49 protein-coding genes and 1 pseudogene (2 of these 50 only partly in view) are annotated in these 56997 nt (G+C 71.9%); 27 read left to right on the top strand and 23 right to left on the bottom strand.

Annotated elements, in window-relative coordinates; all coding sequences use genetic code 11:
* From MQN93_RS24410 to MQN93_RS24395, 4 genes are all read left to right on the top strand, one after another.
* Window positions 1–126, top strand: partial view of an MFS transporter gene (locus tag MQN93_RS24410; protein WP_242711266.1) — the final stretch only. It extends 1173 nt beyond the left edge of the window; the window shows 126 of its 1299 coding nt (coding positions 1174–1299); the start codon falls outside the window, past its left edge; it ends in the stop codon at window positions 124–126.
* Between the two features lie 30 nt (window positions 127–156).
* The gene (locus MQN93_RS24405) at window positions 157–1605 is read left to right on the top strand and encodes an L-fucose/L-arabinose isomerase family protein (RefSeq protein ID WP_242711265.1); all 1449 of its coding nucleotides are present in this window, start codon (window positions 157–159) and stop codon (window positions 1603–1605) included.
* A gap of 301 nt (window positions 1606–1906) precedes the next feature.
* Window positions 1907–4069, top strand: coding sequence for a GH92 family glycosyl hydrolase (locus MQN93_RS24400; protein ID WP_242711264.1), 2163 nt, complete (start codon window positions 1907–1909; stop codon window positions 4067–4069).
* 97 nt (window positions 4070–4166) lie between these two features.
* Window positions 4167–4778 carry a DJ-1/PfpI family protein gene (locus MQN93_RS24395; protein WP_242711263.1) on the top strand — a complete coding sequence of 204 codons (612 nt, stop codon included), beginning with the start codon at window positions 4167–4169 and terminating at the stop codon, window positions 4776–4778.
* A 64-nt stretch (window positions 4779–4842) separates the two neighbouring features.
* Here the strand turns inward: MQN93_RS24395 and MQN93_RS24390 are convergent, their stop codons facing one another.
* Both MQN93_RS24390 and MQN93_RS24385 read right to left on the bottom strand, forming a co-directional pair.
* A complete protein-coding gene (locus tag MQN93_RS24390) occupies window positions 4843–6258 on the bottom strand; it encodes a phytoene desaturase family protein (RefSeq protein ID WP_242711262.1) in 1416 nt (471 codons plus the stop codon).
* A gap of 41 nt (window positions 6259–6299) precedes the next feature.
* Entirely contained in the window at window positions 6300–6620 is a 321-nt protein-coding gene (locus MQN93_RS24385; protein ID WP_016433622.1) for a trypco2 family protein, read from the bottom strand.
* A gap of 91 nt (window positions 6621–6711) precedes the next feature.
* Between MQN93_RS24385 and MQN93_RS24380 the strand changes: the two genes are divergently transcribed.
* The 5 genes from MQN93_RS24380 (at window position 6712) to MQN93_RS24360 (ending at window position 14193) form a co-directional block, all read left to right on the top strand.
* Window positions 6712–8031: a S1 family peptidase gene (locus MQN93_RS24380; RefSeq protein ID WP_242711261.1), complete on the top strand. Its 1320-nt coding sequence runs from the start codon at window positions 6712–6714 to the stop codon at window positions 8029–8031.
* A gap of 43 nt (window positions 8032–8074) precedes the next feature.
* On the top strand, window positions 8075–10384 hold the full coding sequence (locus MQN93_RS24375) for a serine/threonine protein kinase (protein WP_242711260.1): 2310 nt from the start codon (window positions 8075–8077) through the stop codon (window positions 10382–10384).
* Window positions 10385–10451: 67 nt separating this feature from the next.
* Window positions 10452–11852, top strand: a complete 1401-nt coding sequence (locus tag MQN93_RS24370; protein ID WP_242711259.1) for a vWA domain-containing protein — start codon at window positions 10452–10454, stop codon at window positions 11850–11852.
* Window positions 11849–12922, top strand: coding sequence for a hypothetical protein (locus tag MQN93_RS24365; protein WP_242711258.1), 1074 nt, complete (start codon window positions 11849–11851; stop codon window positions 12920–12922). Before MQN93_RS24370 ends, MQN93_RS24365 begins: the two co-directional genes overlap by 4 nt.
* Window positions 12919–14193: an ABC transporter substrate-binding protein gene (locus MQN93_RS24360; protein ID WP_242711257.1), complete on the top strand. Its 1275-nt coding sequence runs from the start codon at window positions 12919–12921 to the stop codon at window positions 14191–14193. Before MQN93_RS24365 ends, MQN93_RS24360 begins: the two co-directional genes overlap by 4 nt.
* Before the next feature lie 5 nt (window positions 14194–14198).
* On the opposite strand, the pseudogene MQN93_RS43990 reads toward MQN93_RS24360, so the two are convergent.
* Window positions 14199–14282: pseudogene (locus MQN93_RS43990) on the bottom strand (dihydroxy-acid dehydratase domain-containing protein); the annotation flags it as partial.
* A 173-nt stretch (window positions 14283–14455) separates the two neighbouring features.
* Between MQN93_RS43990 and MQN93_RS24350 the strand changes: the two are divergent.
* On the top strand, window positions 14456–15478 hold the full coding sequence (locus tag MQN93_RS24350; protein ID WP_242711322.1) for a zinc-dependent alcohol dehydrogenase: 1023 nt from the start codon (window positions 14456–14458) through the stop codon (window positions 15476–15478).
* Between the two features lie 27 nt (window positions 15479–15505).
* Here MQN93_RS24350 and MQN93_RS24345 read toward each other — a convergent pair whose 3' ends face one another.
* Window positions 15506–17977, bottom strand: coding sequence for a SpoIIE family protein phosphatase (locus tag MQN93_RS24345; RefSeq protein ID WP_242711256.1), 2472 nt, complete (start codon window positions 17975–17977; stop codon window positions 15506–15508).
* A gap of 261 nt (window positions 17978–18238) precedes the next feature.
* Between MQN93_RS24345 and MQN93_RS24340 the strand changes: the two genes are divergently transcribed.
* The 3 genes from MQN93_RS24340 to MQN93_RS24330 are packed head-to-tail and all read left to right on the top strand — an operon-like array spanning window position 18239 to window position 21424.
* Window positions 18239–19327 (top strand): substrate-binding domain-containing protein, encoded by a 1089-nt coding sequence (locus MQN93_RS24340; protein WP_242711255.1) that lies wholly within the window; start codon window positions 18239–18241, stop codon window positions 19325–19327.
* A 37-nt stretch (window positions 19328–19364) separates the two neighbouring features.
* Window positions 19365–20147: an ATP-binding cassette domain-containing protein gene (locus tag MQN93_RS24335; protein ID WP_242711254.1), complete on the top strand. Its 783-nt coding sequence runs from the start codon at window positions 19365–19367 to the stop codon at window positions 20145–20147.
* A 5-nt stretch (window positions 20148–20152) separates the two neighbouring features.
* Window positions 20153–21424, top strand: a complete 1272-nt coding sequence (locus tag MQN93_RS24330; protein ID WP_242711253.1) for a sugar ABC transporter permease — start codon at window positions 20153–20155, stop codon at window positions 21422–21424.
* A 60-nt stretch (window positions 21425–21484) separates the two neighbouring features.
* Here the strand turns inward: MQN93_RS24330 and MQN93_RS24325 are convergent, their stop codons facing one another.
* From MQN93_RS24325 to MQN93_RS24315, 3 genes are all read right to left on the bottom strand, one after another.
* Window positions 21485–21730, bottom strand: coding sequence for a hypothetical protein (locus MQN93_RS24325; protein WP_016433633.1), 246 nt, complete (start codon window positions 21728–21730; stop codon window positions 21485–21487).
* 389 nt (window positions 21731–22119) lie between these two features.
* A complete protein-coding gene (locus MQN93_RS24320; protein ID WP_242711252.1) occupies window positions 22120–23448 on the bottom strand; it encodes an enolase C-terminal domain-like protein in 1329 nt (442 codons plus the stop codon).
* A gap of 101 nt (window positions 23449–23549) precedes the next feature.
* Entirely contained in the window at window positions 23550–24887 is a 1338-nt protein-coding gene (locus MQN93_RS24315; RefSeq protein WP_242711251.1) for a gluconate:H+ symporter, read from the bottom strand.
* Window positions 24888–25087: 200 nt separating this feature from the next.
* Between MQN93_RS24315 and MQN93_RS24310 the strand changes: the two genes are divergently transcribed.
* On the top strand, window positions 25088–26260 hold the full coding sequence (locus MQN93_RS24310) for an MFS transporter (protein ID WP_242711250.1): 1173 nt from the start codon (window positions 25088–25090) through the stop codon (window positions 26258–26260).
* A gap of 402 nt (window positions 26261–26662) precedes the next feature.
* On the opposite strand, the gene MQN93_RS24305 is transcribed toward MQN93_RS24310, so the two are convergent.
* From MQN93_RS24305 to MQN93_RS24280, 6 genes are all read right to left on the bottom strand, one after another.
* A complete protein-coding gene (locus tag MQN93_RS24305; RefSeq protein WP_016433638.1) occupies window positions 26663–27871 on the bottom strand; it encodes an MFS transporter in 1209 nt (402 codons plus the stop codon).
* On the bottom strand, window positions 27856–28404 hold the full coding sequence (locus tag MQN93_RS24300) for a GNAT family N-acetyltransferase (protein WP_016433639.1): 549 nt from the start codon (window positions 28402–28404) through the stop codon (window positions 27856–27858). Before MQN93_RS24300 ends, MQN93_RS24305 begins: the two co-directional genes overlap by 16 nt.
* Window positions 28401–29606 (bottom strand): type III PLP-dependent enzyme domain-containing protein, encoded by a 1206-nt coding sequence (locus MQN93_RS24295; protein ID WP_242711249.1) that lies wholly within the window; start codon window positions 29604–29606, stop codon window positions 28401–28403. The genes MQN93_RS24300 and MQN93_RS24295 overlap by 4 nt, the downstream gene beginning before the upstream one ends.
* Window positions 29603–30964, bottom strand: coding sequence for a DUF6271 family protein (locus MQN93_RS24290; RefSeq protein WP_242711248.1), 1362 nt, complete (start codon window positions 30962–30964; stop codon window positions 29603–29605). The genes MQN93_RS24295 and MQN93_RS24290 overlap by 4 nt, the downstream gene beginning before the upstream one ends.
* Window positions 30961–31992, bottom strand: a complete 1032-nt coding sequence (locus MQN93_RS24285; protein WP_242711247.1) for a phytanoyl-CoA dioxygenase family protein — start codon at window positions 31990–31992, stop codon at window positions 30961–30963. The genes MQN93_RS24290 and MQN93_RS24285 overlap by 4 nt, the downstream gene beginning before the upstream one ends.
* A gap of 202 nt (window positions 31993–32194) precedes the next feature.
* A complete protein-coding gene (locus MQN93_RS24280; RefSeq protein ID WP_242711246.1) occupies window positions 32195–33685 on the bottom strand; it encodes a glycoside hydrolase family 3 protein in 1491 nt (496 codons plus the stop codon).
* 411 nt (window positions 33686–34096) lie between these two features.
* Here MQN93_RS24280 and MQN93_RS24275 point away from each other — a divergent pair, with 411 nt between their 5' ends.
* Both MQN93_RS24275 and MQN93_RS24270 read left to right on the top strand, forming a co-directional pair.
* Window positions 34097–34861 (top strand): GntR family transcriptional regulator, encoded by a 765-nt coding sequence (locus MQN93_RS24275; protein WP_016433644.1) that lies wholly within the window; start codon window positions 34097–34099, stop codon window positions 34859–34861.
* A 242-nt stretch (window positions 34862–35103) separates the two neighbouring features.
* Entirely contained in the window at window positions 35104–36456 is a 1353-nt protein-coding gene (locus MQN93_RS24270) for a helix-turn-helix domain-containing protein (RefSeq protein ID WP_242711245.1), read from the top strand.
* 81 nt (window positions 36457–36537) lie between these two features.
* Here MQN93_RS24270 and MQN93_RS24265 read toward each other — a convergent pair whose 3' ends face one another.
* The gene (locus tag MQN93_RS24265; RefSeq protein WP_242711244.1) at window positions 36538–37986 is read right to left on the bottom strand and encodes a GntP family permease; all 1449 of its coding nucleotides are present in this window, start codon (window positions 37984–37986) and stop codon (window positions 36538–36540) included.
* Between the two features lie 96 nt (window positions 37987–38082).
* The gene (locus MQN93_RS24260; RefSeq protein ID WP_242711243.1) at window positions 38083–39072 is read right to left on the bottom strand and encodes a Bug family tripartite tricarboxylate transporter substrate binding protein; all 990 of its coding nucleotides are present in this window, start codon (window positions 39070–39072) and stop codon (window positions 38083–38085) included.
* Window positions 39073–39211: 139 nt separating this feature from the next.
* Here MQN93_RS24260 and MQN93_RS24255 point away from each other — a divergent pair, with 139 nt between their 5' ends.
* The 3 genes from MQN93_RS24255 to MQN93_RS24245 are packed head-to-tail and all read left to right on the top strand — an operon-like array spanning window position 39212 to window position 42306.
* Window positions 39212–40822: a sensor histidine kinase gene (locus tag MQN93_RS24255; protein WP_278191134.1), complete on the top strand. Its 1611-nt coding sequence runs from the start codon at window positions 39212–39214 to the stop codon at window positions 40820–40822.
* Entirely contained in the window at window positions 40819–41517 is a 699-nt protein-coding gene (locus tag MQN93_RS24250; RefSeq protein WP_016433647.1) for a response regulator, read from the top strand. The genes MQN93_RS24255 and MQN93_RS24250 overlap by 4 nt, the downstream gene beginning before the upstream one ends.
* A gap of 48 nt (window positions 41518–41565) precedes the next feature.
* The gene (locus MQN93_RS24245) at window positions 41566–42306 is read left to right on the top strand and encodes a maleylpyruvate isomerase family mycothiol-dependent enzyme (RefSeq protein WP_242711241.1); all 741 of its coding nucleotides are present in this window, start codon (window positions 41566–41568) and stop codon (window positions 42304–42306) included.
* A gap of 71 nt (window positions 42307–42377) precedes the next feature.
* On the opposite strand, the gene MQN93_RS24240 is transcribed toward MQN93_RS24245, so the two are convergent.
* Complete coding sequence (locus tag MQN93_RS24240; protein ID WP_016433649.1) at window positions 42378–42755, bottom strand: MarR family winged helix-turn-helix transcriptional regulator; 378 nt, start codon at window positions 42753–42755, stop codon at window positions 42378–42380.
* Between the two features lie 85 nt (window positions 42756–42840).
* Here MQN93_RS24240 and MQN93_RS24235 point away from each other — a divergent pair, with 85 nt between their 5' ends.
* Both MQN93_RS24235 and MQN93_RS24230 read left to right on the top strand, forming a co-directional pair.
* On the top strand, window positions 42841–44325 hold the full coding sequence (locus MQN93_RS24235) for an MFS transporter (protein ID WP_016433650.1): 1485 nt from the start codon (window positions 42841–42843) through the stop codon (window positions 44323–44325).
* Window positions 44326–44397: 72 nt separating this feature from the next.
* Window positions 44398–44682, top strand: a complete 285-nt coding sequence (locus MQN93_RS24230) for a DUF6332 family protein (protein ID WP_242711240.1) — start codon at window positions 44398–44400, stop codon at window positions 44680–44682.
* Here MQN93_RS24230 and MQN93_RS24225 read toward each other — a convergent pair.
* From MQN93_RS24225 to MQN93_RS24215, 3 genes are all read right to left on the bottom strand, one after another.
* On the bottom strand, window positions 44643–45308 hold the full coding sequence (locus MQN93_RS24225) for a response regulator (RefSeq protein WP_016433652.1): 666 nt from the start codon (window positions 45306–45308) through the stop codon (window positions 44643–44645). The two genes, MQN93_RS24230 and MQN93_RS24225, sit on opposite strands and share 40 nt — an antisense overlap.
* Window positions 45305–46540 carry a sensor histidine kinase gene (locus tag MQN93_RS24220; protein WP_242711239.1) on the bottom strand — a complete coding sequence of 412 codons (1236 nt, stop codon included), beginning with the start codon at window positions 46538–46540 and terminating at the stop codon, window positions 45305–45307. Before MQN93_RS24220 ends, MQN93_RS24225 begins: the two co-directional genes overlap by 4 nt.
* A 175-nt stretch (window positions 46541–46715) precedes the next feature.
* Window positions 46716–47402 carry a TetR/AcrR family transcriptional regulator gene (locus MQN93_RS24215; RefSeq protein WP_242711238.1) on the bottom strand — a complete coding sequence of 229 codons (687 nt, stop codon included), beginning with the start codon at window positions 47400–47402 and terminating at the stop codon, window positions 46716–46718.
* Window positions 47403–47569: 167 nt separating this feature from the next.
* On the opposite strand from MQN93_RS24215, the gene MQN93_RS24210 reads away from it, so the two are divergent.
* Window positions 47570–48019, top strand: coding sequence for a nitroreductase family deazaflavin-dependent oxidoreductase (locus tag MQN93_RS24210; protein WP_242711237.1), 450 nt, complete (start codon window positions 47570–47572; stop codon window positions 48017–48019).
* On the opposite strand, the gene MQN93_RS24205 is transcribed toward MQN93_RS24210, so the two are convergent.
* Window positions 48009–49289 carry a geranylgeranyl reductase family protein gene (locus MQN93_RS24205; RefSeq protein ID WP_242711236.1) on the bottom strand — a complete coding sequence of 427 codons (1281 nt, stop codon included), beginning with the start codon at window positions 49287–49289 and terminating at the stop codon, window positions 48009–48011. The two genes, MQN93_RS24210 and MQN93_RS24205, sit on opposite strands and share 11 nt — an antisense overlap.
* Before the next feature lie 132 nt (window positions 49290–49421).
* Between MQN93_RS24205 and MQN93_RS24200 the strand changes: the two genes are divergently transcribed.
* From MQN93_RS24200 to MQN93_RS24190, 3 genes are all read left to right on the top strand, one after another.
* Complete coding sequence (locus MQN93_RS24200) at window positions 49422–50777, top strand: dipeptidase (protein ID WP_242711235.1); 1356 nt, start codon at window positions 49422–49424, stop codon at window positions 50775–50777.
* A 62-nt stretch (window positions 50778–50839) separates the two neighbouring features.
* Window positions 50840–51544: an MBL fold metallo-hydrolase gene (locus tag MQN93_RS24195; RefSeq protein WP_016433658.1), complete on the top strand. Its 705-nt coding sequence runs from the start codon at window positions 50840–50842 to the stop codon at window positions 51542–51544.
* 11 nt (window positions 51545–51555) lie between these two features.
* Window positions 51556–52611 (top strand): protein kinase family protein, encoded by a 1056-nt coding sequence (locus MQN93_RS24190; RefSeq protein ID WP_242711234.1) that lies wholly within the window; start codon window positions 51556–51558, stop codon window positions 52609–52611.
* Window positions 52612–52632: 21 nt separating this feature from the next.
* Here MQN93_RS24190 and MQN93_RS24185 read toward each other — a convergent pair whose 3' ends face one another.
* Together MQN93_RS24185 and MQN93_RS24180 are read right to left on the bottom strand one after the other, a co-directional pair.
* Window positions 52633–53691, bottom strand: a complete 1059-nt coding sequence (locus MQN93_RS24185; RefSeq protein WP_242711233.1) for an NUDIX hydrolase — start codon at window positions 53689–53691, stop codon at window positions 52633–52635.
* Window positions 53692–53839: 148 nt separating this feature from the next.
* Complete coding sequence (locus MQN93_RS24180; RefSeq protein WP_037781469.1) at window positions 53840–54043, bottom strand: hypothetical protein; 204 nt, start codon at window positions 54041–54043, stop codon at window positions 53840–53842.
* A 95-nt stretch (window positions 54044–54138) separates the two neighbouring features.
* Here MQN93_RS24180 and MQN93_RS24175 point away from each other — a divergent pair, with 95 nt between their 5' ends.
* Window positions 54139–54441 carry a hypothetical protein gene (locus MQN93_RS24175; RefSeq protein WP_242711232.1) on the top strand — a complete coding sequence of 101 codons (303 nt, stop codon included), beginning with the start codon at window positions 54139–54141 and terminating at the stop codon, window positions 54439–54441.
* Between the two features lie 38 nt (window positions 54442–54479).
* The gene (locus MQN93_RS24170) at window positions 54480–56501 is read left to right on the top strand and encodes an NPCBM/NEW2 domain-containing protein (protein WP_242711231.1); all 2022 of its coding nucleotides are present in this window, start codon (window positions 54480–54482) and stop codon (window positions 56499–56501) included.
* Between the two features lie 10 nt (window positions 56502–56511).
* Here MQN93_RS24170 and MQN93_RS24165 read toward each other — a convergent pair whose 3' ends face one another.
* A protein-coding gene (locus MQN93_RS24165; protein ID WP_016433664.1) for an ROK family protein crosses the window boundary here: on the bottom strand, window positions 56512–56997 show its 3' portion. Its footprint extends 462 nt past the window's final position; only the last 486 of its 948 coding nucleotides appear in the window; its start codon lies beyond the right edge, outside the window; it ends in the stop codon at window positions 56512–56514.

The raw sequence follows: 56997 nt of genomic DNA, 5'->3' as shown, positions 1-56997 counted from the left end.
CTCTGGTCGATCACCGCTTGCATGGCGGCGTCGGCGGTCGCGGGCGTCTACATCGTCCGTGTCCTCGTCCGGCACTCCCCCGGTGTCTCACCCGCCCCCGCGGACCTGCATGCGACCCCCACCTGAAAACGAGCGGACTTCCGAGGAGCACCGATCATGACCACTGCCCAACACCGCACGCCGCTCACGGAGTTGCTGCCCCCGGTGCACCGCCGCCGCACCCGGATCGGCCTGGTCGCCGGCGGGCTCGGCACCTACTGGCCCCAGTTCCCGGGGCTCCTGCCACAGCTGCAGGAGTCGGCCCGCTACGTCGCCGAACGGCTCGGCGGCATGGACACGGAGGTGACGGACGTCGGGTTCATCTCCGACGCCGAGGAGGGCGCGGCCGCCGCCGAGGAACTGCGCAAGGCCGACTGCGATCTGATCGTGCTGTTCCTGACGACCTATCTGACCTCCTCGATGGTGCTGCCGATCGCCCGCCGCTCGCACACCCCCGTGCTGGTCATCGACCTCCAGCCGACCGAGCGGATGGACCACGCCACCTTCGACACCGGGGCCTGGCTGGCCTACTGCGGGCAGTGCCCGGTCCCCGAGGTCGGCAATGTCTTCCGCCGGGCCGGCATCCCCTTCCGGTCGGTCTCGGGCTGGCTGCGCCAGGAGACCGCCTGGCGGCGCATCGAGCAGTGGATCCGCGCCGCACACGTCCGGGCCGCGCTACGGCACGGCAGGCACGGCCTGATGGGACACCTCTACCCAGGGATGCTGGATGTCTCGACCGATCTGACCCTGCTGCCGACGACGTTCGGCTCGCATGTGGAAGTGCTGGAGTTCGACGACCTGCGGCACCGGGTGGAGCAGGTCACGGAGGCGGAGAGCCGCGACCGCATGGCGCTCGCCCGGCAGGTCTTCACCCTCGACGACAGCGTGGTCGACGAGGACTTCGCCTGGGGCGCGCGGGTGTCCGTGGCCCTGGACCGGCTGGTGGAGGACTTCGGCCTCGACACGCTCGCCTACTACCACCGCGGACTCGACGGCGAACTGCACGAGCGGCTCGGCGCCGGCATGATCCTGGGCGCCTCCCTGCTCACCGCGCGGGGCGTGCCCGCGGCGGGCGAGTACGAACTGCGCACCAGCGTCGCCCAGTTGGCCTCGCAGAGTGTGGGCGCCGGGGGTTCCTTCACGGAGATCCAGGCGCTGAACTTCGAGGACGGCGTCGTCGAGATGGGCCATGACGGTCCCGCCCACCTCGCCGTGAGCGCCCGTGACCCGCTGCTGCGCGGCCTGGGTGTGTATCACGGCAAGCGGGGCTGGGGCGTCAGCGTGGAGTTCGACGTCCAGCACGGCCCGGTCACCCTCCTCGGACTCGGCCAGGACGCCGACGGCAGCCTGTCGTTCGTCACCTCCGAGGGCACCGTCGTGCCCGGCCCACTGCTGGAGATCGGCAACACCACCAGCCGGGTCGACTTCGGCAGGGACCCCGGCGAATGGGTCGACGCATGGAGCGCCACGGGGGTCGGCCATCACTGGTCGCTCGCCGTGGGCAGGCACGCCGCCGACTTCCGGGCGGCGGCGAGTCTGCTGGGGATCGAGCACCGGGGGGTGTGAGCCGTCCGCCGCCGGGAGGTGTGAGCCGCCCGCCGCCGGGAGGTGTGAGGCCCCGTCACCGGGAGGTGCGCGCCTTCGCTTCGTCCCACGCGCCCTCCCGCACACGCCGGCGCCACTCTGCGGGCCCCGGCGCCCCTCCGTACTTGCCGGCAGGACTTCTGGGACGCCGAGCGTTCCGCCGTGAGCCTGATCCACGGCCCTCCCTCGGCAAGGCGCCGCGCGAGCACGCACTCCGGTCGGGAAGGTGGGCAGTCCGCCGCCGTAGGACACGGCGGTCTCCCACCGTCCCGAGGAGAGCTTCGTGCGCCTGCACCCCGTCGCGGCCGCCCTGGCCTCGTCCGTCCTGCTGGCCTCACCGGTCCGGGCGCAGTCCGCCGCCCCCGCACCGGCCGCCGTCACCGACCCCGCCCGTTACGTCAACGCCTTCGTCGGTACGGCCGCGGGCGGCACCGACTTCGGTCACGGCGGCGGGGCCGGGAACACCTTCCCCGGTGCCTCGGCGGCACTCGGCGGGGTCCAGTGGAGCCCCGACACCGTCACGCGTCAGCACGGCGGATACGCGTACAAGGACAACCGGATCCGGGGCTTCAGCCTCACGCACATCTCCGGGGCGGGCTGCGACGACTACGGCAATGTGCCGTTCATGCCGCTCACCGGCCGCCCCGACCCGGACCCGGCCGCCCGCCACGCCACCTTTTCGCACGCCAACGAGCAGGCCGCGCCCGGAAGTTACGGCGTCACCTTCGACAACGGCATCCGTACCGAAATCGCGGCGACCCAGCGGTCCGGCATCGCACGCTTCGGCTACCCCTCGGACGACTCCCGGCCCGCCGGGCTGACGGTGGACGCGGGACGCGCCTTCAACAAGGCCACGGGTGAGGTGACCATCGGGACGCGCACCCTGTCAGGCCACACCGACGGCGGCGGCTTCTGCGGCAAGTCCAACCGCTACCGGCTCTACTTCCACGTCGTCTTCGACCGCCCCTTCGCCCACAGCGAGCACCTGGACGGGAAGACCTCGGGGGCGTACGTCTCCTTCGCGCCCGGAACCCGTACGGTGACCGCCCGGGTGGGCGTGTCCTTCGTCGACCTCGCCGGCGCCCGCCGCAACGCCGCCGTGGAGCAGGGCGGCGGTTCGTACGACGCCGTACGACGGGCCGCCCGCGACCGCTGGAACGAGTGGCTCGGCAGGATCGCCGTCCGCGGCGGCACCGAGACCCAGCGCCGGATCTTCTACACCGCGCTCTACCACGCGCTGCTGCACCCCAGCGCCTTCAGCGACACCGACGGCCGCTACCGGGGCATGGACGGCCGAGTCCACCGCACCCGGCCCGGCCATGTGCAGTACGCGAACTTCTCCGGCTGGGACGTCTACCGTTCCCAGGTCCAGCTGCTCGCCCTGCTCGCACCGCGCGAAGCCTCCGACGTCGCGCAGTCGATCCTCGAACAGGGCACGCAGGCCGGGTACTTCGACCGCTGGACGGTGGCGAACGGCGGCACCGGCGTGATGGTCGGCGATCCGCTCCCGGCCGCCGCCGCCTCGATCCACGCCTTCGGCGGCACCGGCTTCGACGCCCGGGCGCTGCTGCGCGCGGCGGTGGCGGGTCGGAGCGACGACCGTCAGCGACCGGGGCACGGGCTGTACGACACGCTGGGCTATGTCCCGGCCGGGACCAAGGGGGTGTGGGGCAGCGCGTCCACCACGCTGGAGTACGCGGTCGCCGACGCCGCGCTCGCCCGGCTGGCCGGCCGCCTCGGCGACACGGCCACCGAGACGGCCCTGACCCGCGCGGCCGGAAACTGGCGCCATCTGTTCAACCCCGCGAGCGGCTACCTCCAGCCCCGCGCCGCCGACGGGTCCTGGCCCGCCTTCACCCCGGCCCAGCGCGGCGAGTACGTCGAGGGCAACGCGGCCCAGTACACCTGGATGGTGCCGCACGACCTGCCCGCCCTGTTCGCCGCGATGGGCGGTGACGCCGCCGTCACCTCCCGCCTGAACACCTTCTTCACCGAGCTCAACGCGGGCGCCGAGAAGCCGTACGCCTACCTCGGCAACGAGCCGTCCTTCGGGGTCCCTTGGGCGTACGACCACGTGGGCCGCCCCGACCTCGCCCAGGACACCGTACGGCGCGCCCTCACCTCTCTCTTCGCCGACCGCCCCGACGGACTCGTCGGCAACGACGACCTGGGGGCGATGTCGTCCTGGGCCGTGTGGGCCGCCCTCGGCATGTACCCCGAGGTCCCGGGCAGCCCCCAACTCGCCCTCGCCAGCCCGCTCTTCCCGTCCGCGACAGTGCGCCGCGGCAACGGCGTCACCCTCTCGGTCCTCGCCCCCGAGGCGTCGGCGACCAACAGCCGGGTACGGTCGCTGAGCCTCGACGGACGGCCCGTGGGCGCCCCGTTCGTGCCCGACGGCTTCCTGGCAAGGGGCGGTGTGCTGCGCTACGGACTGACCGCGCCCTGACCTCGCCGTGACCGGGCCACCGGCCGGCGATTGGCCCGCGACACGGTGATCGCCAGCCTGAGAGGCTGCGTTCCCCGTGCCGTGAGGAGTTGTTGTCATGCAGGTCGCCGTGGTCACCTTCGACGGTTTCAACGAACTCGACAGCTTCATCGCGTCCGCTCTGATCAACCGGTGCCGCAAGGACGGCCTGGAGGCCTTCGTCACGACGCCGACGCCGGTGGTGACGTCGATGAACGGCGTCGAGGTGACCGGGCAGCGTCCGCTGGAGTTCGTGACCGAGGCCGACTCGGTGCTGATCGGCAGCGGGGTGAGGACCCGGGACGTGGTCGCCGACGACACGCTGATCTCCCGGCTGCCGCTCGACCCTGCACGGCAGTTGATCGGTGCCCAGTGCTCCGGCGCGCTGGTGCTCGCCCGGCTCGGACTGCTGGGCACCATGCCCGCCTGCACGGACAACAAGAGCCGGCCCTACGTCGAGGCCTGCGGCGTCACCGTGCTGGACGCGCCGTTCCACGCCGAGGGGAACATCGCCACCGCGGGCGGCTGTCTGTCCTCGCAGTACCTCGCCACCTGGGTGATCACCAGAGCCCTGGGCGAGAACGCCGCACGCGCTGTTCTCGACTATGTGGCGCCGGTCGGCGAGAACGAGGCGACGATCGCGCGCGCTCTGCAGGCCGTTCGGGCGGGCGAGGCGGCGCTACGGGGCTGAGTCCGCGCCGGACCGGTGCGCGCGGGACACCCGGGACCGCCGCCCTCGCCGCCGATGCGCCCGCTCACCCACGCAGCCGGCGCAGCGCGCGTGCCGCCGCGTGCGCCCCGCACATGCCGTGCGCGCCCGCGCCCGGGGGCGTGGCCGCGGAGCACAGGTAGTGCCCTTCCACCCCGGTGTCGTAGGGCTGCAGGGTGGGGCGGGGGCCGAAGAGGAGCCGGGGCGCGTTCGTGGTGCCGGTCATGATGTCGCCGCCGACGTAGTTGGGGTTGTACTCGGCGAATTCCGCCGTGGTGCGCACGGTGGTGGCGACGACGCGGTCCCTGAAGCCCGGCGCGAAACGTTCGATCTGCGCGGTGATCGCGGCGGTGGCGTCGCCGGTGTAGCCGTTCGGGACGTGGGCGTACGACCACACGGGGTGGAGGTCGCCCGTCGAGCGTGACGGGTCGGCGAGGTACTGCTGCCCGACGAGGACGAACGGCCGCTGCGGCATACGTCCTGCGTAAATGTCCCGCTCCGTGGCGGCGACCTCGGCGTACGAGCCGCCGACGTGCACCGTGCCCGCCCGCCGTGCCGCCTCGGCCCGCCAGGGAATGCCGCCCTCGACCGCGAAGTCGACCTTGAACGCGGCCGGGCCGTAGCGGTAGCGCCGGTAGGCGCGGGCGATCCGGGGCGGCAGCAGGTCGCCGAGGATGGCGGCCAGGGCGGTGGGCGTGAGGTCCCAGAGGGTCACGTCCGTGCGCGGCAGGTCCGCCGGCGACCGCACCCGTACACCGGTCTCGATCTTTCCGCCGTGTTCACGCACCACCGCCGCGAGCGCGTCGGTGATGCGGCGCGAGCCGCCCACGGCGACGGGCCAGCCGTAGTGGTGCCCGGCGGTGACGATGCCCAGCCCGACGCTCGCGGTCAGCGGCCGCTCCAGGGGGTGGAAGGCGTGGGCGGCGACCCCGCCCCACAGCGCCCTCCCCTCCTCGGTCCGGAACGCCTTCGCGAGCAGCGACGCGGGAGCCAGCGCGGGAACGCCGAAGCGGGCGAGGCGGACGGGGTGCCGGGGCGGGCGCAGCAGCGGCCCCATGACGGCGTCGCCGACCGTGCCGAAGGCCGCCGAGGGGCCCTCGAAGAGCCGCCGCCAGAGCGTGCCGTCGGCACCGAGGTCTGCGGCGGTCCCGGTCACCGAGCGGTGCAGCACCCCGGCCCCGCCGCTGTCGAGGGGATGCGCGCAGTCGATCTCCGGCCATGCCCAGCGCAGTCCGTGGCGGTCGAGGCCGAGCCGGTTCAGGAAGGAGGAGCCGACCGCCATGGGGTGGACGGCGGAGCAGTGGTCGTGCAGCAGGCCGGGCACGGTGGCCTCGCCGGAGCGGGTGCCGCCGCCGATCTCGTCGGCCGCCTCCAGCACCGTGACCTCCAGGCCCGCGCGGGCCAGTGCGGCGGCGGCCGCCAGACCGTTGGGTCCGGCGCCGACGACGGTCGCCGTGGTCATCCCAACCGCCTTTCCGCAGGCCCACCGGTCTCCTGCTGTCCTCAGCGAGCCAGGTCGTGGCCGCCGTCCTCGCGGCTCACTTCGTGGTGACGCCCGTCGGGCCGTGGCAGGGGCTTGAGGTCGACCTGGATGCGATGCGTGGAGTCGTGGCTCACCGCACCGCCAAGCCGGGCCTCGACCACGCCCAGCCGCAGCCCCGCACCGCCCTCACCGGCCCGGTGGAACTGCACCGAGAACTCCAGACTGACCTGCTCCACGCTGAACCGCCAGTCGCTCTCGGCCCCCTCGGCCTGGGCCCGCGCCAGTTCCGCGCGCACCGTGCCGATGGCCTCCGCAAGTCCGATCGGTTCCGCATCCCCCATGTGAACACACCGCCGAATTCCGTTGATTGACCGATCCAACCTGGTCACAAGTCTAGGGACGCACGTTGCCGCACGCGTAGTGTGAGACGACATGGGGGAACTGCGTGCGGACTGGAGGCTCAGACTGCGCCGCGGGGGCGCCGACGGCCCCATCTGCGGTGCCGGCGTGCTCGTCGACCAGTACACTGCGCTGACCTGTGCCCATGTGGTGCGCGACCGGGACGCCGTGATGTGGCTGGAGTTCGCCGAGAACCGCGCGCTGCGGCCGGTGGCGGCGCGGGTGGCGTCCGGCGGCTGGCTGCGGCAGCAGGGGGAGGACCTGGCCGTGCTGCGCCTGGACAGCCCGCGCCCGCAGGCGCACCCAGCGCCGCTGGAACCCGGGCTGTGGGCCGGCATGGAGGTGTACACCACCGGTTACGCGGAGGGCTTCGACGAGGGCATGAGCCTGTGGGGCCGGATCAGCGGCGCCAGCGGCGAGTCGGTGCAGTTCGACGCCTTCACCAAGACGGAGGTGGTGCGCGCGGGCTTCAGCGGCGCCGCCGTGTGCACCCGGCCCCAGGAGGGCAGTCCGGCCCGGGTGGTCGGCATCGTCGTCAGCTGGCGCGGCGACACGGGGCAGCCCCTGCCCGAGGACAACCGGGTCGCCTTCTCGTATCTGCTCCCCGTCGACCGCATGGCCGAACTGTCACCGGTGGTCAAGGAGTTGAGCAGCCCTCATGCCTGGGACCACGGCTTCGAGGAGCGTCTGATCCGGTGGTTCGAGGACCCGGACGGGGACCACGTGAAGGTCACCGTGGTGCCCCCGGGCAGCGGCAAGGACCGCTCGCTGCGCCATCTGCTGCACCGCGCCCAGGTCGTGCATCGCGGCGGCGGCAGCAGGCCCGATCTGGCCGATCACGCCCTGGACCACATCGACCGTACGGCCGGTGAGTATCTGCCGTTCTGGGACTGGCTGCGCGGCGCCAAGCCCCAGCCGGAGCACGCGTCCGAACGCGCGCCGCTGCATCCGGTCACGGTCGTGGTCGACGGTCTCGACGAGGATCCGCAGCCGGGGCCGCTGGTCGAACTCCTCGTCCGCTTACGGGTGCTGGGCTTCAGGCTGCTGATCGTCTTCCGGCACGAGGGCGGTACCGGCTGGGCCGCGTGCCGGGACGAACTCCTGCGTCCCGCCCTGCTCGGCCACGCGGACACGCTGCTGGGCCGGCTGGAGCACGCGGAGTTCGCGAGCGCGATACGCCGCGACGTGGTCGACAGCGCCTCCCTGGGTTCCGTGACCGAGACGGCCGACCGGCGCCGCGTCGAGCGCCGCCGGATCGACGGGACCAGGGACCCGCACCGGCAGCTCAGCGAACTGCGCAGGCTGATCAGGACGTTGCGCGCCGACCTGGACCGCCACGGAGACCGCCGATGAGATGCTCCGCCCGGCCCGGGCGAGGGAGGGGGACCACCGGAGGATGACCATCTGCCCGCACCGGCGCTTCGACGGCGCCCCCTGCGGCGGCACCGTGCTCCCCACCGGCTACTGCGCCGTGTGCGGCCGCGCGGAGAGTGCTCCCGGGCTGCCGGACCTGCCGCAGGACCCGCGGCAGCGCGGCCCCGACGAGCTTCTCGTCCTTCCCGAGCGGGAGCCGCGCCCCGCCGAGGAACGTCTCATCAGTCCCGAGGGGCCGCTGCGCATCCGTATGGGCTGCTCGTCCGCCGCCTGCGGCATCACCTTCGCACCGCCCTACACCGAGGGCCCGGTACCGGTCCAGGGCCACTGCCCGGCCTGCGGCGCCCGCTACTCGTATCTGCCGGAGCTCGCCAAGGGCTGGATGCTGCGCGACCAGTACCGGATCATGGGGCCCATAGCGCACGGCGGTCAGGGCTGGGTCTACCTCGCCGAGGACACCCATCTCGGTGACGTCGTCGCTGTGAAGGGCCTGCTGAATCGCTACGAGCACGACGGCGCCCGGCTGGCGGACGTGGAGCGCCGCAACCTCGTCGCCATCCGCCACCCGCGCATCGTCCAGATCCGCGACTTCGTCGCCCGGCGCCATGACGACGGCCAGGTCACCGGGGGCTACATCGTCATGGACGACGTCGGCGACGGCACCCTCGCCAAGGTCGTCGAGGAGACCCGGCGGGGCGAGTTCGTCCTCGACATCGAGCATGTCGCGGCCTACGGCTGCCAGATCCTGGAGGCCCTCGCCCATCTGCACGACGGCGGTGAACGGGTCTTCGTGTACGGGGACATGAAGCCCTCGAACGTCGTGCACCACGTGGACGGCATCAAGGTCATCGACCTCGGCGGCATGCGCGAGGAGGGCCAGAGCCAGCCGCCCGCCCATGTCACGCCCGACTACATGGCGCCCGAGACCGCCTCCCTGGACATGCCCACCGTCGCCCACGACCTGCACACCGTCGGCGTCACACTGCGCGAGCTGGCCCGCTGGGCCGTCGACGAGGTGCCCGGCCTCGGCAGCACCTCCTTCTGGTGGGTGGTCGAGCGCGCGGTACGCACCGACCCGGGCCGGCGCTTCGCCGACGCCCGGGAGATGGCCGGCCAACTGCGCGGCGCCCTGCGGGAGATCCGTGCCCTGCGCGGCAAGAGCGACCCGCCCGAGCCCTCCGACTACTTCCGGCCCTCGCCGCAGCTGCTCGGCGCGCGGCTCGGCACCGTGCCGGGCATAGAGCACTGGCTGAACCGTCCCCGCCGGGACCGCTACGCGCCGCCCGTGGCGCCCGCGCTCGACCTGGGCGCCCCCACGCCCACCGAGATCGCGGGCTGTCTGCCGGTGCCGAGGCGCTATCCGGGCGATCCGCAGACCGCGCGGTTCGAGGTGAGCAGCGGCTACGACCCGGGCCAGCTCCTCGACCAGGAGGACGAGAAGCCCCGCTCGGTGGAGATCTGCCTGCACAACGTGCGCGTCCTGCTGAGCCGCGACACCCGCGCGGACCTGCGGCTGGCCCAGGAGGAACTCGACATCGCCGACTCCATCCCCGGCCCGTCCGCCGTGCGCCGCTGGCGCCTGGAGTGGCACCGGGCGCTGCTCGCGCTGCGCAGCGCGGGCCTGGACGAACAGCCGCAGCAGGTCGCCGAGGCCAGGAACCACTTCATGCAGGTCCACCTCGAACTCCCCGGCGAGTACGCGCCCAAGCTGGCCCTCGCCTACTGCGCGGAACGGCTCGGCGACGACCAGGCGGGGCCCACCGCCAAGGAGTTGTACGAGGCGGTCTTCGCCCGCAATCCCGCGCACGGCGGCGCCGCCCTCGGGCTGGCCAGGCTCGCGCTGCGGGCCGGGGACCGCCGGGCCGCCCTCGATGTGCTCGCCCGGGTCAGGCCCGGCACCCTGGACCACACCGTCGCCCGGATCGCCTCGGTACGCATCCGCGCCGCCCGGCTGCCCGGGGACGGCGATCCGCTGCCCGCGCCCGCCGAGGTCGACGAGGCCCTGGCCGAACTGCGCCGTTTCCAGGGCGGCAGCCCGGGCGCGGGCGAGCCGAGGCTGTCGGAGGACGAGGCGCTGCGGCTGAGCACCGAACTGCACGAGTGGAAGCTGGACGCGCTGCACAGCCTCAACGACCGTCCCGGTCCGCCCGGGAGGGGCGCCGGCCGTCTCACCGCGCGCGCTCTGCGGCGCCTCGGTGCCCAGGAGCGGGAGCTGCGCCGGCAGTTGGAGAACCACTACCGGCAACTGGCCGTCCGGCACCGGGAGTCGGCCGACGCGCACGAGGAGCTCGTGGATCTGCTGCATGCCGTACGGCCGCAGACCGTGATCTGACCGGACGGCGCCCAGGCAGGGCGGCACGCACGACACGGTGCGCGCGGCGACGAGGAGGAAAGGAGCGATGACGCAGGACATGAGCAGCCACACCCGGCCGTCGCAGCCGGGCATCCGACTGCACGTCGACCTCGACGGCGATCTGCCGCCGCGCCGCAACACCAAGATCGAGGCGCATCTGCGGGTCGACGTGGCCGCCGACGGCGCTCCCACCGATCTGCCCGCGGTCGAACTCGCCGTGATCATCGCGGTGGACGTCGCCGAGTCCAACCGGGCGATGGTCCGGCACGCCCTGCCGGCCGCCCTGCGCGCGCTGCCCGACCGTATCTCCTTCGCCGTGCTCGGCAGCGGCCCCGAGCCGGTGCGCTGCTATCCGCGGGGCGAGGACGAGTGGGCCGTCGCCGACCAGCAGGAGCGGCGCCGTGCGGCCTTCGTCGCGGGCTCGCTCCCGTTGCACCAGGGCGGTCCGCGTCCTGCCGGGTACGCCGCCTGGGCGGCCGGATCGCGTGCTCTGCTCACGGGCCGGCCGCTGTCGGTGCGCCATCTGATTCTGATCACCGACGGCAGCAGCGCCGCCGGCGAGACGCGGCTGGAGGAGGAACTGGACCTGTGCGCCGGGCAGTTCACCTGCGACGTGTTCGCCGTGGGCACCAACTGGTCGCCCGACCCGCTGCTGGCGCTGGCCGAACGGCTGCACGGCACGGCGGAGTTCGTGGAAGAGGGCCTCGGGCAGGCGATCACCGGCGCCATCCAGCGGCTGCGCCGGGTGCACACGCCGCAGCTGCCGATCGAGGTGACCGTGCGTCCGTCCGTGCGCCAGGTCTCGCTCAACGAGAAGGCGCCCCGGCCGCACCGCCTCGGCGGGCTGCCGCAGGCGGTGCGGCCGCACCGCTGGAGCTTTCCCACCTACCAGTGGGAGGAGGGCACCCGGGACTATCTGCTGACCCTGGTCACCGACGCCGACGACGACCCGCTGGAGACGGAGCTGCAGTTCGCCATGGTCTCCATCGGTGACGTGCACGCACCCGTCGTCGCCCGCTGGCACATTCCCCAGCAGGCGCCGCCGCACGTCTCGGCGGGCGGCGACAGCGTGCGCAGCCTGAACGCCACCGCACAGATGCGCAGCGCGCTGCGCCAGGGACTGGTCGCGCTGCAGGACCACCGGCGGGACATCGCCGAGGACTGCCTGGGGCAGGCGGCCCGGCTGGCGGTGCAGTTCGGCACGGACTGGGTGCTGGAGGAGATCCGCGGGGTCGCCGAGATCGAGGACGCGGCCGCGGGACGGGTCCGGCTGCGCCCGGTCGACACCCACACCCTCGGCCCGATGATCCTGCGTGCCGGGTCCCGGCCCGGCGGCCCGCTGATCACCGCCGTCGCCGCGCGCCCCGGCCCGCGCTGCGGCGAATGCGGTCACGCGGCCGGGAGCGAGGCCCGCTACTGCATCGTCTGCGGAAAGGAGCTGCTGTGACAACCGGACGCGCCGCCTTCCTGCACCGGCTCTCCCCTGCCGCCCACTGGCGCAGACGGCTGAGCCCGTGGCGCACCCGCCGGCTGCTGGAGGCGCATCTGCTGGTTCTCGTGCTGTGCGCGGCCGTTGCGGCGACCTCGCTGTTCCTCTCCTACCGTCAGACGCAGCGCGGCGCCGAGGCGCTCGCGTCCAGTCAGGCGCCCGCCGTGCAGGGGCTGGCCGGTACCCGGCTCGCGGCGCTGCGTTCCTACCAGGAGGCCGACATCCTGGTGAAGTTGCAGCTCGTGGACGTCGCGGGCTCGGGCGAGGCCTACCGCTCCCAGCTCTCGGCCGCCGACCAGGGCCTGTCCCGGATCGCCGACCGCACGGACCAGGACCTCGGCACCGTCAACGGCCTGCTCGCCAGCTACGGCAACTCGCTCAACCTCGGCCTCTCCACCTACCCGGGGCCGGGCCTGATGCGGGATCAGAAGCTCGGTGAGGCGCACTCGTTGCTCACCCGCAAGGGCGTGGGTCTCGCGTTCCGCATCAACACGCTGCAGGAGGTGCAGATGAGGCACGCCGAGGCCACGGCCCGGATGGGGCGGTGGCAGCGCGCGGGCTGGTGGCTCGCCGAACTCGCGCTGGCCGCACTGGCGTTGACCCTCGTCTCGGCGCTGTTCGTGCTGCGCGACCGCTGCGGCCGGGACTGGAACCCGTATCTGCTCGCGGCGTTCGTCCTCACCGTGCTGCTCGCGGTCGTCCCGCTGACGACGGCGTCCGCCACCGAGGGCATCCTCGACGGGGCGATCAGGGACCTGCGGCAGATCACCGAGGTGTCCCGGCACAACGACGCCGACATGGCCCGTACGCAGCAGGACGTCACGGAGTTGAAGCGGATCCGCATGGAGCTGACCGCCGCGCAGCAGAACGTCTCGGAGCGGTCGGAGGAGGTCCGGCGGGAACTGGCCGACGACGCCTGGACCGACCGGGTCTACCCGGGCACCGTAGTCGGCGGTCTGCTCGTCGTCGTCCTGCCCGCACTGGGGCTCGGACTCCGGCTCGATAGCGACTACTGGAGGCGGCGGTGACCCGGCGCTTCAAGGTACTGATCATCCTCGTGGTCATGCTGCTGGTGGCCGCGGGCGGCACGGTGGTGGTGTGGGCGCAGCACGACGACCGGCAGCCGGTGACCATCCTCGGCACCTGGACCGGGAACCAGGGAGAGCAGTTCGAGAAGCTGCTGCGCGGCCTCGGCGTCCCGTTCCGCTACCAGGGCACCGCGGCCCAGCGCGAGGTGCTGCTCTCCAAGGTCCAGTCGGGAGAGCCGCCGGACATCGTGATCATGCCGGGCCTCGGGGAACTCGCCGAATACGCCGACCAGCACCGCCTCAAACCGCTGGACGACCTGTACAAGCCAGAGCAGTACGGCGCGCCCTGGAACGCGGCCACGCCACAGTCCGGCCATGTGTACTGGGTCCCCGTCAAGGCGGACCTGAAGAGCATCGTCTGGTACCGCGAGGGCGGCAAGCCCGCCGGCTCTCCCGCGCCGCTGAAGGATTGGTGCATCGGCATGGGAGACGACGGCGCCTCCGGCTGGCCCGGCACCGACTGGATCGAGGACCTCGTCCTGCAACGGGCGGGCACGCAGGCCTACGAGAAATGGGCGCTGAACTCACCCCGGGGGAAGTGGTGGCTCAGTGAGCCGGTGCGCAGCGCCTGGCAGGCGTGGGCGGATCTGCTCGGGCAGGACCCGGCCGCGGCCCGGCACGCACTGCTCACCGACCATCGAGGCGACCCCGACAGCCACGGGCTGCTGTTCGACGGGTGGCACGGCTGCAGCCTAGAGCACCAGGGCTCCTTCGCACGCTCCTTCTACAAGGGCGAGGCGGACCGGGCGCGACTGGTGGACTCCGCCCCGCTGCTGCCCGGTGGCGGCGGCCGGGTCCGGGCCCACGAGGTGACCGGCGACTTCGCCGCGCTGTTCAGCGACAGCACCGACGCCGAGACGCTGATCAAGCGCCTGGCCTCGAAGAACGGCCAGCAGCAGTGGGCCGACCTCGCGGACGTGTTCTCCGCGAACCGGCAGGTGCGGACGGAGGGTCACGCCGTCGAGAGCGAGATCGCCCGGCGGCTGCGTGAGGGACCCCGCTGCCTGGACGCCTCGGACGTCATGGCCCCCGCCGTGCGCGACGCCTTCTACGAGGCCACCCTCCTGACCCTCGCACAGGTCGCCGACACCGGAAAGAAGGGTGCCGCAAAGCCCCCCGATGTCGAACCGATCCTCACCAACGTACAGAAGGTGCAGGACGCCCAGTCCCCCGGCGACACGGCCCCACGGACGGTGTGCAGCACACGCTGACTCGTGATGCCCAACCGGCCTGCGGTAGAGAGGAGATGGACCACGGCGTTGGTGGAGCCGCCGATGGCGGCGAGCACGACGATGGCGTTGCGGTCCTGGCCCTCGTGCCCCTGTGCGCTGCGCACCCGAGCCACGGAGTTTCTTCCGGCGGTCGGTGCGACGGTCTACAGTTCGGAGCGCCATGGAGCATACGCAGACGTCGGACGAGCGCGGTGGCTTGGCGGTGCCGGCGCCCGGTTGCGCCTCGGTGGGTCGGCGCCTCGTGCGGGCGTTCGTCCTGACCACCCCCGGCGAGTACGCCGTTCAGGAGGTTCCGGCGCCGGTGGCCGCTCCCGGCGAGGTCGTCGTCGATGTCGAGCGGGTCGGCGTGTGCGGTACGGATGTCGAGTTCTTCACCGGGGCGATGGCCTATCTGCACGAGGGGCACTCCGCGTATCCGATGCGGCCGGGTCACGAGTGGGCCGGGCGGGTGTCGGCGGTCGGTGACGGGGTCGACGAGGGCTGGCTGGGGCGCCGGGTCATGGGCGACACGATGCTCAGCTGCGGCAGGTGCCGCCGTTGTCTCCGGGGCCGTCAGCATGTGTGCGAGCAGCGGCAGGAGGTCGGTATCCGCGGGGCGCGGGCGGGCGCTCTGGCGGAACAACTCGCGGTTCCTGTCGGCTCGTTGCACGTGCTGCCGGACTCGGTCGACCCCGTTCTCGGGGCGCTCGTGGAGCCGGGCGGCAACGCCCTGCGGGCCGCGCGGGCCGCCGCGCCCCGTCCCGGGGACCGTGCCCTGGTGCTGGGGCCGGGCACGATCGGGCTGCTGGTCGCGCTGTTCCTGCGGTCCCTGGGCGCCGAGGTCCACCTGATGGGCCCCACCGACCACTCCCTCACCTTCGCGCGCACTCTGGGGTTCGAGCACGTCTGGTCGGAGGGCGGCCTTCCTGAACTCCCCTTCGACGCGGTCGTCGACGCCTCCAACGCCGCCCATCTGCCCGCCACGGCACTGGAGTTGATCGAGCCGGGCGGCCGCCTCGTGTACATCGGACTGGCCGGCGAGCCCAGCAGGATCGACACCCGCGCCCTGGTCCTGAAGGACGTGACCGCGGTCGGCATCCTCTCCGCCTCCCCCGCCCTCGACGCCACCATCGAGGCCTACGCGTCCGGGGCGGTCGACCCCCGACCGCTGGTCGCCGCCACCGTGGGCCTCGACGAGGTGGGCCCCGTACTCGCCGGCGAACGCCCACCCGGCGCCGGACCGGGCCCGAAAATCCATGTGGACCCGAACCTGCACCCGAACTGATGGGATCGCGGCCGACGGACCCGGCCGTCAGCCGGAAGCGTCCGGTTCCGGTTCCGGATCGCGATGCGGGACGACGATCTCGCTCCACACCTGTTTCCCGCCGGCCACCGGTGTGGTCCCGAAGTCCTCCGACAGCGCCTCGACCAGCAACAGGCCACGCCCGCCGGTCGACTCCCAGTCGACGATGACCGGCTTCGCGGGCGCGCGCGGCGAGGAGTCGCCGACGCAGATGCGCACCCGGTCCCCGCGGAGCGTGAGATCGAGGCGGACCGGTCCCTGGGTGTGCACCAGGGCGTTGGTGACCAGTTCCGACACCACCAGCAGCACCGCGTCGGACACGTCCTCGGCCTTCCACTGGCGCAGGGTCCGCGCGGTGAAGCGGCGGGCGTGCATGACGGCGTCCGGCAGCCGCCACACCACCCAGCCCGCCCGGATCGGCCGGGTCCGCATGCCGTCGTAGCGCAGCAGCAACAGCGCCACGTCGTCCTCGCGGCGTCCCGCGTCCCCCAGCAGCCGGTCGGCCATCAGTCCCAGGTCCGCCGGATCGGCGTCGGCGAGTGCCGCGCGGGTGAGGGCCATGCCCTCGTCGACGGGCAAACCCGCGGCCTCCACCAGCCCGTCGGTGACCAGGGCGAGCACGGTGCCGGGGGCGAGTTCGACCGCGGTCATGGGGAACTCCGCCTCCGCGAGGATGCCGAGGGGAAGCCCGCCCTCGACCTCGATCTCCTCCGTGCTGCCGTCGGGCCGGCGCACCAGCGGCGCGAGGTGCCCGGCCCTGACGAACAGGGTGTTGCCCTGCTCCAGGTCCAGTTCGGCGTAGCAGCAGGTGGCGAAGAGGTCGGTCTCCATGCCGACGAGGAGCCGGTTGGCGTGCGAGACGACCACGTCGGGCGGATGGCCCTCCACGGCGTAGGCCCGCACCGCCGTACGCATCTGGCCCATGATGGTCGCTGCTCCCGCGCTGTGCCCCTGTACGTCGCCGATGACCAGCGCCACACGGTCCTCGGACAGGGCTATGACGTCGTACCAGTCACCGCCCACCTGCAGTCCGCGCCGGGCGGGCAGATAGCGGGCCACGGCCGTGCCGCCGGGCAGTTGGGGCAGCCGCCGAGGCAGCAGGCTGCGCTGCAGCATCGTCGCGAGTTCCTGCTCGGCGTCGTGCTCGTGGGCGCGTTTGAGCGCGTGCCCGACCAGCGCCGCGGTGGCGGTCAGCAGGGACCGCTCGTCGGGCAGGAAGGCGTGCGGGGTGTCCCAGCCGATCAGACAGACGCCGGCGATCCGCCCCCGGGCGGGCAGCGGCAGGACGGCCAGACCGCCGCTGCCGATGCCCGCGAGCCCCGCTTCGACGGCGGTGCCCGCAGGCCACAGGTCCAACCGCCCGTCGCGCAGGGCCAGTTGCAGGGTCGGCAGGGCGCTGATCGGTGCGTCGGGCCACTCCGTGCGCCACTGTGCGCGCCATTCCTGCGGCCAGGCGGACGGCTGCGGCGGGTCGAGGACGGTCACCATCAGCCGGTCGCCCTGCAGCTCGGCGAGGGCCACGCGGTCGGCACCGAGCGGCTCGCGCAGAGCAGTCACGACGACGCGGCCGACGTCGTGGACCGTCGTGGCCTCGTCGAGTGCCGCGGTCAGCCACTGGATCCTGGACACGTCGTCGGAGCCGCGCCGCAGGACCCGGGCCGCCGTCACCACGCCCAGCACCCGGGCCGGGCGGTCGTCGCCGCCCGCCAGGACCCGGCAGCTGAGGCTGAGCCAGCGCATCTCCCCTGCGGAGCCGCGGACCCGGAACTCCAGCTCCCGCCTGGCGAAGGCCTGGGTGTCCGGTTCCACGACGGACACCAGGGCGTGCATGTCCTCCGGGAGCGCGTGCGCGAGCAGGGTGTCCGCCCGGCCGTCGAACTCGGCCGGTGCGATCCCGACATGGCCGAGCAGGGTCTCGTCCGCCTCGATCAGGCCGGTGTCCGGCACCAGGACGAAGGTGCCGACCCGCAGTCCTTCCAGGGCGGGCGCCAGCACGGGTCCCTCGGCACCGGAGGCGAGCAGCCGGGCGATCGCGTCGGCGTAGCGTTCCAGGAAGTGCCGCTGCTCGGCCTCGAAGCCGTCCCCGGCCGCCCCCACGACGACGAGGCAGCCGAGCCGCCGGCCCTCCGCCGTCAGGGGCAGGGCGCCGAGCGAGACGTCCGTGCGCAGGAGCCCGCCCTCGGGGTGGGCGGCGAGGTCCGCGGCGGTGGGCCACAGCGGCAGGTCGGTGCGCACGGCCTCGGCCGCGGGCGAGGAGCCTTCGGTCAGCGACAGCCGCTCGGGCGGCCGGTACTCGGAGGCGGCCCGTCGCAGCGTCTCCGTCAGCCGCAGCTCCTGCCGATCGGCACCGGACACATAGACGGCTGCCACGGCCACTCCGGCGAAGGCCAGCGCACGGTCGTCCGCCGACGTGTCCAACTCCTCCGGCGGGGCCACCCGCGGCGGGGAGACGCCGGCCCGGGCACTGCCGTCGTGAGGCATGGGGCAACCAACCTCCCGTCCGCGCCGCGGCTGCGGCTGAGATCGGGCATCTACCCACCAGAGTGGCACACGCCGACGAACCGCACCGGGCCGCCGGACAAGGCGGTTCCGCCCGGCCGGTCCTCGGCGGCACCGCCTGTTCCGGCGGCCGTCGCCGCGTTCGCAGATCGACGTGGCCGGTGCCACACTGACGAAAGGCCGTCCTGCCACCGCCACACGCGTGTCCCAGACGGATCTCCGTCCCGAAGGGAGGTCCCCGACATGAAGGCCTGCAACCGGGGTGTGGCCGTCGCCGTGACGGCGGTCTCGACGGCCGTGGCCCTGGCGGCCTGCGGGTCCGGCACCCGAAGCGGTGCCGCCGGGGGGAACGGGCCGAAGATCGCCGTACTGCTCCCGGACGCCACCACGGCCCGCTGGGAGACCCAGGACCTGCCCCTGCTGCGGAAGAAGATCATGCAGCTGTGCGCCGACTGCTCCATCCAGCACGCCAACGCCAGGGGCGACGTCGCCATCCAGCGGGAGCAGATGGACTCGGTGATCACCGAGAGCGTCGACGCCATCCTGCTGGTGCCCGTGGACGCCAGGGCGCTGCGCCCGGCGGTCGGACAGGCGGCCGAGGCCGGCATCCCGGTGATCTCCTACGACCGCCTCGCCCAGGGGCCGATCTCCGGATACGTCTCCTTCGACGGCGAGGAGGTCGGCCGACTGCAGGGCAGGGCGCTGCTGAGAGCCATGGGCAAGCGCGTGCCGGTCCCCGAGATCGTCATGATGAACGGCGATCCCAGCGACCCCAACGCGGTGTCGTTCAAGAAGGGCGCCCTGTCCGTGCTCACCGGGCGAGTGAAGATCGGCAAGGCGTACGACACCCTGCAGTGGCGCACCGACACCGCGAACCTGAACATGTCCGGCGCCATCGCCGCACTCGGCGTCGACCGCATCCAGGGGGTCTACGCCGCCAACGACGGCCTCGCCGCGGGCAGCATCTCCTCCCTCAAGTCGAACAAGGTCGACCCGCTGCCGCCCGTCACCGGGCAGGACGCGGAGCTGGGGGCGGTGCGGCGCATCGTGGCCGGCGAGCAGTACATGACCGTCTACAAGCCCTTCACTCCGGAGGCCTCGGCGGGCGCCGCGATGGCCGTGGCCGCGGCCCGGCGGACCGGTCTCGGCGAGGTCGGCAGGGACAGGGTGCGCACCAGCGACGGCAGGAGCGTCCCGGCCGTCCTGCTCACCCCTGTCTCCGTGACCGTCGCCGGTATCAAGAACACCTTGGTGAAGGACGGCTTCTACACCGTCGAGGAGATCTGCGTCCCCCGGCTCGCGGCGGCCTGCAGCAGGGCCGGACTGACCTGACGGGCCGGTGCCGACGGAGCCCGGGCCAGGGAAGGAGATGATGTCCGTGCCGGCTCCTCCCCTGCTGGCGCTGCGCGGCGTGTGCAAGCGCTTCGGCGCCGTCGAGGTCCTCAAGGACGTCGACCTGGAGATCCACGCCGGTCAGGTCGTCGCCCTGCTCGGCGACAACGGCGCCGGCAAGTCCACCCTCGTCAAGGTGATCTCCGGGGTCGCGCCCGCCGAGCGGGGCGTCATCGAGTGGGAGGGGCGCGCCGTGCACATCAGACGCCCGCACGACGCCCGGGACCTCGGCATCGCCACCGTCTACCAGGACCTCGCGCTGTGTCTGAACCTCGACGTGGTCGGCAACCTCTTCCTCGGCCGGGAGATCCGCAGATACGGCTTCCTCGACGAGATGGCGATGGAGAGCCGCACCATCGACCTGCTCGGGCGTCTGACCAGGGCCGTCCCCGAGCTGCGCGCCCCCGTCGTCTCGCTGTCCAGCGGCCAGCGGCAGACGGTGGCCATCGCGCGCTCGCTCCTCGGCGACCCCCGCGTCCTGCTGCTGGACGAACCGACCGCGGCGCTGGGCTTCGAGCAGACCACCGAGGTCCTGGACCTGGTCGACACGCTGCGCGACCGTGGCATGGGCGTCCTGCTCATCAGCCACAACCTGGGGGACGTGAAGGCCCTCGCGGACCGCGCCGCCGTGCTGCGGCTCGGACGCAACAACGGCTTCTTCAACGTCAACACCGCGTCCCAGGAACAGATCATCGCCTCCGTCACCGGCGCCACGGAGAACGTGCCGCGCCGCGGAACATCCTACGAGGCGAGGTGGTGAGCGGGATGCGTCGTACGACGGAGAACACACAGGCCGACGACGCCGCTGCCGCCGCCGGAGACCCTTCGGCGCGGCGTGGGCACACCCTGTCCCGGGCGCTGCAGGACTGGGGTGCCGCTCTGCGGCGCAGGTTCCGCGCCGGCGAGCTGGGCTCGCTGCCCGTCGTCCTGGTGCTGGCCACGGTGTGGATCGTCTTCCAGTCCCTCAACGGGAACTTCCTCTCGCCGCGGAACCTGTCCAACCTCAGCGTGGACATCGTCGGCACCGGCCTGATCGCGGTCGGCATCGTCTTCGTCCTGCTGCTGGGAGAGCTCGATCTGTCGGTGGGCTCGATCAGTGGCCTGGCCGCGGCCGTCTTCGCCGTACTGAACGTGCACCACGGCGCGCCCGAGTGGCTCGCGCTGATCCTCGCGGTGCTCGCAGGCACCGCGGCGGGCGCCGTCCAGGGCTACTCGTGCGCCAAGACGCGGGTGCCGGCCTTCGTCCTCACCCTCGCGGGGCTGCTCACCTGGAACGGCCTCATGCTCGCGGTCCTCGGCACCAGCGGCACCGTCAACCTCGACGAGAACGGGCTGGTCGCCGACCTGACCAACTACTACTTCACCCACGACGCGGTGGCGTACTGCCTGGCGGCGCTCTGTGCGGGCGCCGTCTTCACGATCTCCTACCTGGACCGGCGGCGCCGTACGGCCGCCGACATGCCGCACCGCTCGCTGCGGCACATCGCGCTGCGCGCGGGCGCGATCGCGGTGGTCGCGTTCGTGTCGGCCTATCTGCTCAACCGCTTCCAGGGCCTGCCGCTCGCCCTGTTGATCTTCCTCGTGGTGGTGGCCGGCCTCGACATCCTCCTGCGCCACACGCACTACGGCCGGCAGGTCTACGCGCTCGGCGGCGGCGTGGAGGCGGCCCGCCGCGCCAGCCTCAACGTGACCGGCATCCGCACCGCGGTGCTCGCGGCCTCGGGGACGATGGCCGCGATCGGCGGTCTGTTCCTGGCCTCGCGGATCACCTCGGTGAGCCAGACCTCCGGCTCGGGCGTCCTGCTGCTCAACGCCATCGCGGCGGCCGTCATCGGCGGCACCAGCCTGTTCGGCGGACGGGGCACCACCTGGTCGGCGGTGCTGGGCATGCTGGTCATCCAGTCGATCTCGTCCGGCATGGCGATCACGGACACGCCCACGGCGGTGCAGCTGGTCATCACCGGCGGCGTGCTCTTCGCCGCGGTGGTCATCGACGCACTCTCGCGCCGCTCGCAGGAGGCCCACGGACGGGCCTGAGGGAAACGGCCGTGGGCCCCGGATCGTCCGATCCGGGGCCCACGGGCGAGCAGGTGTCCGTCAGGCGGACAGCGGGGTCTGCAGGCTCGCACCCGCCGTCAGGCCCTGCGGCGACCCGGAAGCCACGAGACCTCCGGCGACCTCGCCGAGCGGCGTCTGGATGTTGAGACCGCCGGAGCCGCCGATGCCGAGGCCGCCGAGCGGCAGCGCACCGAGCGGAAGGCTGCTGAGGTCGAGGCCGCCGGAGACGCCCTCCAGCTCGGCGTCGGACATCTCGGTCGTCTCAACCTGGGGAGCACGGTTCATAACGCGCGATTCCTTTCGAATGACCATTACGGAATGGCAGAGTTCGCCCGATTCCCAAAAAGCAGAACCTCTCCCGCGAGCTGCACCACCCGCAGGATCAAAGCATGGCCGCAATCGCACGGCCAGCCATGAGCCGTGCCAGCGGAACCGGCCGCGACGTGGGACTTCACCGGCGTGACAGCGCGGTGACCGAGCACACCGAGTCCTTCACAGGGTTCACCGACCCGCTGCACCCCGGGCCATTGCCACCGGTTTTCCCATCGGCGGCTTTTCCGGCAAAGCCAGTGCGCCCGGCCATCGCTGCGACGCCCCTTGGAATTCCCTGCGACCCGTCTGTGAAAGGTGTGCAGGTTGACCGGATGTTCGGTGACCCGAGGAGTAATGCGGGCTCACCGCACCAGACATGGGCGTTTGGCGTCGAAGGCCCAGTCCTCGATCAGGTACCGCATCCCCACGGCGTCGTCACGGCCCGACAACGCCTTCTCCTTGTACAACTCGTGCGCTGCGAGCAGCCGGTCGCGGTCCAGCCGGACCCCGAGACCGGGTGTGTCCGCCACGGCGACCTCGCCGCCGGTGATCCGCGGGGGCTCCACGGTGAGCCGCTCCAGCCCCTCCTGCCAGATCCAGTGGGTGTCGAGGGCGTTGTACTCGCCCGGGGCGGCGGCCCCGCAGTGCGCCATCATCGCCAGTGAGATGTCGAAGTGGTTGTTGGAGTGGCAGCCCCACGTCAGACCGGTCGCATGGCACAGCTGGGCGACCCGTACCGACCCCTGCATCGTCCAGAAGTGCGGGTCAGCCAGCGGGATGGACACCGACTGCAGGGCAAGGGCGTGGGTCAGCTGACGCCAGTCCGTGGCGATCATGTTGGTGGCGGTGGGCAGCCCGGTGGCCCGGCGGAACTCGGCGAGGATCTCGCGGCCCGAGTAGCCGCCCTCGGCCCCGCACGGGTCCTCGGCATAGGCAAGGGTGCCGACGAGCGGGCGGCACAGCTCGACGGCCTCCCGCAGCGACCAGGCGCCGTTGGGGTCCAGGGTGATCCGGGCCTCGGGGAACCGCTCCTTGAGCGCGACGACGGCCTTGACCTCCTCGCTGCCCGGCAGGACACCGCCCTTGAGCTTGAAGTCGCGGAAGCCGTAGCGCTCGTAGGTGGCCTCGGCCTGACGGACGATCGCCTCCGGGGTCAGTGCCTCCTCGTGCCGGATGCGGTACCACTCCACGTCCGCGCCGGGTTCACGGACGTAGTCCAGGTCCGTGCGGTCCGGGTCGCCGACGTAGAAGAGATAGCCCAGCACCCGTACGGCATCGCGCTGTTGGCCGTCGCCCAGCAGGGCCGCGACCGGGACCTCCAGGTGCTGGCCGAGCAGGTCCAGGAGCGCCGACTCGACCGCGGTGACCGCGTGCACCGTGGTGCGCAGGTCGAAGGTCTGGGCGCCGCGTCCGCCCTGGTCGCGGTCCGCGAACGCGTCCTGGACGGCGCGCAGGACGCGCTTGTACTCGCCCAGGCGGGCGCCGACGACCAGGCGTTCTGCGTCGCGCAACGTCCGCGTGATCTTCTCCCCGCCCGGCACCTCGCCCAGGCCGGTGCGGCCCTCGGAGTCCTCCAGTACGAGGACGTTGCGGGTGAAGTACGGGGCATGTGCGCCGGAGAGGTTGAGGAGCATGGAGTCCCGGCCGGCGACCGGATATACGGAGAACTTGGTGACGACGGGCTGGCTCATGACGGGCGGTACCGCTCTCGTGAGATCGGACAGGAGGACTGAGGGCTGGGACTGGGGGTTGGGGACAGGGCGGTTGTGGGGTACGGGCGTCGGCTGCGTGATCACACCTTGAGGACGTCCAGCACCTGTTCCAGGGCCAGTACACCGCCCAGGCCCAGGATCGCGAGCACCGTCGTATAGGTGGTGCGCGCCTTGATGGCGTCGATGACGGAGAGGTTGAAATACTCCTTGAACATCCAGAATCCGGGGTCGTTGACGTGGGAGAAGGCGATCGAGCCGCAGGAGACGGCGAGCACCATGACCTCGGCGTGCACCCCGCTGCCCGCGAGCAGCGGCAGGGCGACGCCGGACGCGGTGACGACGGCGACGGTCGCGGAGCCGAGGGCGACACGCAGGATGACCGCGATCAGCCAGGCCAGGATGATCGGCGAGACGGACCAGTTGTCGGACGCGTCCTTGATGTAGTCGGAGATGCCGCCCTCGACGAGGACGTTCTTGAAGGCGCCGCCCGCGCCGATCACCAGCAGGATCATCGCCATCGCCTGCGCCGCCTCCCGGCACGAGGTGCTGACCTCGGCCAGGCTGCGTCCGATGCGCGGTCCGAATGCCCAGACGGCGACGACGAGGGTGAGCAGCAGGGCGATCGGGGCGGATCCGATGAAGGCGACGAAGTGCAGCAGGGGGTTGTCCCCGGAGTCCGCCAGATCGGTCACCGCGGCACCGGCGATCAGCACCACGGGCAGCAGCGCCACCGACAGCGACCAGCCGAGGCCCGGCATCTCCTCCTCGTCGAAGACCTGCTCACTCACCAGGCCCCTGGGGATGGACGGGTTCATCGCCCGCACGAAGGGGAGGCGCGGCCACACCAGAGCGACGAGCGCGCCCGCCGGGACGGCGATGAACAGGCCGTAGAACAGGGTGAGTCCGACGGAGGCGTGGAAGGTGGCGGCCACTGCCGTGGGCCCGGGGTGGGGTGGCAGGAAGCTGTGCATGGTGGACAGGGCGATCGACATCGGCAGGCCCACCCACAGCAGGTTCGAGCGGGTGACCCTGACCAGGGTGAAGGCGACCGGCACGATGATGACGAAGGCGACCTCGTAGAACATGGTCACGCCGATGAGCATCGCCGAGAGCACCATGGCGACCTGCACCCAGCGTGGGCCGCAGAGGTCGAGGAGCCGGCCGGCGATGCGCTGGGCGGCGCCGGAGTCGCCCATCACGCGGCCGACCATGGCGCCGAGCCCGATGGTGAGCATCGTGTCGCCGATCTGGTCGCCGATGCCCTCGGAGAGCACGTCGGGGACCTTCTCGAGGGGTATGCCCCGGACCAGGGCGACACCGACGGCCACCAGGAGAAGGGCGGCGAAGCCGTTCAGCCTCAGCTTCGTCATCAGCAGGAGCAGGATCAGCACGCTGATCCCGACCACGACGAGCGGCATGTATCAGTTCTCCTTTGAACCGTTCGCACCACTGAACAGCGTCCCCATGAAAGAACGCCATCTACATATGAGGACGGAATGTAGGTCCAGTGATCAGCGGGGTCAATGGCCGGAGGGTCACAATGGCCTTGCCCGATGACGACCCGCCCACCTAGCCTGATTTTGTGCCGCTAATAAACAAAGCCCGTACGCACAGTGTCGTGCCGGGCCACCCCCGCAGTGACCTCGCCCGGCTCCGGGTGGCGATCACCGTCTTCTTCGCTCTCGACGGCTTCATCTTCGCCGGGTGGGTCGTCCGCATCCCGGCCATCAAGCACCAGACGGGGGCGTCCGCGAGCGCGCTCGGACTCGCGCTGCTGGGGGTGTCCGCCGGGGCCGTTCTCACGATGACGCTCACCGGGCGGCTCTGCCGGCGCTTCGGCAACCACCAGGTCACCGTGACCTGCGCGGTGCTCCTCTCCCTCAGCGTCGCCCTGCCGCCGCTCACGCACTCGGCACTGGCCCTCGGAGCAGTACTGGTGGTCTTCGGCAGCGCGTACGGCAGCATCAACGTGGCGTTCAACAGCGCGGCTGTCGACCTGGTGAGAGCGCTGCGGCGGCCGATCATGCCCAGCTTCCACGCCGCGTTCAGCCTCGGCGGCATGGCGGGGGCCGGACTCGGCGGGCTGGTCGCCGGGGCGCTGTCCCCCACCCAGCATCTGCTCGGTCTGACCGTGATCGGTCTGATCGTCACCGCCGTGACCGGGCGTACGCTGCTGCGCCTCCAGCCGCCGGAGCCGCCCGAGAACACGCCCGGCGAGGCAGCCGCACCGCGCCGGCTCGACCGCCGCACCCGTGGGCTCGTGATCACCTTCGGTCTGATCGCCCTGTGCACGGCGTACGGCGAGGGGGCGCTGGCCGACTGGAGCGCGCTCCACCTCCAACAGGACCTGGACGCCGCGGCGGGCGCGGCGGCGGTCGGCTACTCCTGCTTCGCGCTGGCCATGACCATCGGCAGACTCACCGGCACGCGGCTGCTCGAACGGCTGGGCCGGACCCGCACGATGGTCTTCGGAGGGAGCACGGCGGCCGCCGGGATGCTCGTCGGCGCGCTCGCGCCCTCCCTGTGGGCGGCCTTCCTCGGCTTCGTGATCACGGGCCTCGGACTCGCCAACCTCTTCCCCGTCGCCGTCGAACGAGCCGGTGCCCTGACCGGCCCCGACGGAGTGGCGATCGCCTCCACCCTCGGCTACGGCGGCATGCTCCTCGGCCCACCCGCCATCGGCTTCATGGCCGACTGGTTCTCCCTCCCCGCAGCCCTGACCAGCGTCGCCGCCCTGGCCGCAACAGCCGCCCTGATCGCTTTCCTGACCCGCAGGGCAACGGCCCCCTGATCCCGCCGCCCATCACCACCCACGCCTCTCGAACTCCGGCCGGGGCGGAGACGGCGCGCCCGGTCAGGCGGGGCGGCGACACGAGGCGCGAATGTACCGCGCAGCGACAGCACGCCAACCCTCCAACCGCCACCACCGCCCGCCGCCCCATTCCGGCCGCCGCGTCATCGTCCAACCGCAGCCGTCGTACGCCGCACGCGGCCAGGCAGGGGCGGCGACGAGACGCGCGGCCATTTGCAGAGCGGCAACACGCTGCCCACAACCGCCACCGCCGCCCGCTCGCCCACGCCCGCAGCGACACCGCTCCACGGCCACCCGGTCATCCTCCAGCCTGGTCAGGCAGGGGACAGCTCCGCGCCAGCCGCAACGCCATCGTCCGACCGGGGCCGGCGGCGCGCCCGGTCAGGCCGGGTCGGCAGCGAGCGGTGACGGTTCCTTCGTCGGGGTCCAGCGAAGGCGGGTGGTGCACAGGGAGACGATCACGGCTGAGGCGGCGACGATGCCCATGCCCCAGGACAGGTCGCTGAGGCCGGCGACGAAGCCGATCAGGGCGGGGCCGGCCAGCAGGCCGGTGGTGCCCATGGAGGCGACCAGGGACAGGGCGTCCGGGCCTTCGGCGGCGGCAGCAACGTAGAGGCACGGGGCCACGGCGGCGACGCCGAGTCCCACGCAGGCGAACCCGATGAGCGCGGGCACCACTCCTCCGGCCAGCAGTGCGAGCGCCAGTCCCGTGCCCGCGACGGCGCTGCCGACCCGGACGACCCGGGCGTCGCCCCAGCGGCTGCGCCAGCTGTCGCCGAAGAGGCGCGCGACGACCATCGTGCCGGAGACGACGGCGATGCCCAGCGGAGCGACCTGGGACGACGCGTCGGCGATGTCCTTCAGATACAGCGCCGACCAGTCGTTCATGGCACCTTCGACCACCTCGCCGAACACCATGGCGACGCCGAGCCAGACCATCACCAGCGTGGGCTTCGTCAGCCAGCGCGGACGCCTGCCGCCCTTGCGCTCGCCCTGCTCCGCCGCGGGCTGCTGGTCCTTCGGGTCGTCGGGGAGCAGCCGGAGCCGGGCACCGCCGAGGAGCAGCACGAGCACCACCGAGGCGACGGCGAAGTGCGGCACGAGGTCCGAGGTCAGGGCGTTCATGCCCGAGGACACCAGCGCGGCGAGGAACGACCCGGCGCTGAAGGTGGCGTGCAGCTGGGTCATGGCGGTACGCCCGTGGGCCGCTTCGAGCGCGGCACCCTGCGCGTTCATGGCCACGTTCAGACAGCCGACCGCCACACCGTCGGCACACAGGACCAGCAGGGCCACCGGGTAGTTCGGTGCCGCCGACAGGGCGAAGAGGATCCCCACCAGGCACAGCCCGGAGACCAGGGCGAGCAGCCGCGCGCCCAGGCGTCTCATCAGGTACGCGATGAGGGGGAAGGAGGCCACCGCTCCCACCCCGGTGGCCATCAGCAGCAGTCCCACCTCCCCCGCGTTCAGGTCGAGCCGCGCCTTGAGGGCGGGGATCCGCGAGGCCCAGGTGGCGTACTGGAAACCGAGGAAGCAGAACAGGGCCGCGATCGCCAACTGCGTTCGCCTGAAGTCGTCTAGGACACGGGGCATGGGAAGCGGGCCACCTCTTTCGTAGCGCCGGTACCGCTTCCGGGCACCGCGATGGACATGTACACGGCGTCGTCGCCGTAGCTCTCGGAAAGGCGGATCTCCGGGTGGGCCCGGTAGCCGCGCGACGCCCAGAAGGGCGCCATTCCGCCGACCGCCACGAGCGAGATGTGCTCGTACGCCGGCCGTGCGGTGGCCGTCAGCCGGGCCAGCAGCCTGCTGCCCCATCCCCGGCCGCGCTGGTCCTCCGCGACGACGATGTCGTGGAGGTGGAGGTTGCTCACGTGGTGCACGGGCTCCTCGGTCCGGGCCAGATCCGGGTACTGGAACCGGGGGTAGGGCAGGGCGAGCAGATACCCCGCGACGCGTCCTTCGAGGTCCAGCACGAAGCAGGTGCCGGGCGAGATGCGGCCCTTGGACTCCAGCGCCGCCTGCCCCTCGGACAACGAAAGGCTTGCGTACGCCTCGGCCTCCAGGGCGGCCACGGCCGGCCAGTCGCCGTCGCGCACCGGACGGATGCTCGCGTGAGGGCTCACGTCTCCCGCCCTCCCGTGCCGGCCCCTGCCCGACCGCTCCCGTCGTGCACCACTGTGTGCGCGAGCGGCCCGAAGCCGTTGAAGCCCTGGGTCATATAGCTGGTGGCGTAGGCGCCGGCGGACAGGACCCACACCGGGTCCCCCGAGGCGAGCGACTTCGGCACCGGGCGGTGCGCCCCGTAGGCGTCGTCGCTGTCGCAGGTCGGGCCCGCGACGACGGCGGAGACGTACTCGCCCTCGGTGTGGCCGGGGAAGACGAGCCGGTGGCAGAGCTCGTCCATCTCGTAGAGGCCGTTGAACTTGCCGCAGCTCAGATACAGCCAGTGCGCCCGCTCGCCGTCCGGCTGACGGCGCTCCGTCAGCCGGTACACGTGCGCCCGGATGGCGCCGTGGTCGGCGACCAGGTGCCGTCCCGGCTCCATGACGACGTCGAGGGGCGCGTCGTTGAGTGCCCGCAGGTGCTCGATGCCCTCGCGGAGGACGGCGAACATCTTGTCCAACGGGGGTTCGAGCCGTCGGCCGTGCCGGTCGAGGTAGCCGAGCGCGGGCAGTCCGCCGCCGAGGTTGACGTGGTCGAGCACGATTTTGTGCTCGCGCAGCGCCACCATCGTCTCGGCCAGCTGCTCGACGGCCTGCTGCCAGGCCTCGTACGTCATCTGCTGCGAACCGACGTGCACGGACAGCCCCGCCGGGGTGAGGCCCGCGGCCCTCGCCGCCGTCAGCACGGCGACGGCGTCCTCCCGCGAGCAGCCGAACTTCCGGCTCAGGCCCCACAGCGCGCCCTCCCCGCTGGTGGCGAGGCGGCAGTACACACGCGCTCCGGGGGCGTGCGCGGCGATCGCCGCCACGTCCTGCACGCTGTCCGTGGCGAAGGTGCGCACGCCGAGCCGGTGGGCGTCGGCGATGTTCTCGTCGGACTTCACCGTGTTGCCGTAGTGGATCAGATCGGCGGGCACGCCCAGCCGCAGCGCCTGGGCAATCTCGGCGGGGCTCGCCGCGTCGAAGCCGGCGCCCCGGTCGGCGAGGCAGGTCAGCACCTCGTCGACGGGGCAAGCCTTCATCGCGAACCGGACGGCGACGTCCGGCAGTTCACGCATCAGGTGGTCGTACTGGCCCGCGATCCCCGTGAGGTCGAAGACGATGCAGTCCGACGACGCGGCGGCCAGTGCGGTGGCCAGCCGCGTGTCCAGCTCCGCGCTCACGCGTCCGCACTCCCGAGGCCGGTCTCCCGGGCGGCCCGCACCAGCGTGGGCCAGGCGTCGATCAGCACGGCGAAGTCCTCGGTGTCCGACTCGGCCTCGTCCAGCAGCTGCTCGCGCCGCGCGTCCATCAGCTCGGCGAACTCCGCGTAGCGGCCGCCCAGTTTGCGGTAGGAGGTGCTGACGCGGTCCAGCCGCCAGACGTTGTCGGCCCGGTCGAGCCCGGTGCTCTCCCTGAGGAAGCCGGAGATGGTGTCGCCGCGCAGCTGCTCGTGCTCGTCCAGCAGTGCGGCACCGGCCGAACCCATCCTGTCGTAGACGAAGTTGAGGTAGAGCATGGACAGCAGGAACTTCACGAACCGCATCTGGTACGCCCGGAAACCGGCGTCGGTGCGGCGGTACGGGGTGTAGTAGTTCTCGATGTTGCGGTTGTGGAGCACGCCGGGCAGGGCGGCGTCGTGGACGAGGTGGAAGAGGAAGTAGTCGGTGCCGATGGTGTCGGTGCCGGGCGGCAGCGGTACCCGCTCGTAGACCTCATGGTGGAAGCCGATGTTGCTCATGTCCACCCGCATGGGGTCGACCACCGTCAGCGTCGAGCGGTCGCCGGTGAAGGGCTCCGTTCCGGCGCCCTTGAAGGACTCCTCGACCAGCTGCCGCTTCTGCTCCTCCGACCAGTCGACGGGCCCCCACAGGCTGACGACGTCGTGGTAGACACCGGCGTCGAGCCGCTCGATCTCGGCGATGTCCACGGAGGGTTCACCGATGAAGGACGAGCCGACCATGGACACGGGGCGGTGGGCGTGTGCGGGCGCGAGGAGCGTCTCGGACACCGCGGCGGACGCCTCGGAGGCGGGCCTGCCGAGCGACGCCAGCTCGTGGTGGATCGGGAAGACCTTCTCGCCGTCGAAAACCTGGTAGGTGCAGTCGGAGTCCCTGCGGTGCACGGACCGGCAGCCGAGCGCCGCGGCGATCAGAAAGGCGCGGTTGGTGCAGGCGCCGTAGGAGAGGGCGTCCGGCAGCATGAGGTCGAGCATCCGCTCCGGCGCGGGAAGGCCGGAGTGCCGGATCGTCCTGTCCAGGAAGACACGTTGCTGCTGCTCGTCGAGGTGGTGCACGGTGACGTGCGCGGCGGCGGGCAACTCCGCGACGGCGCGGGCGTGTTCGGCGCGCGTGGCCTCCTCGCTGGAGTCGAGGATCAGCAGGTCCACCTCGACTTGGAAGGTGCGGGCCGCGTACGCCGCCTCCTCTCCGATCTCGGCGATGGCGGCGGAACAGGCCCTGTTCGTGGGGAGGGTGAGGCAGATCCGGTCGGTGCTGGTACGGCCGGCACTGGTCCGGTCGCTGCTGGTCTGTCGGTTCACTTCGCGCTCTCTTGTCCGGTCCAGGAGTCGAGCCCCAGCAGCTTCCTGCCGAGGTCGTTGAGCGTGGCGGGGCCGTACCGGAGCGATTCGGGCCGCTCGGCGTCCCCCAGCAGCGTTCCGTTCCAGTCCGGCGTGCTGAGCGTGCGCCACGACTCCACGCGGGAGGTGCGCAGTGCCTCGTGCTCCTCCAGCGCGGGCATCATCGACAGGTACTGCACCGCCCGGACACCCTGGTCGGAGAGGTTGGGCGCGACGCCATGGGCCAGCAGGCCGTTGAAGATCAGCAGATCACCGGCCTGCAGATCGGGGCGCACCACGGGGAACTCCGCGCGGTCGACCCCGGGCCTGATGGGGTCGCGGTCGGCGGGCTGCCCGATCCGCCACTCGTCGAACTGCCGGAACAATTCGGGGGAGCACTGGAATCCGCCGAGTTCGGGCTGGGTGTCGTTGAGGGCCACGATGCCCTGCACCCGCTGCGGCAGCACACCGAGGGTGGTGTCGACGTCCCAGTGCAGCTCGATGTCGAAGCCCTTGTCGGTGGGTTCGATCAGTGAGCGCGAACGGCTGCCCCGGTTGGGCGGGTTGAGGTTCAGCCGGTCGAGCGTGACCCACAGCTCGTCGCAGTCCCACACGTCGGCGAAGGCGTCGTAGACCCGCTGGGTCTGCCGGTTGTCCCAGATGAGCTGGTGGTGGTACGCCTCGACGAAGCCGTAGACATGCAGGTCGCGGTCCAGGTCGGAGCGGAACTCACGCTCCTGGTACCAGGTTTCGGGCCGGTCCGGGTCGAGTCCCTGGAACTCCCAGGCGAATTCGAGCAGGCTCTTCGCCGCGCCCGGCGAGATGGCGTTGCGCACCACCACATAGCCGTACGTCTTCCAGAAGGCGAAGTCGTCCTCCGACAGCACACGGAGCGGCTGTGACTTCTCGATGTCTCGCAGTTGCGTCTGTGCGAGGTAGGTCTCGCCGTCGGCACTGAAATACGGGCGTTGTGTCTGCGCCCTGTACAGGTAGCGGGGAGGCGTCGGCATGCATCACTCCAAGGTCCGAGTCCTCAGCGGCCGAGTGGAACCCCAGATCTCCTTCGGTCGAAAGATCTCCATCGGTCGAACTGAGGTTCCCTCAAAGTGGACTGGACCAATTCGCGATGTCAACCGAAACCTGCCGAAGTTGCCGCCAACTGCCTGTCAGTTGCCGGTTGTTGAGCAGGCAACCGAATGGCCGGCCGAGACGTCAGCCGGTGACGATCGCCTCCGCGGCCGCCACACCGCAGACCCGGGCCGCTCCGTGCGTGGCGATGTGCACGGCGCCACGCGGCGAGGACTGCGGCACGCCCATCTCGACCACGACGGTGTTCGGGCGGGCGGCCAGCAGCACATCCAGGGCCGACCGCATCCAGGCATGCCGGTGCTCGTCACGCACCACCGCGACGACGCGCCGGCCGGCCGAGGCCCGCAGCGCCGCCTCGCCCGCGCCTGCACCGGTGAAGATGCCGGTCTCGGTGCCCGGCAGCAGACGTTCGAGCTCGGCACCGACGCCCCAGGGGGTCTCCTCCCCGACGGCGATATTGGCGGTCGGGCTGAACGTCGCGACGTACACGGGCTGTTGGACCGCTGTGGCAGTCCCGGTCCGGGTGACGGCCAGGGCGCGGCGGGCCGCGATCAGCCCGATCTCCGGTTCCGGGGCCGTTCCGGCCTGTGCGTCCCCTCCGCTCTCGGCGGTCCACCGCGCCAGTTCCCGTACGCGTGCTGCGGCATCGGCGAGCCGCTCCTCCGGCAGCTCCCCGGAGCGTACGGCGGCCACGAGCGCGTCCCGCAGTCTGAGCACCGTGCCCTCGTCGCACAGCCCGCCGCCCACGCAGATGGCGTCGGCGCCGGCCGCGATCGCCAGCACGACGCCGTGCTCCAGGCCGTAGGCCTCCGCGACGGCGCGCATCTCCATGGCGTCGGTGACGATCAGCCCGTCGAAGCCGAGTTCACCGCGCAGCAGGTCGGTCAGGACACGGCGGGAGAGCGTCCCGGGGCGGTCGGGGTCCAGTGCGGGGACGAGGATGTGCGCGCTCATGATGGCGCGGGTACCAGCCTCGACGGCCGCGCGGAACGGGGGCAACTCGCGCGTGAGCAGCGTGTGTTCGTCCACGTCGATGCGCGGTACGGCGTGATGGGAGTCGACGTTGGTGTCGCCGTGGCCGGGGAAGTGCTTGGTGCACGCCGCGACGCCGCCTGACTGCAGTCCCTCGACGTAGGCGGCCGTGTGCCGGGCGACGAGTTCGGGGTCCGCGCCGAAGGACCGTACGCCGATCACCGGGTTGTCGGGGTTGGCGTTGACGTCGGCGGAGGGCGCCCAGTCGAAGTTGACGCCGCATTCGGCGAGCCGGCGGGCCAGTTGGCGCGCGACCCTGCGGGTGAGATCGGGGTCGTCGACGGCGCCCAGCGCGTGGTTGCCGGGGAACGAGGAGCCGGTGCGGACGTCGAGGCGGGTGACGTCACCGCTCTCCTCGTCGATGGCGATCAGCAGGTCGTCCCGTTCCGCCCGCAACTGCGCGGTCAGCTCCCGGACCTGTCCGTGCGAGACGACGTTGCGGCCGAACAGGGCGACGGAGGCGAGCCCTTCACCGACCCGGCGGCGCACCCAGTCGGGCACGGTCGTGCCGTCGAACCCCGGCTGCAGCACCGCGAAGGCATCTTTGGTGAGGGTGTCGTCGAGGGTGGCGGAAACTGTCATCGCAGGGGTCATCCCTTCACAGGGCCGTCGGCCGGGCCGCTCACGGGCTGTGCGGTGCCGCTCGCGGTGTTTGCTTTGTGGAAAGGCGAGTTGGGACAGGACGGGTGGTGCGGACGGCGGCGGCCGCGCCGTCGGGGCCTGCGATCGCCGCCGAGCGCGGTGCGCGACGGGACGCCGGCGCCGCCGCCCCGCGTGTCGCCTCCGCGGACTGCGCCGAATGGTGTAGACCTGCACGGAGCTTGGCCTAGACTTTTCGGAGCGTCAAGACGGCCCAGAAAGCCGCGTCGACGACTCCGCGAGGACCACCGGGCCATCTCCCAGCCGGAGCAGCAGCCCCCGTAGTTGGACTAGACCATAGGCGAGTCCGGGGGCTATAACGAGACACCTGCGAGAGCGCCCGGAAGGCAGGTCATGACCACCGACGTCAGCAGCGCCCAGTACGACACCGGGGCTCCCGGTCAGATCGCCCGCGTGCCGAAGTACTACCTCGTCAAGCAGCAGGTGCTCGACATCGCCCAGGCACTGCAGCCGGGAGCGCGCATGCCCGCCGAGCGATTACTGGCGGTGCGGCTCGACACGTCGCGCACCACCGTCCGGCAGGCGCTGCAGGAACTCGTGGGCGAGGGCCGACTGGACCGCATCCAGGGGAAGGGCACCTTCATTGCGCGGCCGAAGCTCTACCGCACGCTCCAACTCACCTCCCACACCGAGGACATGCAGGCACAGGGCCTCGAACCCGCCTCGCGTGTCCTGGCCGTCGACCACATCGAGGCGGACGAGAAACTGTCGTGCCTGCTCGACATCGATGTCGGCGACAGCGTGCTGCGCATCGAGCGGCTGCGGCTCGCGAGCGGCGAGCCCATGGCGATCGAGACGACGCACCTGTCCGCACGGCGCTTCCCCGGCCTGCGCGAGTCGCTGGGCAGACACAGATCCCTCTACTCGGTCCTCGCCGACGCCTACGACGTACATCTCTCGGAGGCCGTCGAGGGCATCGAGACGTCGCTCGCGACCCCGTACGAGGCCGCACTGCTCGCGACGGAGGCAGGGGTTCCGGTGATGCTGCTGACCCGCCACTCCTACGACGCCGAGGGCAGCCCGGTGGAGTGGGTGCGCTCCGTGTACCGGGGCTCCCGCTACAAGTTCGTGGTGACGCTGATGCCCACGGCGGACTGACTCCCCGCCCGTTCAGCACCGTTCGTTCCCTTGCACTGTTCGTTCGCTTTTCGCGCCCCCCACGCTCTCGGCGCCCGTGCACACGGCGTTCCGATGATCACGCGACCGGACCGCAGCCCTCCCCACCTTTCCCCTCACCTCGCCGACACTGGGAAAGCCGTGACACAACAGGGTGTTCTCACCAGCCGATTGCAAGCCGACAGCACAGTGGCCACCGGCCCGGAAGCAGGGATAGGCCTCCCGTGACCCATACATCGTCGACTGCGACGCTCGCGGAGGCACTGGTCACCGCGCGCGAGGCGGCCTGCCTCACCCAGGAGGACCTCGCGGAGCGGTCCGGCGTGAGCGTGCGGGCCATCCGCAATCTGGAGACAGGTCACACCGCGCGCCCCCGCAAGCAGTCGCTGGTCCTGATCGCCAGGGCGCTCGGGCTGCCGCCCGGCGAGGTGGGGCGGCTGATGCGCAGATCCCATCCCGAGGGCCGGCGGGAGCCGGCCGCGCCGGCCCCGGCGGAACTGCCCGCGGCCCCGCGCCACCGCCTCGCCGGCCGGCAGGCGCACATCGACGCGTTGCGGGCCCATCTGTCGGCGACCGACCGGAACGACCTCGGCACACCTGCGGTCGTCGTAGGACCGCCCGGGGCCGGCAAGACCGCGCTGGTCCTCGAAGCGGCGCGCGGGGTGCGCGAACGCTTCCCGGACGGGCAGGTCTTCGTCGACGCACACCCTGGGGCGGCCGCGGAGCCGTTCACGCCCGACGAGCTGGTCCGCCGCGTGCTGCGCTCCCTGGGGGCCGCGCAGGTCGCGGACCATCCGGAGGAGGCGGGTGCGCAGGTGCGGGACGCGCTCAGCAGGAGGCGCGTCCTCGTCGTGCTCGACAACGTCGACAACGAGGGGCAGGTACGGCCGCTGCTGGTGGACGGCGCCCGCAGCGCCGTCCTGGTGGCCGCACGCCGTGAACTGCCCGCGCTCACCGCCCAGTTCCGCAGGCCGGTCGACGTCCTCACCGAGTGGGACGCCTTCCAGGTCCTGGAGGATCTCCTCGGTCCGGCACGCACGCGCGCGGAACGCACCTCCGCGGTGAGCATCCTGCGCTCCTGCGCACGGCTGCCGCTCGCCCTGCACATCGCCGGGCTGTGGCTCGCGGCGCGCCCGCACCGCTCGCTGCACGACCTGGCCGACCGTCTGGCGTACGAGCAGGACCGTCTGCGGTTCCTGCACATCGGTGATCTGTCGCTCCAGGCGAGCGTGGCGGCCTACTACCGCTGTCTGCCCGCCCCGGTCAGGACCGCGTTACGACGGCTCAAGACGGTGAGCGGCGACTTCGGCGTCGACGACGTGGTGACGCACGTGACGTCGTCGAGAGGACTCGCGGCAGATCTCCTCGACGAGCTCGTGGACCGCCAGATGGTCCACGTCGTCCACTCCGCCGACCCCGGCACCGACGGACAGACGCGCTACCGCATCCACGAGGCGGTACGTCAGTACGTGGCATACTGCCCGCCCGACTCCTGGCACATCCACGGGACGCCAGGCCGGGTCTGGCTCCCCCAACAGGCCGGCGGGCCTCGGGTCGTGCGGCGGGGGCTGGCGTGAGGGGGCGGGAGTTCGCGCCGGTAGCGGGGCTCGCGTGGAGACGGCGCTGCCCCGCTTCCAGGGGCGGCCCGGCCCGGGCCGTCAGGCGAGCACCGACAGCAGGAGCGCCATCACCAGCCCGAGCACGCTGACCAGTGTCTGCACGACGGTCTGGGTCTTCGTGGCCTGTGCGAGGTCCATCCCGAACGACTCCTTCACCAGCCAGAACCCGGCGTGGTTGACGTAGTTGAGACCGAGGGAGCCGGCGCCGATCGCCACCACGAGCAGGGACGCCTCCAAGCCTCCCCCCGTCCCGATCAGCGGAGCGACGATCCCGGTGGCGGAGACGATGCCGACGGTCGCCGAACCCGTGGTCAGGGAGAGCAGCAGGGCGATCAGCCAGCCCAGCAGGATCACATTGAGGTGTGCGCCCTTCGCGGCGGAGGCGATGGCGTCGCCGATGCCGGAGTCCTGAAGGACCTGCTTGAACGCTCCTCCTCCCCCGATGATGAGCAGGATCGCGGCGACCGACTTGAGGCTGTCCGTCAGCGAGGTGCGGGTCTCCTCGCCCGAGCGTGACGTGCCGACGAGGGTCACGCCGAGGGCGAAGAGGAAACCCGCGAGCATCGCCACGAGGGGCTCGCCGACGAAGGTGAGTGCGGCCCGCAGCCCGCTGGACTCGTCGAGCAGGGTCTCTGCCAGCGTGCGCAGCAGCATCAGCGCGACGGGGATCAGCACGGACGCCACGGCCAGGCCGACGGAGACGCCGGTACGGGGCGGTGCGTCGGTGCGCACCTGTGCTCCCGGCCCGTCCGGACGGACCCTCTCCACCCGGCCTACGGTGCCGTTGCCGCCGCCGGTGCCCGTGAACTGGGCCATCAGCGAGGCGTCCGGGCGGACGTCGGGCAGCCGCGGCGCGATCCACCGGGCGTAGACGGGGCCCGCCAGGATGACGGTCGGTATCGCACAGACCAGCCCGACGGCGAGGGTGAGGCCAAGGTCGGCGTGGAGTCCGGTCAGCGCGGTCAGCGGTCCCGGGTGGGGCGGCAGCATGCCGTGCAGCGTGGAGAGCGCGGCGATCGCGGGCACGCCGAGCAGCACGTACGGAGAGCCCTTGGTGCCGCCCTGTGCCTCCAGTCTGCGGGCGACGCCGAAGATCAGCGGCAGCAGGACGATCAGGCCGACCTCGAAGAACATCGGCACACCGATGACGAACGCGGCGGCCGTGACCAGCCACGGCAGCCGTCGGGTGCCGGAGCGGTCGACGAGCGCCCGGGCGATGGCGTCGGTGGCCCCCGAGTCGGACAGCAGCCGGCCCAGCATCGCGCCCAGGGCGAGGGTGAGACCCACGTCGCCGAGGGTGCCGCCGGCGCCCTCCTCGATCGACTCGGTCAGTTTGGCGACCGGTTCGCCGGCCGCCAGGCCGGTGCCGACGGTGACGACGATCAGCGCGACGAACGGGTGGACGCGCAGCCGGGAGTTGATCAGGTAGATGAGCGCCGCGATGGCCACGGTGAGGATGAGCAGCAGCCACCAGGTGTGCGCGGTCATACGGGTGCCTTTCGCAGGAGCGGACGGGGACGGTCACGGACAGATGGGCAGGGTGGGGCGCGGGACCGGTGTCTGCGGTCCCGCGGGGTGGGGCTGTCAGTTCAGGCCGAGTTCGGCCACCAGCCCGGCGACGGCCCGGTCCTGCCGGGCCAGGAAGGCCTTGAAGGTGTCGCCGGTGGCGAAGGCGTCGGTCCAGCCGTGCCGGGTGAGCTCGGCCTTCCACTGCCGGGACCCGTGCAGCGTGGTCAGCGCGTCGATCCAGCGCCGCCGGGCCGCGGCGCCGATGCCGGGTGGGGCGACGATCCCGCGCCAGTTGTCGAAGACCAGCGGGATGCCCGAGGCCTTGAGGGTGGGCACGCCGTGCAGCGCCGCCACGGGTCGTTCGCTGGTGACCGCCAGCACCCGCAGCTGTCCGGCGTCGATCTGGTCGAGGAACTCGCCGAAGCCGCTGGTGGCGAAGTCGACCTTGCCGTCCAGCAGGGCGGGCAGCAGATCACCGCCGCCGCCGTCGTAGGCGACGTAGTGGACCTTCCTCGGGTCGATGCCGATGGTCCGGGCCAGCTCCATGGGCAGCAGGTGGTCCGGTCCGCCGGGTGAGGAGCCGCCACCGACGCGCAACCCCGCCGGGTCCTTCCTCCACGCGCCGATCAGGTCGCCGATGGTGCGGTACGGCGAGTCCTTGCGGACGACGATCGCCCCGGGTTCGTCGATCAGACGGGCGATGGGCGTGGTCTGCTCGACGGTGGCCGTCCCGTGGCTGACGTGCGTGGCGCCGACGACGCCGAGGCCCATCTGGAGCGCGAGGTCCTTGTTGCCCCACTCGTCGACGATGCGCTGCAGCCCCACCGTGCCTCCCGCGCCGGGCAGGTTGAAGACCTGCACGTCCGAGGCGGTCGAGGTCTCCTCCAGGACCCGGGCCACGGTCCGGGCGGTGGTGTCGTATCCGCCGCCCGCCGTGTTGGGCACCATGATGCGCAGTCCGTCGAGGGGCCGGTCCCCGGCGCCGGGCCGCACGTCGCAGGCGCCGGCGGTGAGCATCAGCAGCGCGCCGAGGATGCCGGACAAGGCGCGGGATCGACCGCTCATGACACCCTCTCTTTCGTTTCGTGTGCAAAGGACGCCATGATTGTGCGGCCCGGCCGGACCGGTCGCCCAGGTTGTGTCAGCAGTAGAGATTGAGTTCGTTGTGGTCACCACGTTCCGCCGTCACACCCTCGCGGGGCAGATGCTGGTGCTCCAGCTGGCCATCGTCGTGGTGGTCCTGCTGGCGGTCGCCGCGGTCTCCCTCGCCCAGTCCGAAGCCACCTTCAACCGGGTCGAGGGCCGCCGGGTGAGCGCACTCGCCGAACAGCTCGCCGCCCATCCCCTGGTGCGCAGCCGGCTGGTGCGGCCCGCCCCCGAGGAGGCGCTGGCCCCGCTGGTGCACTCCACCCTGGTGCAGTCCTCGGTCACGTCCGTGACGGTGGCCGGCGCCGACGGCCGGGTCGTCAGCTCGACCAACCCCACGGTGGTGGGCGACCGGCTGCCGCTGGGCCGGGGCGTCGCCGCGGGCCGCGGCTGGTCCGGCTCGCTGACCTGGGACGGCAGCCACGAGCTGGTCGCGCAGGTACCGGTCCTCGGGACGACGAAGCGCGCCATCGGCCGCAGGCTGGGCACGGTCATGATCGGTGAGGCGTCCCCGACGGTGTGGCAGCGGCTGTCCGGGGCGTCCTCGTATCTGCTCGCCTACCTCGGCATCGCCAGCGCACTCGGCGTCGTGGGCTCCTGGCTGCTCGCCCGGCGCGTCAAGCGGCAGACCCTCGGCCTGGAGCCCCGCGAGATCACCGGTCTCGCCGAACACCGCGAGGCGATGCTGTACGGCATCGCCGAGGGCGTCGTCGCCCTGGATCCGCAGGACCGCGTCACCCTGGTCAACGACATGGGCCGGCGACTGCTGGACCTGCCGGCGGACTGTGTCGGCCGCGACCTGGCCGACCTGGGCATCGAGGGGCGGCTGCGCGACGTCCTGACCGGGGCGCGGGGGGACGGGAAGGCGGCGCACGACGTGGTCGTCGTCCGCCATGGGACCGTACTCGTCCTGAACCGTATGACCGTCACCAAGGACGGTCGGCTGCTCGGTTCCGTCACGACTTTGCGCGACCGCACCGAACTGGCCCGTCTGGAGCGCGAGATCGGCTCCTTCCGCAGCACCTCCGAGCTGCTGCGCGCGCAGGCGCACGAGTTCGCCAACCAGCTGCACACCATCTCCGGGCTGATCCAGATCGGTGAGCAGGAGGAAGTGGTCGGCTACATCAGGGCGCTGAACCAGCGCCGCAACTCCCTGGACCTGACCGTCGGCCGCCGCGTGCACGACACGGCCGTCGCCGCCCTGCTGATGGCGAAGGCGTCCCAGGCGGCCGAGCGGAAGGTCACCCTGCACGTCTCGGACGACACCTCGCTCGGGCGGCTCGCCCACGAGGACGCGGCCGACGTGGCGACCGTGATCGGCAACCTCGTCGACAACGCCATCGACGCCGCTGTCGCGGGCGAGCCCGTCGGCGACGGTGCCTGGGTGGAGGTCGAGCTGCGGCAGGACACCGCCGGCGTGGAGATCGTCGTACGCGACTCGGGGCCCGGCGTCGCCCCGGAGCTCGCCCACGAGGTCTTCGTGCACGGCTTCACCACCAAGGCGGCCGAGGAGGGCGGACGAGGCATCGGACTCGCGCTCACCCGGCTCGTCTGCGAGCGCCGCGGCGGAGAGATCACGGTGACCAACACCAGCGAGGGCGCGAAGTTCACCGCCCGCATGTCCGTGAGCCGGTCCGCCGAGGCGGCGGCGGAAGGAGCGCACCGATGACCGACCCCGCCGGCCCCGGCTCCATCGACGTACTGGTCGTGGACGACGACTTCATGGTGGCCCGGGTGCACCGGACCTTCGTCGACCGCGTCGAGCCCTTCCGCGTCGTGGGCACCGCCAACACCGGCGAGCGGGCGATCGAAGCGGTCGACGAGCTGCGCCCCGACCTCGTCCTGCTCGATCTGTATCTGCCGGACCTCTTCGGTCTGGACGTCATCCCCCGGCTGCGCAGCGGCGGACACGACTGCGACGTCATGGTCATCAGCGCCGCCCGTGAGGCCGACGCGGTGCGCCGCGCCGTGCGCCACGGCGTGGTCGACTACCTCCTCAAGCCCTTCGACTTCGAGGATCTCAAGCCCCGTCTGGAGCGCTACGCCACCCAGCGCGGCCGTCTGCTCTCGACGGTCGTCCGCGGTCAGGCGGACGTCGACCGGGTTCTCGCCGGAGCCTTCTCCCCCGCCCCGGGCGGAATCCTGCCCAAGGGGCTGAGCGTGGAGACCGCCGGGCTGATCGAGCGCGCCCTGCGCGATGCGGAGGGCACCCTGTCGGCGGCCGAGTGCGCGGCCGCCACCGGCATCTCCCGCGTCAGCGCCCGCCGCTATCTGGAGCACTTCCACGTCACCGGAGACGCCGACGTCTCCCTGCGCTACGGCACGGCGGGCCGCCCGGAGCGCCGCTACACCTGGCGGGCGTAGTCCCGGGCACCTTTTCCCGCACCGCGCTCCGTCCGGCAGACTCGTCCCATGGAGACTGCGGAGTACGTGGAGACCCTGGACCGCGAGGGCCGGCTGCTGGCCGCGGCGGCCGAGGCGGCAGGCGTCGATGCCAAGGTGCCGACCTGTCCGCAGTGGCAGGTGCGCGACCTGGTGCGGCACACCGGGATGGTGCACCGGTGGGCCGCGGCCTTCGTCGCCGAGGGGCACACCTCCTACCACCCCGACGGCGGACTGCCCGATCTCGACGGCGACGCTCTGCTGACCTGGTTCCGGGAGGGGCACCGGCAGCTCGTCGACACCCTCGCCGCCGCCCCGGTGGACGTGGAGTGCTGGCACTTCCTGCCCGCGCCCTCGCCGCTCGCGTTCTGGGCGCGGCGGCAGGCGCACGAGACGACCGTGCACCGGGTGGACGCGGAGGCGGCGCGCGGCGGAGTGGGCTCCGAGATCGCGGCCGGTTTCGCGGCGGACGGCATCGACGAACTGCTGCGCGGCTTCCACGCCCGGCGCAGGAGCAGGGTCCGCAGCGACGAGCCGCGGGTGCTGCGGGTGCGCGCGACGGACGCCGAGGACGCGGTGTGGACCGTACGACTGTCCCAGGAACCGCCGGCGGCCACGCGGGACGCGACCGGGGCCGCGGACTGCGAAGTGGCCGGGCCCGCCGCGCAGTTGTACCTGTCGCTGTGGAACCGTCAGCCGTTCCCGGACGTGACCGGAGACGCCGCGGTGGCCGCGCTGTGGCGCGAGAAGTCCGCGGTCACCTGGAGCTGAGGCCGCCCCGTCGGCGCCCGGGCTGAGTGCGTGCCAGGGCCGCGACGCCGGGCTGATCCGAAAGACAGGCCTTACGCCTCCAGCATCCGGGTCAGCACCGCACGCTGCACCGGCAGCACCTCGGCGTGCAGGGTGCGTCCTCTCCTCGTGAGGGCCACACGGACTCCGCGCCGGTCCTCGGCGCACATGGTGCGCTCGACGAGGCCGTCCTTCTCCAGCCGGGCGATCAGCCGCGACAGCGCGCTCTGGCTGAGATGGACCCGCTCGGAGATCTCCTGTACGCGATAGGCGCAGGAGTCGCCCGACAGGACGTCCAGCACCTCGAAGTCACTGGCGCACAGGCCGTGTCGGTGCAGTTCCCGGTCGAGTTCGCACTGCGTGCGCGCGTGCAGCGCCAGGATGCCCCGCCACTGTTCCACGAGCGCCTGCTCGGCCTTGTCCGCAGCCATGAACGCACCGTAGCAGAATCGCGAAATTATTGCATCAGAATTTAATGCGCTTGCATTCGATGCATACGCATGTAGTCTCGTCGCCATGACCTCTCCGCTCAACACCTCCGTGGCGCCACCCTCGGCGGTCCGCTGGACCCCCCGGCTGTGGGGCACACTCCTGGTGCTCTGCGCCGCGATGTTCCTGGACGCGCTCGACGTGTCGATGGTCGGCGTCGCGCTCCCGTCCATCGGCACGGACCTGGATCTGTCCACCTCGACGCTGCAATGGATCGTCAGCGGCTACATCCTCGGCTACGGCGGTCTCCTGCTGCTCGGCGGACGCACCGCGGACCTGCTCGGCAGGCGCCAGGTCTTCCTGATCGCGCTGGGTGTCTTCGCCGTCGCCTCACTGCTCGGCGGTCTGGTCGACTCGGGTCCGCTGCTGATCGCCAGCCGCTTCGTCAAGGGCCTGAGCGCCGCGTTCACCGCGCCCGCGGGACTGTCCATCATCACCACGACCTTCGCCGAGGGCCCGCTGCGCAACCGCGCCCTGTCGATCTACACCACCTGCGCGGCCACCGGCTTCTCGATGGGCCTGGTCCTGTCCGGGCTGCTGACCGAGGCCAGCTGGCGTCTGACCATGCTGCTGCCCGCGCCCATCGCCCTGATCGCCCTGCTGGCGGGCCTGAAGCTGCTGCCGCGCAGTGAGCGCGAGAAGGACCACAACGGCTACGACATCCCCGGCGCCGTCCTCGGCACCGCGTCGATGCTGCTGCTGGTCTTCACCGTCGTCCAGGCGCCCGAGGTGGGCTGGGCCTCGGCCCGCACGCTGCTGTCCTTCCTGGCCGTCGCCGTGCTGCTGACCGTGTTCGTGCGGGTCGAGCGCCGCTCGCCCGGTCCACTGATCCGGCTGGGCGTGCTGCGCTCCGGCAACCAGATCCGCGCCCAGCTCGGCGCGCTCGCCTTCTTCGGTTCGTACGTCGGCTTCCAGTTCCTGACCACGCTCTACATGCAGTCGCTGCTCGGCTGGTCGGCGCTGCACACCGCGCTCGCCTTCCTGCCGGCGGGTGCGCTGGTGGCGGTGTCCTCGACCAAGGTCGGCTCGATCGTCGACCGGTTCGGCACCCCGCGGCTGATCGCGACGGGCTTCGCCCTGATGGTCGTCGGGTACGCACTGTTCCTGCGCGTGAACCTCGACCCGGTGTACGCCGCCGTCATCCTGCCGTCGATGCTGCTGATCGGCGCGGCCTGCGCGCTGGTCTTCCCCTCGCTCAACATCCAGGCCACCAACGGCGTCGAGGACCACGAGCAGGGCATGGTGTCCGGTCTGCTCAACACCTCGGTGCAGGTGGGCGGCGCGATCTTCCTGGCCGTGGTGACGGCAGTGGTCACCGCCCAGGCACCCGAACACGCCACCCCGCAGGCCGTGTTGGACAGCTACCGCCCCGGTCTGATGGTGGTGACGGGCGTGGCGGTCGCGGGACTGCTGATCACGCTCACCGGTCTGCGCACGCGTCGCACACCGCAGTCCGTCGTGGTCGCCAGGTCCACCACCCAGGAGGCCGAGCGCGTACCCGTACGCGACTAGGGGGACGCCTCCACGCGTGCGCCCGGCGGGGGCTGGTTGCCCCGCCGGGCGCACGGCTGTGACACTCCTGGTATGACCGAACACGGGGGACGGCGCAGTCAGGCCGAGCGGGACGCGATCACCGTCGAGATCGGATACGCGCTGTGCAGTGCGCTGTTCGCGGCGGCGGTCGTCTTCGGGGCGATCGCCGGTCCGGCGCTGCTGTTCGACCTGGCGCACGGCGTCGAGACCGTCCTGCTGCACACGGGCCTGGTGCTCGCGCCCGTGCTGTTCCTCGTCCGGGTCGTCAGTGTGCTGGTCCGTTTCGGCCGGCCGGATCAGCCCAGCCAGCCGGGTCGCACCAATCCCGACTCGTAGGCGAGGACGACCAGTTGGGCCCTGTCCCGGGCGCCCAGCTTGACCATGGTGCGGCTGACGTGGGTCTTCGCAGTGAGGGGGCTGACGACCAGACGGCGGGCGATCTCCTCGTTGGACAGGCCGATGCCGACCAGGGCCATCACCTCCCGTTCCCGCTCGGTGAGTTCGCCGAGGGCGTCGGCGGTCGCGGGTTCCTTGGAGCGGGCCGCGAACTCCGCGATCAGACGGCGCGTCACACCGGGTGAGAGCAGCGCGTCGCCCTCGACCACCGCCCTCACCGCGCGCAGGAGTTCCTCCGGCTCGGTGTCCTTGACCAGGAAGCCGGAGGCACCGGAGCGGATCGCCTCGAAGACGTACTCGTCGAGTTCGAAGGTGGTGAGCATGACCACCTTGACGCCCTGCAGCGCCTCGTCGTCGCCGATCCGGCGGGTCGCCGCCAGTCCGTCGAGGGCCGGCATGCGGATGTCCATCAGGACGACGTCGGGGCGCAGTTCACGCACCTTGCGCACCGCTTCCTCGCCGTCGGAGGCCTCGCCGGCCACCTCGATGTCCGGCTGCGCGTCAAGCAGCGCGCGGAAGCCGGCCCGCACCAGTGACTGGTCGTCGGCGAGCAGTACGCGGATCACCGGTCGTCCTCCTTGGCCTTGACACTCAACGGCAGTACGGCGAGCACCCGGAAACCGCCGTCCGCGCGCGGGCCCGCCTCGATCGTGCCACCCAGGGCGGCCGCCCGCTCCCGCATTCCCGCCAGACCGTTCCCGCTGCCGCCCGCGTCGGCGCCGATCGCGGGCCCGTCGTCGTCGATGCGCAGCCGCAGCTGCCGTTCGTCGTGTTCCACATGCACGCGCGCCTGACGCGAACCGGAGTGGCGTACGACGTTGGTCAGCGCCTCCTGCACGATGCGGAAGGCGGCGAGGTCGGTGCCGGGCGCGAGGCGGGGCGGCTCTCCGTCGACCTCCACGGCGAGACCCGCGCTGCCCGCCTGCTCCACCAGTTCGGGCAGCCGGTCGAGGCCGGGCGCCGGGGCGCGCGGTGCGTCGCCCGGTGCGCGGAGCGTGTCGAGGACCTGGCGGACCTCGCCGAGCGCCTCCTTGCTGGCGGCCTTGATGGTGGTGAGCGCGGAGCGGGCCTGCTCGGGGTCCGTGTCGAGCAGTGCGAGACCGACGCCGGCCTGGACATTGATCACCGAGATGCTGTGCGCGAGGACGTCGTGCAGTTCACGGGCGATGCGCAGCCGCTCCTCGTCGGCCCGCCGCCGGGCCGCCTGCGCCCGCTCGGCCCGTTCCCTGCTCCACTGCTCGCGCCGGGCGCGGGCCAGTTCCGACAGGGCGACGATCGCCACCACCCAGGTGGCGATCACGATCTCCTGCCCCCAGGAGGCGGCCGGGTCCCCGGACGGCGGCAGCCAGCGGTACAGCCAGTGGGCCACCACCACATGCAGGGCCCACAGCATCGCCACCGCACCCCAGGCGGCCCGCCGGTGCCCCGCGACCACCGCGCTGAAGCAGGCCACGGCGACGGTGAGGAAGACCGGCCCGTACGGATACCCGGCGCCGAGATAGACGGTCGCCGCCACCGCCGTACCGAACACGACGACCCTCGGATACCGCTGCCGCCACAGCAGCAGTCCCGAGCCCACCACGAGCAGCAGCCGCGCGAAGTGGTCCAGCGGCAGGCGCTCGCCCGCCTGCTCATGCGCCGCGTAGTTGGAGCCGACGAGCACGAAGATCGTGAGCAGCACCGTGGATCGCCACGGCCAGCGGGGCGCGCGCTGCTCGTCGACCCAGCGGTTCGTCCACGGCGGTCCGTACCGCCACCACCGGGGCGGACCGCCCTCGCGCACATCCTGCTCGTCCATGTCCGCCACGCTAGACGCAGCCGGGGTCGCGGGGCGTCCGCCGGGCGTGGTGATCACGCGTACTCCCGGGGAAGTACGCCGCCACCTCGGCTCACGACTTCCCGCCCGGCCTTACGACTTCCCGCCCGGCTTTACGACTTCCCGGCGCGCCCCACGACCGACCGCCGACCGGCCCTCACGACAGCCCCACCCCGTGCGCGAGGTGCCGCGCCGCGTTCCTGAAGAACGCCTCGCGCTCCTCCACGACCCGGTGGAACTGGCCGAACAGCTCGAAGCCGATCAGCCCGAACAGCTGGGCCCAGGCGGCGACGAGGGCCGGAGCGACGGCCGGCGGGAGGTCGGAGGCGAAGTCGGCGGCCATGCGCTCCGCCTCGGCCTCCAGGTCGGCGGGGAGAGGGGGCAGATCCAGGCCGGGGCCCATACGGGCGTCGCGGACGATGCCGATCAGCACGAGGGCGACGCGGGCGGCGGCCGGGACGGTGGTCTCGGGGGCGACGTAACCGGGGATCGGCGTTCCGTAGATCAGCGCGTACTCGTGCGGATGCGCGAGCGCCCACGTCCGTACGGCCTCGCACACGACCGTCCAGCGCTCGACGGGGTCGGCGTCCCCCGCGGCACCGAGCGCCGTCTCGGCCGCCTCGCCCACGGAGTCGTAGGCGTCGATGATCAGCGCCGTCAGCAGGTCGTCGCGGCTGGGGAAATAGCGGTAGAGGGCGGAGGAGACCATGCCGAGTTCCCTGGCCACCGCGCGCAGTGAGAGCTTGGCGGCGCCTTCGGCCGCGAGCTGTCTGCGTGCCTCGTCCTTGATGGCGGCGGTGACCTCGATCCGGGCTCGGGCGCGGGCGCTGTGTGCGGTGCTCATGGGGTCAGTCTCGCACGGAACGAGAGCAGCGCACACAAACGAGAGCGGCAAACCGAAAAGAGAGCGCCGCTCTCGCTTTGGAGCACCCATCGGGTGCAGACTCGTCATCGAAGCGAGAGCACTGCTCACAGAAGCGAGCGACGCTCTCTCCATCGAGGGGAGTCCTCATGTCCACACACGTCCAGAAGCCCGGCTGGTTCACGGTCAACGTCCTCAACCGCACCATCGCCTGGATGACCCGCCGCGGCATCAGCGTCTGGGGCTCCCGGGTCCTCGCGGTCCGCGGACGCAAGAGCGGCGCCTGGCGGACCACCCCGGTGAACCTGCTGACAGTGGACGGGCAGCGCTATCTCGTCGCCCCGCGCGGCCACGTGCAGTGGACGCACAACATGCGGGCGGCCGGCGGAGGCGAGCTGCGGCTGGGCAGGAACGTGGAGGCGTTCACCGCCACCGAGGTCACCGACGACGACAAGGTGCCGCTGCTGCGGGCCTACCTCAAGCGGTGGAAGGCCGAGGTCGGCGTCTTCTTCAACGGCGTCGGCCCCGCCTCCCCCGACGCCGAACTGCGCCGCATCGCCCCCGACCACCCCGTCTTCCGCATCACCGTCACGAAGTGACGTCCCCGTTCGCCGGAACGTCCGCGACCACGGACTCCCCGCTCCCCGGGGAGGCGTCGCCCTGGCGCCGGTCCAGCGCGGTCAGCGCACGATGGGCCATCGGGTGCGTACGCACGATCTCGGCGAGGGAGGTGGCGCCGCGGGTGATGTCCCTGAACGCGTTCCACGCGGGCCGGAAGCCGGTCAGCGCCGCGTGGAACAGGCCGGGCCGGCGCTCGAAGGCCGCCAGCATCCGCTTGCCCACGCCCATCTCGACGCCGAGTCCCGCCCGGACCGCGAACGCGTAGTTGAGGGCCTGGCGCCGGGTGTCCACCGCGTCGTGCGCCTCGGCGATCCGCACCGCCCACTCCCCCGCGAGCCGCCCCGAGCGCAGCGCGAACGAGATGCCCTCACGCGTCCACGGCTCCAGCAGCCCCGCCGCGTCCCCGCAGACCAGCACCCGCCCGCGCGAGAGCGGCGAGTCGTCGGCGCGGCAGCGGGTCAGATGGCCGGAGGAGATGCTCGGTTCGAAGCCGGCGAGGCCGAGCCGGCCGACGAACTCCTCCAAGTACCGCTTGGTGGCGGCGCCTTCGCCGCGCGCGGAGATCACGCCGACGGTGAGGGTGTCACCCTTGGGGAACACCCAGCCGTAACTGCCGGGAATGGGCCCCCAGTCGATCAGCACCCGCCCCTTCCAGTCCTCGGCGACGGTCTCCGGCACCGGGATCTCGGCCTCCAGCCCGAGGTCGACCTGGTCGAGCTTGACCCCGACATGCGCCCCTATCCGGCTCGCGCTGCCGTCCGCGCCCACGACCGCGCGCGCGAGCAGCGTCTCGCCGCCCTGCAGGACGACGGCGACCGTGCGCCGGTCCGGCACCGCCGAGCCGTGCTGCTCGACGCGCTGCACGGTGGCGCCGGTGCGCAGTTCGGCGCCCGCCTTCTGCGCGTGCTCGACCAGCTGCTGGTCGAACTCGGGCCGGTTGATCAGCCCGAACAGCATCTGCCGGGAGCGCCGGGTCCTGGTGAAGCGGCCGTTGTTCGAGAACGTCACCGCGTGCACCCGGTCCCGCAGGGGCAGTTCGAAGCCGGGCGGCAGGGCGTCGCGGGAGGGGCCGATGATGCCCCCGCCGCAGGTCTTGTAGCGCGGCAGCTCGGCTTTCTCCAGCAGAAGCACGCTGCGTCCCGCGACCGCAGCCGCATAGGCCGCGGACGCCCCCGCGGGTCCCGCACCCACCACGACGACGTCCCACACCCGCTGTACGTCGTCCGCCGAAGAGTTCTCGCTGCTCACGATGGTCTACTGCTCCCGATCAAGCCGCTGCCGCACCTGTCCCACGCATCCTACGGCGGTCGTCGCCGCAGGCCACTGTGGGAGGATCTCGCTATCCACCCGTACAACGTCGCACCCACAAGGAGCGTGCCCATGTCGTCGAACCCGGTCGCCGGGACCGTCGCCTCTCTGATGCCGAGAGCGCGGACGGAGCTCGCCGAGCTGGTGGCCTTCAAGTCGGTGGCGGACTTCGACCAGTTCCCGAAGAGCGAGAGCGAGGGCGCCGCGCGGTGGGTCGCCGACGCGCTCACCGCCGAGGGGTTCCAGGACGTGGCCCTGCTCGACACCCCCGACGGCACCCAGTCCGTGTACGGATATCTGCCCGGGCCCGAGGGCGCGAAGACCGTGCTGCTCTACGCCCACTACGACGTGCAGCCGCCGCTCGACGAGTCCGCCTGGACGACGCCTCCCTTCGAGCTGACCGAGCGCGACGGCCGCTGGTACGGGCGCGGGGCCGCGGACTGCAAGGGCGGCGTGATCATGCACCTGCTCGCGCTGCGCGCCCTCAAGGCCAACGGCGGCGTCCCGGTGCACGTCAAGGTGATCGCCGAGGGTTCGGAGGAGCAGGGCACGGGCGGTCTGGAGCGGTACGCCGAGGAGCACCCGGACCTGCTCGCCGCCGACACCATCGTCATCGGCGACGCGGGCAACTTCCGGGTCGGGCTGCCGACGGTGACGGCCACGCTGCGCGGTATGACCCTGGTGCGCGTGCAGATCGACACCCTCGAAGGCAATCTGCACTCCGGCCAGTTCGGCGGCGCCGCCCCCGACGCGCTGGCGGCGCTGGTCCGCGTGCTGGACTCGCTGCGCGCGGAGGACGGCTCGACGACCGTCGACGGGCTGACCGCCGGGTCCGGGTGGGAGGGGCTGCAGTACGACGAGGAGCAGTTCCGCCAGGACGCCAAGGTGCTCGACGGTGTGGAGCTGATCGGATCGGGCACGGTCGCCGACCGCATCTGGGCGCGTCCGGCGGTCACCGTCCTCGGCATCGACTGCCCGCCGGTCGTCGGCGCCACCCCGTCCGTGCAGGCGGGCGCGCGGGCGCTGGTCAGCCTGCGGGTGCCGCCGGGTGTCGACGCGGTCGAGGCGACGAAGCTGCTGCAGGCGCATCTGGAGGCCCACACCCCGTGGGGCGCCCGGGTGCGCACCGAGCAGATCGGCCAGGGCCAGGCGTTCAGCGCGGACACCACCAGCCCGGCGTACGCGGCGATGGCCGAGGCGATGGCGGTCGCCTACCCCGGCCAGGAGATGCAGTACGCGGGCCAGGGTGGCTCCATCCCGCTGTGCAACACCCTCGCCGCGCTCTACCCGCGCGCGGAGATCCTGCTGATCGGCCTGAGCGAGCCGGAGGCCCAGATCCACGCGGTCAACGAGAGTGTCTCTCCCGAGGAGTTGGAGCGGCTCTCGGTGGCGGAGGCGCTGTTCCTGCGCAATTACGCGGCGAGCTGACCGGCTCTGCTCTCGGCAAAGGGCCCTCGTCTTCGGACGGGGGCCCTTCTACGGTCGCTGTCATGGACGTCGTAGAACTGCTGCCCCGTCTCCACCTGCTGCGCTTTCCCGTCGGCCAGGCCTATCTCTGGCGCGACGGCGACGAGGTGACGCTGATCGACGCGGGCCCGCCGGGCGCCGGAGCATCCGTCGCCGCACTCGCGCAGTCGCTGGGGACCGTGCGCCGTATCGTGCTCACCCATTTCCACGAGGACCATGCGGGCGGGGCGGGCGAGCTGGCCGCGCTGACCGGTGCCGAGGTGCTGGCGCATCGCCTGGACGCCGCCGCGGTCCGGGGTGAAGTCCCGGGCCCGCCACCGGTGTTCGAGGACTGGGAGGTGCCGATTCACGCCGAGGTGTCCCGGCAGCTCCCCGAGGGCGACTTCGTACGGCCGTCGCACGTCACCGAGGTCGGCGACGGCGAGGCCCTCGACCTCGGTGACGGAGCGACGGTGGTGCACACCCCGGGTCACACGCCCGGCAGCATCGCGCTCCATCTCCCGCGCGAGCGTGTGCTGTTCACGGGCGACACCGTGGCGGCGTCGCCCGTCGACGGCAGTGTGCTGCCCGGTGTGTTCAACGTCGATCGGGAGGGCCGGCTCGCCTCGTTCCACCGTCTCGCGGCACTCGACGCGGACATCGCCTGTTTCGGGCACGGTGATCCGGTGATCGGGCACGCGGGCACGGCACTTCGCCGATCGGCAGACAGACACCCGGTGTCACCCTGAGCATGGTGGTCATGTCCTTCGCCGCGCGTCGCGCCGCCCACACCGACATCGCCACCGCGCTGGCCCTCCTCAGCGACCGGGAGCTGGCGGACCTCGTGGCGTCGGGGACGCCCAACGGCGTGGGGATCGGAGGGCGTTCGACGCTCGTCGAGGTGGAGGGCAGCCGGGTCTTCGTGAAGCAGGTGCCGTTGACGGACATCGAGCGGCGGCCCGAGAACACGCGGTCCACGGCCAACGTCTTCGAGCTGCCGTCCGCGTGCCACTACGGCACCGGCCGCAGCCCGGGCTTCGGTGCGTGGCGCGAGCTGGCCACGCACGTGATGACGACGAACTGGGCGCTGTCCGACCGCTTCCCGGGCTTTCCGCTGATGCACCACTGGCGGGTCCTGCCGGATGCCGTGCAGCCGCTGCCGGAGGAACTGGCCGACGTGGAAGGGGTGGTGGCCTACTGGGGCGGCGCCTCCCGGGTCCGCGAACGCATCGAGGACCTGCGGACGGCGTCGGCGAGCCTGACCCTGTTCCTGGAGTACTTTCCGCACACCCTGCACGACTGGCTCGACAGCCAGGTGCGTACGGACGACGCGGACCGGGTCTGCGCGCGCGTGGAGGAGTGGCTGGGTGCCCTGACCTCGTTCCTGCGCGACAACCAACTCCTGCATTTCGACGTCCACTTCCAGAACGTCGTCACCGACGGCGAGGTCTTCTGCCTCGCCGACTACGGTCTCGCCTTCAGCCCCCGCTTCCGGCTCGCCCGTCAGGAGCGCGCCTTCTTCGACCGGCACCGCGACTACGACGTCGTGTACTCCCGGGCCCACCTGGTGAACTGGCTGGTCACGGCCCTTTACGGGTACGACAGGAACGAGCGGGAGGCGTTCGTGCGGGCGTGTGCGGTGGGCGCTCACGCGGACGGCATCCCGCAGACCGCGGCCGCGATCATCGCCCGTGACGCTCCCCTGACCGCGGTGTTGAACCACTTCTTCGGCCGACTGCGGCACGAGAGCCGGCAGACTCCCTTCCCGTACAAGGAGCTCCGGCTCGCCTACGACAACTCGACGCTCTCCCCGTAGGGGCAGAGGACCGGGTTCCCATCACTCGGGCCGATGTCGGCCCACCGGGATGCCGGCTTCCAGGTACAGCACGGTTCCGCGCTCGCGTGCCCGCAGGGCCCAGCGCAGCCGCTCGTAGCGCACGGCGGGGAGCAGGTCCGCGGCCTCCTCCTCGGTGACGAACCGCCAGTCGCGCAGTTCGGGGCCGGGCAGCAGCAGCCGGGCCGCCTCCGCCGAGTCGAGGCGTCCGCCGTCGAAGAGCAGCCGCAGACCGCCGAAGGCGGGGGGTGCGGGCGCCTCCCAGTCCACGACCAGGAGTTTCGGTACGTCGTCGAGACGGATGCCGGTCTCCTCGGCGACCTCGCGCACACCGGCGCGGGCGGGTGCCTCGCCGGGTTCGACGACACCGCCGGGGAACTCCCAGCCGGCCTTGTAGGTGGGGTCGACGAGCAGGACGCGGTCCTGTTCGTCGAAGAGGAGGACGCCGGCGGCGACGGTCTCGGCGGTGGGCTCGGGCGTCTGGACGATGTCGCAGACGGCCGCCTCACCGCTGCCCACGGCCTCCGCGATCCGCACCGCCGCCTGGTACGCCGTCAGCGCGCTGGTGTCGACGGGATGGGCGTCGGAGGTGAGCCAGGAGCCGAGGGCCGCGCGGTACGGCTCGATGTGGTCGTACGACCACTGCCGTACCCGTATCTCCCCGTCCGGCAGGTCCGGCGGCACCTCGCGGCGGGCTATTCGCTCGCGCAGGATCGTTTCCGCCGGGGCGAGGAGCACATGGCGGACGGCGATACGACGGGCCGCGAGACCGCCGAAGATCTCGTCGCGGTACTCCTGGCGCAGCAGGGTCATCGGGACCACCAGGGTCCCGCCGAGTTCGGCGAGCATCGCGGCCGCCGTGTCGATCACGAGCCGTCGCCAGATCGGCAGGTCCTGGAAGTCGCCGACCTCGGCGAGGTGCTTGGGCGGCAGCAGATGCGCGAGCGCTCCGCCGATGACCTCGGGGTCGAAGAGCGTGCTGTTCGGGATCAGCTCGATCAGTTCCCGTGCGGTGGTGGTCTTCCCCGCACCGAACGCGCCGTTGATCCAGACGACGGTCACAGGTCCCCCTCTTCTGTTGGCCCCCTGAGGCTTGCCCGCTCCACCCTGCCACGGAAACCAGCCCCAGTTGAGGGCGCACAAACGGGGGCGCCGGTGCCCCTGCCTGGGGGCACCGGCGCAATGGTCCGGTCCTGAGTCTGCGGCCCCGCTAGCCGAGGACCTGGTCGGTGCCGGGCAGGGTGCCGTCCGGGACGGCGTCGGTGACCGTGCCGAGGGCGTCCTCGACGGCGAGGTCGCCCTGGGCCTGGTGATCACCCACTACCTGGTGCTCCCCGCCGTGCGACGGGCTGATCGCCGCCACGACGAATCCGGTGGCGAGGGAGGCGATGGCCATCATGCTGCGTTTCTTCATGCCCGGATCAACTGCCGGACCGGGCCCGGAGTCACGCATGATGGACGGGCGCGACCGCCCGGCCCCGCTGGAGCGGAGCCGACCCGGGAGGACGGATGGACACAGCCGACGGGCACATCCATGTCGACGCGAAGATGCTGACCGACAACCCCGCGGTCCGCGGCATGCTCGCGGCCACCTTCGGCCTGGTCGGCGACCCGCCGAGCGTCGTCACCACGGGCTGCGGCCTTCAGGCGCCGTATGCGATGACCTCCCGGCGTCCGGAGAGCGCACCACCGAGGCGCGGAGGTTCCGGCTCGGCTGACCCGGTTCCGGACTGTCGAACACCCGTTACCGCACCCCTTCCAACAGAGTCGAACACGTCCTACCGTAAACGCGCAGCGATGACGCGGACATGACGTCATCCAACCTTTCGCGTGTTCGGAGGAACGTAACGATGCGTCACCTTCACACCCGCTCGCCCCGGCGAAGAATCGTAGGATTGCTCACCGCAAGTCTGCTGTGCACGGCGGGACTTGCCGCACCGGCGGTGGCGGCGCCCGCCGCGCAGCCCGCCGCCCCCGCACTGGACGACGGCCTCGCGCTCACCCCGCCCATGGGATTCAACAACTGGAACTCCACGAACTGCCGCGCCGAGTTCAACGAGTCCATGGTCAAGGGCATCGCGGACCTCTTCGTCGAGAAGGGGCTCCAGGACGCCGGATACCAGTACGTCAACCTCGACGACTGCTGGGCCCTGCCGGAACGCGACGCGGACGGCAAGCTCGTCCCCGATCCGGTCCGCTTCCCCCACGGGATCAAGGCCGTTGCCGACTACGTCCACTCCAAGGGGCTCAAGCTCGGCATCTATACCAGCGCGGGCACCAAGACCTGCAACAGCGCCGGGTTCCCGGGCGCCCTCGGCCATGAGTACAGCGACGCGCAGCAGTTCGCGGACTGGGGCGTCGACTACCTCAAGTACGACAACTGCAACAACCAGGGCGTGGACGCCAAGCTGCGCTACACGACCATGCGCGACGCCCTCAAGGCGACCGGCCGGCCGATCGTCTACAGCATCTGCGAATGGGGCGAGAACAAGCCCTGGCAATGGGCCGCGGACGTGGGCCACTTGTGGCGCACCACCGGTGACATCAGCGACAACTGGGGCTCGATGCTGGGGATTCTGAAGCAGAATCTGCCGCTGGCCGAGTACGCCGGTCCCGGCCACTGGAACGACCCCGACATGCTGGAGGTCGGCAACGGCGGCATGACCGACACCGAGTACCGCACCCACTTCTCCATGTGGTCGGTCATGGCCGCCCCGCTGCTCATCGGCTCCGACCTGCGCACGGCCTCCCAGGAGACGTTCGACATCCTGGACAACAAGGAGGTCATCGCCGTCGACCAGGACCCGCTGGGCAAGCAGGGCGCGGTCGTCTCCTCCGCGGGCGGACGCTGGGTCGTCTCCAAGGAGATGAAGGACGGCAGCCGCGCGGTGGCCCTGTTCAACGAGTCCGGCACCGCCCAGCGCATCGCCACGACCGCCGCTGCCGTGGGCCTGCCGCAGGCGTCCGCGTACACGCTGCGCGACCTGTGGCAGCACAAGAGCTACAACACCGCGGGCACCATCTCGGCGACCGTCCCGGCCCATGGCACGGTCCTCGTACGGGTCGCCGCCGACCGCAGGTGGGCCACGCATCCGCCGGCCGTCGAACTCGGCCTGAGCGGCAGCCCGTTGCTGCAGGCGGGCAAGGCCGCCACGCTGACCTCGGCCGTCACCGACCTGGGCCGCACACCGGCCAAGCACGTCTCGGTGCGGCTGACCGGACCCGAGGGCTGGAAGGTCCGGGCGACGTCACCGACCGCCTCCGCCGGCCTGCCCACGGGCCGCTCCCTGCGCACCAAGTGGTCGGTCACCGCACCGGCCGGGACGCCACCGGGCTCGTACGACCTGACGCTCAGGGCGAGTTACCGCTCGCCCACCGGTGCCCGTGCCGACAGCTCGGTGCCGCTGACGGCTCTGGTCGTCGTACCGCCGCCCTCCGGCACCTCGGGACTCGGCGACCTGACCTGGATGTCGGCCACCAACGGCTACGGGCCCGTCGAGCGCAACACCAGCAACGGCGAGAGCGCCGCGGGCGACGGTCATCCGATCACCATCGGCGGCGTGGTGTACGACAAGGGACTCGGCGTGCACGCGGAGAGCGCCGTCGAGTTCTACGCCGGCAAGGCGTGCGAGAAGGTCACCGCGGACGTCGGCGTCGACGACGAGAAGGGTGCGAACGGCACCGTCGCCTTCGAGATCTGGGCCGACGGCACCAAGGTCGCCTCGACCGGCGTCCTCACCAACGCGATGCCGGCCCAGCCCCTCACCGCCGACGTGACCGGCGCCGAGGTGATCCGTCTGGTCGTCACCGACGGCGGGGACGGAATCGACTCGGACCACGCGGACTGGGCGGGCGCGCAACTGACCTGCTGAGCCCGGCCCGTCAGACCGGGGCCGCGTCCGCCCGCTTGGCGAGCGCGGCCGCGGCCGCCCCCACCAGTCCGGCGTCCGTGCCCATCTGCGCCGGCGTGATCTCCAGACGCTGCACGAAGGACAGGGTCGCGTACTGCCCCAGGGCCTTGCGCAGCGGTGTGAACAGCACGTCGCCGGCCTTGCCCACTCCCCCGCCGATCACGGCGATGTCGATCTCGACGAGGGTGGCGGTGGCCGCTATGCCGGCGGCCAGCGCCTGTGCGGCACGCTCGAAGGACGCCACGGCGACCGGGTCGCCGTCGCGGGCGGCGGCCGCCACCGCGGCGGCGGAGGAGTCACCGTCGGGACCCGGCCGCCAGCCGTTCTCCAGCGCGCGACGGGCGATGTTGGGGCCGCTCGCGATGCGCTCCACGCAGCCGCGGGAGCCGCACGGGCACAGGTCGCCGTCCAGATCGACGCTGATGTGGCCGATGTGGCCGGCGTTGCCGGTGGGGCC

The organism is Streptomyces spinosisporus (assembly GCF_022698145.1).
In the GTDB taxonomy this organism is placed as follows: domain Bacteria; phylum Actinomycetota; class Actinomycetes; order Streptomycetales; family Streptomycetaceae; genus Streptomyces; species Streptomyces spinosisporus.
Note: the sequence above shows the minus strand (reverse complement) of the source record. Positions and strands in the feature narration are given on the sequence as shown.

Bases quoted from the DNA above. Each gene is read 5' to 3' on its own strand.
- MQN93_RS24405 (WP_242711265.1), top strand. From the start codon at position 157: ATGACCACTGCCCAACACCGCACGCCGCTCACGGAGTTGCTGCCCCCG.
- MQN93_RS24395 (WP_242711263.1), top strand. From the start codon at position 4,167: ATGCAGGTCGCCGTGGTCACCTTCGACGGTTTCAACGAACTCGACAGC.
- MQN93_RS24390 (WP_242711262.1), bottom strand. From the start codon at position 6,258: ATGACCACGGCGACCGTCGTCGGCGCCGGACCCAACGGTCTGGCGGCC.
- MQN93_RS24385 (WP_016433622.1), bottom strand. From the start codon at position 6,620: ATGGGGGATGCGGAACCGATCGGACTTGCGGAGGCCATCGGCACGGTG.
- MQN93_RS24380 (WP_242711261.1), top strand. From the start codon at position 6,712: ATGGGGGAACTGCGTGCGGACTGGAGGCTCAGACTGCGCCGCGGGGGC.
- MQN93_RS24375 (WP_242711260.1), top strand. From the start codon at position 8,075: ATGACCATCTGCCCGCACCGGCGCTTCGACGGCGCCCCCTGCGGCGGC.
- MQN93_RS24370 (WP_242711259.1), top strand. From the start codon at position 10,452: ATGACGCAGGACATGAGCAGCCACACCCGGCCGTCGCAGCCGGGCATC.
- MQN93_RS24345 (WP_242711256.1), bottom strand. From the start codon at position 17,977: ATGCCTCACGACGGCAGTGCCCGGGCCGGCGTCTCCCCGCCGCGGGTG.
- MQN93_RS24340 (WP_242711255.1), top strand. From the start codon at position 18,239: ATGAAGGCCTGCAACCGGGGTGTGGCCGTCGCCGTGACGGCGGTCTCG.
- MQN93_RS24335 (WP_242711254.1), top strand. From the start codon at position 19,365: ATGATGTCCGTGCCGGCTCCTCCCCTGCTGGCGCTGCGCGGCGTGTGC.
- MQN93_RS24330 (WP_242711253.1), top strand. From the start codon at position 20,153: ATGCGTCGTACGACGGAGAACACACAGGCCGACGACGCCGCTGCCGCC.
- MQN93_RS24325 (WP_016433633.1), bottom strand. From the start codon at position 21,730: ATGAACCGTGCTCCCCAGGTTGAGACGACCGAGATGTCCGACGCCGAG.
- MQN93_RS24320 (WP_242711252.1), bottom strand. From the start codon at position 23,448: ATGAGCCAGCCCGTCGTCACCAAGTTCTCCGTATATCCGGTCGCCGGC.
- MQN93_RS24315 (WP_242711251.1), bottom strand. From the start codon at position 24,887: ATGCCGCTCGTCGTGGTCGGGATCAGCGTGCTGATCCTGCTCCTGCTG.
- MQN93_RS24305 (WP_016433638.1), bottom strand. From the start codon at position 27,871: ATGCCCCGTGTCCTAGACGACTTCAGGCGAACGCAGTTGGCGATCGCG.
- MQN93_RS24285 (WP_242711247.1), bottom strand. From the start codon at position 31,992: ATGCCGACGCCTCCCCGCTACCTGTACAGGGCGCAGACACAACGCCCG.
- MQN93_RS24280 (WP_242711246.1), bottom strand. From the start codon at position 33,685: ATGACAGTTTCCGCCACCCTCGACGACACCCTCACCAAAGATGCCTTC.
- MQN93_RS24275 (WP_016433644.1), top strand. From the start codon at position 34,097: ATGACCACCGACGTCAGCAGCGCCCAGTACGACACCGGGGCTCCCGGT.
- MQN93_RS24265 (WP_242711244.1), bottom strand. From the start codon at position 37,986: ATGACCGCGCACACCTGGTGGCTGCTGCTCATCCTCACCGTGGCCATC.
- MQN93_RS24260 (WP_242711243.1), bottom strand. From the start codon at position 39,072: ATGAGCGGTCGATCCCGCGCCTTGTCCGGCATCCTCGGCGCGCTGCTG.
- MQN93_RS24255 (WP_278191134.1), top strand. From the start codon at position 39,212: ATGCTGGTGCTCCAGCTGGCCATCGTCGTGGTGGTCCTGCTGGCGGTC.
- MQN93_RS24250 (WP_016433647.1), top strand. From the start codon at position 40,819: ATGACCGACCCCGCCGGCCCCGGCTCCATCGACGTACTGGTCGTGGAC.
- MQN93_RS24245 (WP_242711241.1), top strand. From the start codon at position 41,566: ATGGAGACTGCGGAGTACGTGGAGACCCTGGACCGCGAGGGCCGGCTG.
- MQN93_RS24240 (WP_016433649.1), bottom strand. From the start codon at position 42,755: ATGGCTGCGGACAAGGCCGAGCAGGCGCTCGTGGAACAGTGGCGGGGC.
- MQN93_RS24235 (WP_016433650.1), top strand. From the start codon at position 42,841: ATGACCTCTCCGCTCAACACCTCCGTGGCGCCACCCTCGGCGGTCCGC.
- MQN93_RS24230 (WP_242711240.1), top strand. From the start codon at position 44,398: ATGACCGAACACGGGGGACGGCGCAGTCAGGCCGAGCGGGACGCGATC.
- MQN93_RS24220 (WP_242711239.1), bottom strand. From the start codon at position 46,540: ATGGACGAGCAGGATGTGCGCGAGGGCGGTCCGCCCCGGTGGTGGCGG.
- MQN93_RS24215 (WP_242711238.1), bottom strand. From the start codon at position 47,402: ATGAGCACCGCACACAGCGCCCGCGCCCGAGCCCGGATCGAGGTCACC.
- MQN93_RS24210 (WP_242711237.1), top strand. From the start codon at position 47,570: ATGTCCACACACGTCCAGAAGCCCGGCTGGTTCACGGTCAACGTCCTC.
- MQN93_RS24200 (WP_242711235.1), top strand. From the start codon at position 49,422: ATGTCGTCGAACCCGGTCGCCGGGACCGTCGCCTCTCTGATGCCGAGA.
- MQN93_RS24195 (WP_016433658.1), top strand. From the start codon at position 50,840: ATGGACGTCGTAGAACTGCTGCCCCGTCTCCACCTGCTGCGCTTTCCC.
- MQN93_RS24190 (WP_242711234.1), top strand. From the start codon at position 51,556: ATGTCCTTCGCCGCGCGTCGCGCCGCCCACACCGACATCGCCACCGCG.
- MQN93_RS24180 (WP_037781469.1), bottom strand. From the start codon at position 54,043: ATGAAGAAACGCAGCATGATGGCCATCGCCTCCCTCGCCACCGGATTC.
- MQN93_RS24175 (WP_242711232.1), top strand. From the start codon at position 54,139: ATGGACACAGCCGACGGGCACATCCATGTCGACGCGAAGATGCTGACC.
- MQN93_RS24170 (WP_242711231.1), top strand. From the start codon at position 54,480: ATGCGTCACCTTCACACCCGCTCGCCCCGGCGAAGAATCGTAGGATTG.